The following is a 57,671-nucleotide window of genomic DNA, read 5'->3' on the forward strand; positions in this document are numbered from 1 at the left end:
ACGGAAGCCCGTCGGGTTCGTGGCCTGGCGCTCCACTTCGGCGAGCGCGTCGATCACGGCGCGGGTGACCTTGTCGCGCCAGTCCAGCCGGCCCGCCGCGTTCGCCGGTTCGCTCAACAGCGTGAGGGCGAACCCTTTTGACTCGGCGTCCACGAGCAACCGGTTGATGAGCGCCGCCGTGCGCTGGTCGAGCACGCGCTCCCCGGCGGTGCGGGCGCACTCCTGCACGAACGCGCCCAGGTTCCATTCGACCGGCGTATCGACCTTGGCGCCGAGTAACTTGCCCTTCAATCCCGCGAACGGGATGCGGTCTCGTAGCCCGCTGCCGGCGTACCGGAGACGCGTGGTGACGCGCAGGTACGCCGCCATCAGCCCGCGGAACCGCTGCTGGTCCTCGACGCTGAAGTGGTGCTCGACCTCCGTCTGGTACGGTTCCAGCGTGCCGACCAGTACATCGGCTTGTACATCCGCCTCGTCCGCGAGTGTCGCTTCCCACGCGGTTTTGACCTTGTCGGCCTCGGCGGTGAGGTCCGGCGGCCGGTTCGCCTCGGCGACGCGCACAACCTGCGCGAGCAGTTGCCCGACCCCACGCGCTTTAACGGCTTCGATCTCGAGCTTCGTCAGCCCCAGTTCGAGCCAGCTCCGCAGGAGCGAAAACTGTTCTCCTTCCGGGAGGTCGGCGGGACGGGGCGGGGGGCCGCTGCCGGGATGAGACTTTGCTGCGTCGAGCCACAGCTGCGCTGTGGTGCGGAAGAGCAGGGGGCTCTGGAAGCCCTCGGCCTTGAGGTCCGCGAGCAGGTCTTCGTCGGGTCGTACCCCGCTCTCGCCGGTGAGGCACCGGTCCCACTTGTTGAGCACGAACGCGAACGCCCGGCGCTGTCGCTGCTGCTTGAACAGATCCCACACGATCCGGTCGTGGTACTTCTCCTGGGAGCCGACGTACAGCACGATGTCCGCGACGGGCAGCAGGGCCACGAGCTTGTCGCGGTTACTGAGGTCGTTGGAATCCACGTCGGGGGTGTCGACGATCACCTTCTGTTCGAGCCCCGCGCGGTCGTGCTGGACCAAGCGGCACAGCCGTAGTGCCGGGTCGAGCCGCTCCGACTTGACCGAGTGGTGGAAGTACACCACCGGGTCGCGGGTGGTCGGACGGGTGAACGACGCCTGCGCGATCGGCCCGCCGGCGAGGGCGTTGAGGAGCGTCGACTTGCCGACACCCGTGCCCCCCATCAGCATCACCACCAATAGCGGCTTCTCGACATCGAGCGTTTCGGCCTGCCGCCGCAGGTCGTCGGCGAGCCCTTCCAGCTCGGCCCGCTGCATCATACTGAGCGGGTACTTCCGGCGCGAGTCGAGCCACGACCGCACGGGCCGCTCCAGCCCGCGGAGAAGCGGTGCGAGGGTGCGCAGCAGCGGTTGCGGCGGCATCTCGGGCGCGACGGGGGCCGTGGCGGTGGGGGCTTCTTGTTCGGGTCCGCTCGCGCTCATGCGATTCGTTGCTCCTGGCTTCCCGTCACCCCGGGCGGCGCTCCGGGAACACAGCGGTAGCGAAGTGCCCCCAAAAGGGGAGCGGAACACCCGCTCGGCGCCCTCGCGGGCACCAGTCGTCGTGCCCATTCTTCGGGCGAGTCGCGCTCCGCCTGGATTTCCGAAGGAACGCGGTACGCTTGAAATTCGAGCCGTTTCGAGTTCCGCATCCCCCACTCCCTGCCGCACGAAGCCGGTTAAAACCGCGTCTGAGGACTTTTTCTGCGGCCACGCACCGTGTGGTCACGGCCCGGCGGGAGGCGCGACCGGCACCGGCGGCACTTCTTTATGCTGCGTGAGTGCTGACGCCTTCGTAGCGACTCGCGCTTCCAGCGCGCGAATCGATTCCGGCACCCGGCGGAGCACCTGCTGGAGCTTCTCCAGCGACGTCCCCCCGGTCGCGGGCCACTCGGTCAGCCAGTTCGCCAGTGGCGCGCTCAGGGAGGCGGTCATCAGCGACTCGCGGTGCGACCGGACCCGCTGCCGCGCGCCTTCCGCCACCGCCCTGGTGGCGAGTTCCGCCGTCTGGTGCGATGCCGACACCCCGAGTGGGATGAGCAACAGCCCCCAACCCGGCGGCCAGGTCGAATACACCACGCCCCCGATGATGGCGAGGTCCACCGCCAACTTCCCGCCCCGGAGCGAGTACAACAGCACCGGGTTCTTCTCCAGGCCGTTTACCAGTGCCCGGCCGGCCTGTTCGAGGTCGTCCGTCTCTTTCAGCTCGAAGGACCGGAAGTCGGTGGCGAACCGGTCCCGGGCCTGGGGCGCGAGTTCCGATTCGAACCGGATCGACACCTGCTTCCAGATCGCATGGGCGCCGGCCTTGCGCAGCGCCTCGGTGTGCAGCGCGTCCAGCCAGCCCGCCAGCGCACCCGAAAGCACCGACTCTTCCGACAGGTTTAGCACGTCCGGGCGCACGAGCAGACCGTAAATCGCGTCGCGGGTCCACCGGTACGGCGCCCGAAGCCCCCAAAAGATGCCGCCGACCACGCGCCCGGCCGCCGGCAGCTCAAGCAGGTCCGTAAGCCGCTCGCGGTACCGGTCGAACCGCTGGAACTGCTCTCCCGACAGAAATTCGCGCCGGTAGCGTTCCTCAAAGGCCGCCTTACCGGACTGCACCGCGGATTTCCACGCGTCCAGTTCCGTGAAGTCGCGCTTGGCGACTTCGAGCAGCCCTTCACCGGCGGTCGACAGGTATTTCGCGGCGTTGGTCACCGTTCGGGCGCGCGTCAGGGCGTCACTCTCGCACTGAACCAGGATCTGGTTCAGCAACTGGACGCGGTACTGCGCGCCGGCGCCAGCCGGGTCGGACCGGTCCGCGACGCTCATGTGCGGGATCGCGACCACGGGAACGGCGGGCGTCTCGCCGTTCGGGAGCTTGGGGAGCCGGCCCAGGATCTCCTGCTTGAAGTGCTCGATGAACGCGTCGGCGTCCTGCGGGCGCATCTTCGTGAGCGCCACGACGACCGCCTTACCGGCCTTCACGAGCAAATGCAGGAACTCGGTCGGGACCGCGTCGTTGTACCGCTCGTCCGACGCCACGTAGACGATCACGTCCGACAGGGCCGAGATCTCCAGCAGCCGGCAGACGTAGTTCTCCGCCGCCCAGGTGGTCATGTCCGGGCAGTCCCAGATCACAAACTCGCCCAGCGGGTGCGAATACCCCTCTTTCGCGTTCGCCGGCAGCGGGACGCGCTTCACCTGATACACGTCCTCGTCCACGCTCGCAGGCTTGTCTTCCGAGAGCTTGTGCATCGAGCCGAGGAAGCCGAGGTAGCTGGGCCACTGGAACGCGGGGCCGGGCGGCAGGAACGCCGTCGGGTGGCGCGTGAACCCGGCCTGCGGGTTCGCCTCCGCGACCTTTGCTCCCGCCAGGAAGTTCACCACCGTACTCTTGCCCGCGCCGGCGCCGCCGACCACCGAAACGTGCAGCGGCCGGGGGGGCTGGCCCTCCAGGAACGGCCCGATCACGTTGCGCGTCAGCGCGGACGCCAGCCGCAGCGTGGCCGCGTGCGCGGACAGCTCGGGCTGCCGGCGGCAGTGGTCTTCGAGCCAGCGGAGGTCGTCGGCCAGTTGACCGACGGCCGAGCGGTGTTCGGTCGGTTGCATGCCTCTATTATCGCAGATGTCAGGGCGAACGGCCGGAAAGAGTGCCGGTTGCGAACGATCGACGGGTTGAACCGGATTGACAGGACGGAAAGAACGAATGCTCTTTAAATTCGTTCTTTCCGTTAATTTCGGCGCAACCGCTTTCAGCTCCGGAACGCGGTCTTCGCGTTCGCGCCAGGGCGGCGGTCCAGGGCGAACGGGCGCAGGTCCACACACGCCGGTTGCCCGGTCAGTAGTTCGGCCACCACTTGAGCGGTGCCGACCGAGAGCTGCACCCCGGCGCGGAAGTGACCGGCGGCGATGAACACGCGGTCGGCGCCGGGGACCGGCCCCAGGTACGGTAGCCCGTCCGGCGACCCGGGCCGCAGCCCGGACCAACTCGCCTCGACGGTGGGACCGTTCGCGAACTGGAGCACGTCTTGGGCGAACGCGACCAGCCCGCCGATGCCTTCGGGCGTGGTGCGGTTCTCGAACCCGGCTTCGGGTTCTTCCGTGGAACCAATCAGCGTTAAGCCGTCGCCGCGGGGAACGATGTACCGCTTCCCCAACATCAGGACGCGCGACCCGGCCGCGCCGCGGACCGCCGCGATCTGCCCGCGCACGGGGTAAACGTGCGGCGTGTGTCCGAGCGGCAGGAGGAGCGGTTTGCTCCAGGCCCCGGTAGCCAGAAGGAAGTTGCCGGCCCGAGCGACAACGCCGGACGAGAGCCGCACTCCGGTAACCCGCGCGTCGGTGAACTCCCACCCGTCCGCACCTTCGCCCGGCCGGAGCGTGACGCCGGCCCGTTCGCATGCGGTAATCAGTGCCCGGAGGTGCCACGGGTTTCGCACCTGCGCGCACCCCGGCAGGAGGTACGGCTCCCCTTCCACAGTGCCGAGCGGTTCGAGTGCCCGCGCTTCTGCCATCGTGAGGCGCTCGAACGCGATCCCTTCCGCACGCCACATGTCCACAACGTCGGTGTCGTCGGGGGAGAGGAACTCCAGGGCGCCACAGCGCCGGTAGCCGTTATCGATGCCCGTGAGACAAAGTAGTTCTGCGGATAGTTCCGGGAACCGCACCGAGCCGATGCCGCGGAGCCGGTCGGCGGGCGTGGCGGCGCGGTCCGGGCGCCCCGGGGGCACGATCCCGGCGCCGGCCCACGACGCCTCGCGGCCGAGGTCGCCACGGTCGTACACATGGACTGACGCCCCCGCCCGCGCGAGGAAGTACGCGGACGTGAGGCCGATCACGCCGCCGCCGAGGATGAGGACGTCTGGTGAAGCTGGCATACCGGGGTCAGCCGTTTCAAGTTCCGGGTTTCAAGTTCCGAGCCGCCCCCGGCTCGCTCGGCGCCCGGCGGTGCGATCGCCGGGCGGCACACGCGGCTCGGGGCTCGGAGCTTGAAACTCACCGGAATTGTATGCCGGCCCGGCGCTTTCAGTTGGTGCTGTTGATCGTCAGGACCACCGAGCCGGTCACCGCGGCGCCGTCCGCGGCCTTCACGTTGTACCCCACCTGCATTTGCATCACCGGCTTCAGGGCCGTGAAGGTGAGCTCCAGCGTCCGCCCGTCGGTCGAGAGCGTGGCGCTCTGAACGGGAACGTCGTCCTGGCCCTCGGCGTTCGGGTCGGACGGCCTCCAGCGCTTGGAACCGTACTCGCCACTCCACCGGTAGTTCCACCATGCGCAGCGGTAGTTGTCAATTACTGCGATCGATTTCGGGTCCAGGGGCCGGGCGAACGTGAGCTTCAACACATTCCCGCGCACCTCCAGCCCCGTCGCCACGTCGAGCGGCTGGCCGGTGTACCGCACGCGCTGCAAGCACCCGTCCGCCCGGGCCGCCGTCTGCCAGCCGTTGAGCCCGCACACGTACAGGTTGCCATCGGGGCCGAAGCGCCCGCGGCACACCCCGGACAGGAACTGGATGCCGAGGCCGGCGACCCCGCCTTGCGCCGAGCCGTCGCTCAGCTCCTGCCGGAGCAGCACGTAGGGCCGGCACCGGCCGTAGGAGAGGTGGAGCGGGAGCCCGGCGAGCGGCCCGAACGCTCCCTTCGGCACCCAGACCTGACCGCCGGCCGAGTTGTCCACCTCGCGCGGAAGCCAGCACAGCGGGTTGTCGTAAGTTGTGGGCGGGGTGGTGCGGTGGTGCCCGCGCATGTCCCCGTAGAACCCGCCTTTCCGGTACTGGTCGATGCGGGTGGCGGGCATCCAGTTCCCTTCCTGGTCCGCGCCGGTCAGCACGCCGGTCGGCGACATGCCCATCCCGATCGGGTGCCGGAACCCGGTGCAGAACACTTCGGCTTTCGCGCCGTCCTTTGTCACGCGGATCAGAGTGCCGCCGGACGGGAGGTGCGTGTCGCCGGTCTTGAAGAAGTAGAAGTTGCCTTCGGGGTCGGTTTCCAGGCAGGTGTCGTAGGAGTGTTCGCCGGCCCCGGTGTGCCAGTCGTTGCTCACGCACTCGTAGAAATCGGCCTCGCCGTCGCTGTTCAGGTCGTGGAGGCGGGTGAGTTGCCCGCGCTCGAGAACGACCACTTTTCCGTCAACAACCTTCAGCCCGAGCGGGTGGTATAGCCCGGTCGCGTGCCGCTGCCAGGAGCACGTACCCTCCTTCTCCTCGACCGTGACCAGCCACACGTCGCCGTGGCAGGTACACATTGCGATCCGGCCGTCTTTGAGGAAGTCGACGCCGGTGCAGAAGAACAGCGCGCCGAAGCGGTTCTTGTATGGGATGGTCAGCGTGTCCAATGCGAACGCCCCGGCGGGCTTACCGCGGACGAGTTGGGTGACGATCGGATCGCCCCAGCGCTTCGGGCCGCCTTTGGTCAGACGTGACGGGGCGCTTTCGGCCGTGGTGTCCGCTGACTTGAGTGACCCGCGGAGCGACTCGCGTGTGACTGATGTGATGTCGGCCGGCGTAACCACGTGCGATCCGTTCGGCCCCGGCGTGCCTCGCGTGACGACGGCCTTCCCGGGGCGCACTTCGGTCACGCGGACGAGAGTGGGAGTTCCCTCGTTCGTCTCGCCGGGTTCGAGCGTCTGAAACACCTCCCGACCGTTGACCGTGTAACTGAAGATCACACGGGAGCCGTGAACATACAGTCCGCGGTACTTCACCCACTCCCGCGGCAGCGGCGCGGTGAACGGCTTCGGCGCGTCCCACGTGCCGTTCGGGGCGGCCCAGCCGGGACCGGCCGGGTCGGCGGACAGCATTTCGCCCTTTGGGGTGGGCGTGTTGAGCAGGCCGAAGCGGCGGTCGCTGTGGTTCAGATATCCGCCGGCCCACGCGGCACTCACCCGCATGGTGGAGCGGTCGAATACCGCCGCGAACTCGTCCTTCGCGCCGACCCGCACGACGGTCGCCTTGTAGATCGTTTCACGTCCCTTGCCGAGCGGGTACTGCATCGTGCAGTTCAGGAACGGCCCCGTGTTCATGTCGCGGAACCGCGGGTCGATCCAGTCCTTGTCGGTCATCCGTTCCCACGGCTCCGCCTTTCCTACGGCCGGGCGCGGGGTCCAGTCCGCAAGGGCCGGGTCGATGCCCGGCGGCACGGCCGGGCGCGGGGGCGGGGCGGCGGGGCGATCGGGCGCAGCCGAGACGGCCACGAGGAGGAGAACGAGAGGCATGAGGCACCCAAACGTGGTGGGGAGCGGTGGCGGATGACGGCAGTGCCGGGTTCCGTTATTCCGGCGGCACCAAAGAGGCGCAGGGCGGAATCGCAAAAAATGTATCCAACTTCTGCACGATCGGCATAGGCACGCGAGGCGCATCAGAGCCGTGGTGGATTGCTGAGCCGCAGGCTAAACCGACGAGAGACTGCCTGAACGGCGAGCGAGGCCACTGCAGGGCCGACACGCATTAGTTTGCTTGTTTTTCCAATGGAATCGCAGTTGGTCCTTTAGTTCTGAGTGCATTTCCGCCGCTGGCAGCAGCACGAATCTCTGGAAAACCAAGCAACAAGAATCCGCGCTGGGCGGGGTCGGATGAAACCCTTCGCCAACGCGGAAACGGTTCAATCGGCCCGAGTTCGTGACATCGCCTCTGGCGAAGAGGCGAGCCGGATTCAACGCGAATTCGTGCGGTCGCCCGCTGTGCTTGGAAGCAATTAATCGATTTGTTGAAAATAAAATATTGTTGGGCGATAGTTAAATTGCAATGGTTGCGAGATGGTTTTGCGTGCTTATTTTAGTTCTTTGATGTAGATGTTTTTGAACCAGAGCGGGTCGCCGTGGAACTGGAGTTCGATGGGGCCTTTTTCAGGCACCGGTTTGCCGCGCTCCCAGTAGTTCAGCAGCTTTGCTTTCTGAACTACGAGTGAGCCGTTGAGGTTCACCGTCACCTCGTCGCCGAGGACAATGATGTGAAAGGTGTTCCATTCGCCCACGGGTTTGTCGGCCTTCTTGAGTGGGATTTTGCCTACTTTCTGACCTTCCTTGAGTTTCAGCATGTTGTCGGTCGATTTCGCGGCGTCGGCCGGGAGCGGGTTGTTCCACAGCCCGCCGGAGCCGGTGTTTTTGTCCTCGTTCCGGGCGCCGGGTGAGTTTTCCGAGTCCCAGATCTGAACTTGTGGCTGCCCGCGTAAATATAACCCGCTGTCGCCATTCTTTTCGATTTTCCAGTCCACCATCAGTTCGAAGTTGCCGTAGTCCTTGTCGGTCACGAGGCTGACGCCGCCCTTCCCGTCGCAGTGAATCGCGCCGTCGATAACCTTCCAGTGTTCCGTCGCAGTTTTGGTTCGGGCGGCTTGCAGTTTGGCGAGGTCTTCGGGCTTTTGTTTGGCCCGCTCGACCATCGTGGTGTGCCCTTTCCAGCCCGTCAAATCCTTGCCGTTGAACAGCGCCGTGAACTCGGCCGGAGGCTTATTGTCTTCGGATCGCGCCGTCGAGGTGGCGACGGCGATTGCGATGGCCGCCGACACGAGACAAACTTTCATTAGCAGCTCCAAGATGCGGAGGAAGGCGAGCGGCATCAGGCTACCCGTGGCGCGAACCGAGAGCAAGAGGTATGGGGCAGAGTTGCGGCGCGTCGCGAGCTCGCCGGCCCAGTTGGGCCGGCGAGCTCGCGACGTTTTCGGGATGAGTTCTCCGCTACCCGTGGATCTCGGCCACCGCAAGGTACAACCGGGCAAGTGCGTTCCAGCCACTCGTCTCCGGAATCGCTTCGATCGCCTTCTGAAGCGACGCGCGAGCTTGTGCGAACCGGCCGAGGAACAACCGTGCCATCCCACGATTAAACGACACCGCGGGCGACTCACTCATCGCGTCCCAGGCGGCGAGGGCTTCTTGGCATTTGCCGCTTTGCCATAGTAATGCGGCCTTTTCGTTCTCGCTGCCACCCGCACCGGCAAGCAGGTCATCAGCAACACCGAAATCGCCGAGCGTTCGAGCGATGCCGGCGGCCACAAGGGCATTCGTCTTAGCGTTCTTTTGGACCCACGCCCGCAGGGAGGCAAACCCCGGAAGCGGGGACTCTGTGCCGGTCGGCCGCAGTTCGTCCGGCCGGAACTGTGTAAGCAGGGGCTGTAAGTCTTTTACCCGTTGCGGGAAATGACCGGCTGCCATCGGTACTGCGAACGCCGCCGACGGTTGACTCACCAGCGCGGCCCACTCGTTCGGCATGGCACCAAGGGAACCCAAGGTGTGACTGTTCGCGTCGATCCAGGCCGCCCGCGGATCGACCCGGAACCCGGCCGCGACTTCGTGCGGTTCAACCTCGCTCTCGCCTTGTTCGACTGCCGTCGTGGCGTCTGAACGGGTGGCGAGGAATCGCAGCGTGAGCGATTCGAGGCTCGGTTGATTCGCGTTCGGGCGGGTCATGGATTCTGCTCCTCGCGGCCCCGGCGATGACCACCGGGCACCCCTGTAACGCGACTCCGGACGATGCTTGCGCCACGCTGAAGGGAAAAAATACGATGCCCATTGTACGCCTGCGAGGCGACGGTGTGCGTTGCCGAAATTGAGCACTGTGAATTCGCTGAAGCTAGTTGTAAGCTATTTATTTTCAATAATTTTGATTCGTTTCGTGCGGTGGGTGCCTTGCTGGCTTTGAGTCTGAATCCGACTCATCGCCCGAGGGGGAATCTCATCTCTGGCTCGCGTCGGGATCACAATTTGGGAGGAAGTTGCGGCGCTCTTGCATCCGTTGGCCTTGGATCGGACCCATCTGGGGTCGGATGACCGGCACTGTAAACGCGGTCAGCAGGTTCCGACCCGGCAACCGTTGCCGCCCAGCACGGGTCGTATCGGTCGCGCGGGGACTTTTAGGCAACGGCCGCTTCCACTTGTTGAGGAGGGTTCATGTACCCGGCGAATCCACATGCGCGACCGCGAGACGACAATGGCTCTCTGCCGGCGAGGTAAGCCGGCTTGTTTGGCACGGCCGGGAAGGTTATAACGCCGCCCCTCGAATCAAAAGTGCCATCGGGGCAATGGGAGAGCGGCGAGCAATGCGGAACTTCCGGCGGAGCGTGTGGTTCTCGTGGCCGTACCGGTGGCGGTTGGTCACGTCGATCGTGTGCGCGCTGGTGGTCGCGGTGCTGTGGAGTGTGAACCTCGGCGCGCTGTTTCCGATCCTCAAACTGCTGAAGAGCGGGCAGACCCTCCATCAGTGGGTGGATGTGGAGATCGCGGAGCAAGAACGACTCCGGGCCGAGCGCGCCTACGAGGTGGACAAGCTGAACGTCGCGCTGGCGAACTTGGCCCGGCAGCCCAGCACACCCGAGAGTGAGAAAGACAAGCGGCGCTGGTCGAAGAACCTGGCCGATCAGACGGACGCTCAGAACTATCACGCGACTCAGTGCGCCGGCTACCGGTGGCTCCGTGACAAGGTGATCTCGGAGCTGCCGCAGGACGCTTTCCAAACGTTCCTGTGCGTCATCGCGGCGGTGCTCGTGTGTGTGGTCGTGAAGGGCGGCTTCGAGTTTACCCACGAGTCGCTCGTCGGGTGGGTTTCCCACCGCACCCTTTTCGATCTCCGTAACGCGTTCTTCCGGCGGATGGTGCGCCAGGACGTGCGCCAGCTCTCGGCGGCGGGAACCAACGAACTCATGGCCCGGTTCACCAACGACACCGAGCAGGTGGGCGGCGGGCTGAAGGTGCTTTACGGCCGGGTCGTTGCCGAACCCCTGAAGGCCCTCACCTGCTTCATCGCCGCGTGCATCATCTGCTGGCAACTGACGATCGCGTTCGTGATCGTGGTGCCGCTCGCGATGTACGTGCTGGCGCGGGTGAGCAAGGCGATGCGCAAAGCGGCCAAGAAGGCGCTCCAGCGCATGTCCGCGATGTACAAGATCCTCAACGAAGCGTTCAGCGGCATCCGGGTGGTGAAGGGCTTCACCCGCGAGGCGCACGAGCGGCGGCGGTTCCGGGTGGCGAACTCGGAATTTTTCCGCAAGTCGCTCCGGCTGGTGAACATCGACGCGTTCACCAACCCGGCGATCGAGGTGCTTACGATCCTGGCGGTCGCGATCGCACTGGGGGCCGGGATCTATCTCGTGCTGTCGAAGGGGACAAGTATCTGGGGCATCCCCATGTGCTCGCAGCCGCTCAGCCCGGAGACGCTGATCCAGTTCTACGTGTTCTTGGCGGCGATCGCCGACCCGGTGCGGAAGCTGTCCAGCGTGTACACGAAGATGCAGTCCGCGGAAGCGGCGGCGGCACGCATATTCGAGCTGTACGACCGCGAGCCGACCGTGCGCGGCAACTGGAACGGACCGCGACTCACCGGCGTGCAGAAGCAGGTCGAGTTCCGGCACGTGTGCTTCGCTTACAACCCGACCGCCGAGCAACCGACGCTCGACAACGTGACGCTCACGGTGAAGGCCGGCGAAACGATCGCGTTGGTCGGGGGGAACGGGTGCGGCAAGACCACGCTCCTCGCGCTGTTGCCGCGGTTCTTCGACCCGGACTCCGGCGCGGTGCTGATCGACGGCGTCAACCTCCGCACCGCGCACCTGCGGTCGCTGCGCAAATTGATCGGTGTCGTCACACAGGACACCCAACTGTTCGACGACACGGTGTTCGCCAACATCGCCTACGGGAAACGCGGGGCGACGCGCGAACAGGTGATCGAGGCCGCCAAGAAGGCCGACGCGCACGGCTTCATCCTGGCGACCCCGGGCGGGTACGACGCGCTGCTGGGCGAGGTCGGGGCGAAGTTCTCCGGCGGGCAGCGCCAGAAGATCGCGCTGGCCCGCGCGATCCTCAGCGACCCGCAGATCCTCATCCTCGACGAGTTCACCAGCGCTGTGGACCAGCAGAGCGAGGCCGACATCCACGCGGCGATCAAGGAATTCGCCCGGGGCCGCACGACGTTCCTGATCACCCACAAGATGCACACCATCCCGGACCTGGCCGACCGGGTCGCGATGATGGACGCGGGGCGGGTGCTGGACGTCGGCACGCACGCGGAGTTGTACACGCGGTGCGAGCCGTATCGCCGGCTGTGTGAGTCCGGGCATGTGCGCCGGCCGCTGTCCGAACCGACCCGCGACGCCGCATGAGCGCACTTCCGGCAGCTTCTGTTTTGGGCTCGCGGGCTTGGTCACCCGGGGCTTTCTGGCCCCGGATCGGCGCGTGCTGGCCATTTCTCCCCCTCGTGTTGTTCTTTTTTCAACTCGACGCACACGATCTGGTCCGCAGCCACGAGGCGCGGGCGGCCCAGAACGCACAGCGGATGCTGGACACCGGCGAGTGGGGATTGCCCACGCTCTTCGATGGTCAACGTGATCTCCAGAAGCCGCCCGCGTTCTATTGGCTGATGGCACTCTGCGGTGCGCTGAACGGCGGGGAGGTGACACCGTGGGTCGCCCGGCTGCCCGCGGCGCTGAGCGCGGTGTGTTGTGTGGCGCTCGTGTACGGGTTCCTCCGGCGTGAGGGGTACGGCACCGGCGCCGTGGTTGCGACGGTCACGCTCGCGACCGCAAACCATTTCGTCGCGATCGGGCGAACGGCCCGCATCGACGTTCCGCTGACCTGTGCGGTCGCGGTGTCGCTGCTCGCCTTCTACCGAGGCACGCAAGCGCGGGCCGCCAACTCGCTTGCGGGACGCAAGTCGGATTGCAACGGCTTTCCGACGGCCGCCCGGAATCCGGGCTGGTTTCTTCTGTCCGCGGTGGCCGCCGGGTTCGCGGTGCTGCTGAAAGGGCCGGTCGGTCTCGCGCTGATCGGAACCACCGCGGTCGCGTTCCTGGTGGTCGAGCGGTTCGTTTCCGCCCCCGGTGAGCGTCCCCGGCTGCCGCTGCGGTTCGCGGTGCTGGGTGTGTGTACGGTTGCCGCGGTCGCCGTGCCGTGGTTCGTCTGGGCCGAGCACGCGACCGACGGCGAGTTCGTTCGGGTGTTCTTCTGGTACCACAACGTGGCCCGCTTCACGGGCGAGTCGGAGGCTCTTGCGTCTCACCCGTGGTGGTACTACGGCCCGCGGTTCGCGCTCGCGTTCGCACCCGGCACGCTTCTGCTTTTGCCTCTGGGCGTGTGGGGCGTGCGTTCGCGCCTGTGGAACGAAGACCGCACGTTCCGGTTCGGCGTGGTGTGGCTCGTTGTCATGGTCGCGGTGCTGTCCGCCGCGCGGTTCAAGCGGGCCGATTACCTGTTGCCGGCGTTCCCCGGGGCGGCGCTCGTGGTCGGCTGTGCGGCCGAACGGTGGCTCGTGACCCGTACCGGTGGGCGGGTGGCGCGGCTCGCACGCGGCGCGTTCGTGCTTTTGACTGCGGCCGGCGCGGGCGTGTGGCCGGTGATGTGGTTCGTTGTCGAACCCGCCGAGGCGGCGCGACAGGAGAAGCGGCCGTTCGCGGCGGCCGTCCGGTCGGCGGCTCCGAAGCCCGAGGAGGTGCTGCTGTTTCGGACCGAGTCGCATTTGCTTGCCTTCCATCTCGGCGCGCCGCTACATACTCTGGTGGAGTGGGGTGAACTGAAGGAGGCGCTCGCGACCGGCCCGCGCGTGGTCGTGATGCCGCCGGAATGGGTCCCGGACGCCGAGCGCATCACCGGCCGCAAGCTGGTGGTGGTTGCATCCCTGGCGGACCTCACTTCGGCTCGACCGCCCCGCCCGCTGGTGTGCCTCCGCACCGCGGAGTGACGCCGGCACCACCGACCCGCGTTCCCCCTATGGCCAAGACCGCAGCACCCCAGCGCGACGGCGTCACCGTCGTGATCCCGGCTCACAACGTGGCCGCGCAGCTCGAAAAGGCGCTGCCCGCGTGGGGCCAACTGCTCGGGACGCTCAACCGGCCGTTCCAGATCCTCGTCGTGAACGACGGCAGCACCGACGAAACCGCGGCGGTGCTCCAAAAGCTCGCGGGCAAGGTGCAGCACTTCCGGGCGCTCGCGCACGATACGAGGCGCGGGTTCGGCGCCTGCCTCCGTACCGCGCTGGCCGAAACCACCCAGCCGCTGTTCCTGTACACCGGCACCGACGCGCAGTACACGCCGAGTGATGTCCGGCCCATGTTGGAGCGGGTCGAGCTGCGCGACGAGATTTTTGGCAAGCAACCCGACCTCATCAGCGGGGCCCGGGCCGGCTCCCCCCGACCAGCCGTCATGAAGTGGCTCGGGGGGACGTGGAAGCTGTTCTGGCGCGTGTTCGCCGGGCTGCCGATGAACGACGCCCCGCCGTGGTACGGGTGGGGCGAGTGGTGGTACCGCACCCGAGTGGGTTGGGTGTTCGGGGTGCCGCTCGCGGACATCAACAGCGCGTTCAAACTGTACCGCACCACGTTCCTGAAGCGGTTCCCGATCCAGTCCGACGGCGATTTCGTCCACGCCGAACTGGTCGCGAAGGCGACGTTCCTCACGAGCATCATGGACGAGGTGCCGCTCACGCCGAAGAGCGAGCCGCACCCGCCGCTGGGGCCGGTGTCCGCGGACCGCGCGAAGGTGTTTCGGAACCCGGAGTTCGCGTTCCCGCCGGAGCCGCAACCGAGTCCGCCGGAGCCGCCCGCACAACCGGAACCGGCGCTGAACGCCGGCTCGACCGTTCCCACGCCATGAGCCCGACGCGCGTCCTGTTCATCACCGGGAAGCTCGCGGAGCCGTCGCTCCGCCGCACCTTGGCGGAACTGGCGCCGCGGGCGGGCTTCGAGCCGCACATCGCAGTGCTGCCGATCACCGTCGCGGCCCTGATGACCACCAACTGGGTGTCCCGACACCTTCCCCCGTTGCCCGAACAGATCCAGCGCGTCATTTTGCCCGGGTTCTGCCGCGGCGAAGTTGAAGAGGTTTCGCGTGCGGCCGGCGCGCCCGCCGAGCGCGGGCCGGTGGATTTGCGCGACCTCCCGGAGTTCTTCGGCAAAAAGTCGCGGCCCGTCGATTACGGCCGGTACGACATCGAGATCCTCGCCGAGATCAACCACGCCCCGCGCAAACCGCTCGAAACGATCCTCCGCGAGGCGCGGCGCTACCGCGCCAGCGGGTCCGACCTGATCGACCTCGGGTGCGACCCCGGGCCGACCTGGGACGGGGTCGGCGCTGCGGTGCGAGCGCTCCGGGCCGACGGCTTTCGCGTTTCCATCGACAGCTTCAACCCCGACGAGGTGACCGCGGCCCTGAACGAAGGCGCCGAGCTGGTGCTGAGCGTGAACGGCACCAACCTCGAACACGCGCGGCGGTGGCACGTCCAGTTCCCCGATGTCGAGGTGGTCGCGATTCCGGACACGCCGGACGACCTCGACAGCCTCGCGCGAACCGTCGGAGCGCTCCGCGAAATCGGTATCCGCCACCGGCTCGACCCGATTCTGGAACCGATCGGGTTCGGGTTCGCAGCGTCTTTGGGGCGGTACATCGAAACGCGGCGGCGGTTTCCGGACGCCGAGATGATGATGGGCGTCGGCAACCTGACCGAACTGACCGACGCCGACTCCGCGGGGCTGAACGTGGTGCTCGCCGGGTTTTGCCAGGAACTCGGGGTCCGCAGCGTTCTCGCCACGGAAGTGATTAACTGGACGCGGTCGGCGGTGAAGGAGTTCGACCTCGCCCGGCGCTTGGTGTTCCACGCCGTCCGCGAAAAAGTCCTCCCGAAGCGGCTCGAACCGAATCTGGTGCTGCTCCGCGACCCCAAACTGTACGAGCAGGGTGCGGAGGTGCTCGAAGAGTTGGCCCGCCGCGTGACCGATCGCAACTACCGGATCTTTGCCGAGCGTGGGGAACTGCACGTGCTGAACGGCAGCGTGTACCTGCGCGGGACCGACCCGTTCGAGGTCTTCGAGCGATTGGCCGCAGCAGACTCGAAGCTCGACGTGCCGCACGCATTCTACCTGGGCTACGAATTCGCTAAAGCCGTCACCGCTCTCACTCTCGGAAAGAACTACACCCAGGACCAAGCGCTGCGGTGGGGCTTCCTGACGATCCCGGAAATCTCGCACCGCGAGCAGAACAAGCCAATCTGACCACCGTCGTGCCGCCGTCGTCGGTGAGGAGGCGTGCGACCGGCGCACCCGGCATTTCCCCACCCTCATTTCTCCTGCGGCACTTCTCGAAGTCCGCCTTTCATTGCTCCTGCGTTCGGTCTTGCGGTTGATGCGGGATTTGTGTTCCAAACGTAGACCGCCTTTTGTGAAGCGATTCGGGCGTAAATAACTTCTCAATAAGGTCTTGCGCGACAATTGCTGGTCCCGAGGTCGGTTGGCCGGTGTAAGATTTTCTGCGACCTGGAGCCGTGATTCATGGGTAGCGATGGGCCAGCGAGTTGGTAGCGATTCGCCAGCTCCTTGGTAGCAGTTGTCCAGTCGGTGCGCCTGTTGGTCGCAACTCGTGGTCGCTGTAACCCCCCGTTACAGCCGCGCCGCACAAGTTGGGCTTTCTGGTGCAGAGTGACACCACGTTGGCTCCTGTTACTCGGTTTGGTTCGGGTTGTGAGTGCGGCTCGCTCGTAAAGCCCACTCACAACCCGAACCGGGTCGTTGCGCGTGCGTCACAAGCGCGGACCCTTTACCGGCAACTGGCAGCGGCCGGATCGTGCGATGTCGGCCACGACATGCGGATCATGCGTTGTCTGCGGCAGTATCGCTCGAACCGCTAGGTACCTTTCCGCGCTGGCCCCACTCCCAGCCGCTCACCTCGGGCATGTCCACCCCGTGCTCGGTGACGTACGCGCGGTGCGCCTGGTGCTTGGCGTCCATCAGCTCCTTCACGTGGCCCGCACGCGCGGCGAGGCCGGGGGTGCGCTTGATCACGTCGAGCACCAGTTTGAACCGGTCGATCTCGTTGAGCACGCACATGTCGAACGGCGTGGTGGTCGTGCCTTCTTCCTTGTACCCGCGGACGTGGAGGTTCTTGTGGTTCGTCCGGCGGTAGGTCAGCCGGTGGATCAGCCACGGGTAGCCGTGGAAGTTGAAGATGACCGGCTTGTCTTTCGTGAACAGGCGGTCGAACTCGGCGTCGCTGAGCCCGTGCGGGTGCTCCGTCGGGGGCTGGAGCTTCATCAGGTCCACCACGTTCACCACCCGCACCTTCAGGTCCGGCAGGTGTCTGCGTAGCAGGTCCGCCGCGGCGATCACCTCGAGCGTCGGCACGTCACCGCAGCACGCCAGAACCACGTCCGGCTCGGCGGCCCCCGCGCTCGACGCCCACTCCCAGACGCCCAGCCCCTCGGCGCAGTGCTGCACGGCGGACGTCATGTCGAGCCACTGCGGCCCGGGCTGCTTCCCGGCGATCACCACGTTCACGTAGTCGCGGCTCCGCAAGCAGTGATCGGTGACGCTCAGCAGGCAGTTCGCGTCCGGCGGCAGGTAGACGCGAATCACCTCCGCCTTCTTGTTCATGACGTGGTCGATGAACCCCGGGTCCTGGTGGCTGAACCCGTTGTGGTCCTGGCGCCACACGTGCGAGCTGAGGAGGTAGTTGAGGCTCGCGACCGGCTTCCGCCACTCAATGTGGCTGCACACCTTTAGCCATTTGGCGTGCTGGTTGAACATCGAGTCCACGATGTGGATGAACGCCTCGTAGCAGCTAAAGAACCCGTGCCGCCCGGTGAGCAGGTAGCCCTCCAGCCAGCCCTGGCACTGGTGCTCGCTCAGCACCTCCAGCACGCGGCCGTCGGGCGAGAGGTGGTCGTCGCCCGGGACGATCTCCGCCGTGTAGCACCGGTCGGTGACTTCGAGCACGTCCTGCCAGCGGTTGGACGCGAGTTCGTCGGGCGAGAAGAGTCGGAAGTTCTGCGCGCCCAGGTTGAGCTTCATCACATCGCGGAGGTACTTGCCCTGCACGCGGGTGGACTCGGCGGTTTCGGCGCCGGGGTGTGTCACCTTCACCGCGAAGTCGCGGAAGTCCGGCAGCTTGAGATCGACCAGGAGTTGCCCGCCGTTGGCGTGCGGGTTGGCGCCCATCCGCTTCGCGCCCGTCGGGGCCAGCTCGGCCAGTTCGGCCTTGAAGGTTCCGGCGGCGTCGAACAGCTCCTCGGGGCGGTACGATTTCATCCACCCTTCGAGCACGCGGAGGTGGCTCTCGGTGCCCGCTTCGCTCATCGGCACCTGGTGGCTCCGCCACGACCCTTCGCACCGCTTCCCGTCGATCTCCTTGGGGCACGTCCAGCCTTTCGGGGTGCGCAGAACGATCATCGGCCACCGCGGCCGTGTGCGGAACCCATTCGCTCGGGCGTCGGCCTGAATCCGTTTGATCTCGGCCACACACGCGTCAACCGCCGCGGCCATCAGCCGGTGGGTGGGGAGCGGGTCCTCGCCGGTGACGAAGTGCGGCGCGTAGCCGTAGCCCTCGAACAGCTTGCGGAGCTCGTCCTCGGGCATCCGGGCCATGAAGCACGGGTTGGCGATCTTGTACCCGTTCAGGTGTAAAATCGGCAGCACCGCGCCGTCGCGCACCGGGTTCAGGAACTTGTTCGAGTGCCACCCGGTCGCCAGCGGGCCGGTTTCGGCCTCGCCGTCGCCCACCACGCACGCGGCGATCAGGTCCGGGTTGTCGAACACCGCGCCGTAGGCGTGCGACAGGGCGTAGCCGAGTTCGCCGCCCTCGTGAATGCTCCCCGGCGTTTCCGGGGCCACGTGGCTCGGGATGCCGCCCGGGAAACTGAACTGCTTGAAGAGCTTTTGCAGGCCCGCGGCGTCCCGGGTGATGTGCGGGTAGACCTCGGTGTACGTCCCCTCGAGGTACACGTTCGCCACGATCCCCGGCCCGCCGTGCCCCGGCCCGCACACGTACAGCACGTTCAAGTCGTGCTGCCGGATGGCGCGGTTCATGTGGACGTAGATGAAGTTCAGCCCCGGGGTGGTGCCCCAGTGCCCCAGGAGCCGCGGCTTGACGTGCTCCTTGCGGAGCGGCTCCCGGAGCAGCGGGTTGTCCAGCAGGTAGATCTGACCGACCGACAGGTAGTTCGCGGCGCGCCAGTAGGCGTCCATCCGGGTCAGCAGGGCGTCCGGGATCGGGTCGACCATTCGCGGGTTCCTTCGGCGGGCGGGGTGGCGGGCAGCAGGCGCTGGGCCGCGCGCGCGATCGTCAGCTCTTCGTCCGTCGGGATGACACGGACGACGACCGGTGCGATGCGGGCGGAGACGACCGGCGCGCCGGCGGCATTGGCCTGGGTAGCAAGCTGCACGCCGAAAAAGCTCAGGCCGGCGCAGATGCGCGCCCGGATCTCGGGCGCGTTCTCGCCGATGCCGCCGGAAAAGACCAGTGTATCCAGCCCGCCGAGCGCCGCCGCCATCGCCCCGATCCACTTCCGCACCTGGTAGCAGTACACCGCCACCGCCTCCGCCGCGCGAGGGTCCTTGTCCTCGTTCGCCAGCAAAAACCGGAGGTCGGAACTCGTGCCGGACAGCCCGCGCAGCCCCGATTCCCGGTTGATGAGGGCGTCGATCTGCTCCGCGCCCAACCCCTCGGACCGCATGAGGTGGACCAGCACGCCGGGGTCGAGGTCCCCGGAGCGGGTTCCCATCACGAGCCCGCCGGTCGGCGTAAAGCCCATCGTGGTGTCCACGCATGTGCCGTTTCGCACCGCCGCGAGGCTCGAACCGGACCCGAGGTGTGCGAAAATGACACGCCCGTGTGCCGCTTCCGCACCCGCGATGCGCTCCAGTTCCGCAAGCAGGTACTCGTAAGAGAGGCCGTGGAACCCGTATCGCCGAACCCCCTGTTCCAGGTAGCGTCGCGGGATGGGGAGCGTGCGCGCGATGGCTGGCAGGTCGCGGTGGAACCCTGTGTCGAAGCACGCGACCTGCGGCACCCCCGGGCACCGCGCCGCGACCGCCTCGATCAGCTCCAGTTCGGCGGGCAGGTGCGTCGGGTCGAGCGCCTTCAGCTCTTCCAGCTCGACCATCAGCTCCGGGGTCACCAGGGCCGGGGCCGTGTGCCGCGGACCGCCGTGGACCAGCCGGTGGCCCACCCCCGCGAGGTCGCGCAGCGCCCCGCTCCGCTCCAACTGCTCCACAACGGCCGCGGCCCCGGTCCCTTCGACCTTCCCGCGGGCGGTTTCGTGGAGCGCCGCGCCGGCCCGGAACGCCGCGAACTTGACGTTCGACGACCCGGCGTTCAGCACGAGGATGTTCGACATTGTGTCTTCCGTATTGACAATCATGTTGTCAACGGGGATTGATGGGCGCCAAGGAATGCAGCCCACTTTAACAGTATCGATCGCGTCACGCGAGCAATCCTATTTCTTTTCCACTCGCTCCAAAATCTGTACGGCCAGTTCCGCGCGGGAAGTCCTGACGTACCCGCCCGGAGCGGCACCGACGAAGGCCCAGTCGTGCATGCCCTCGAGCGTGTTGGCCGCCATCAGGTCCGCACCTGATTGCACGCGGGACCGCTCGGCTATCTCCAGCAATTCGGCCTCCGAAACCCCAACTTCTAACTTGAATTTCACCAATCGGCCCCGGAAGCCCCACTGTCCACGAACTTTGTCAACCAGTTTGGGAGCCGGCACCAGCTTGAGCCACAATTCTGGGTGCGAGCTTTTAACTTTGCCGGCGGACACATCTTGGAACTGGCCCTCTTGGTACCTGAACACGCCTGCCACGTGAAAGTCGCTCACGGCGGCGGCGTGAACGACCACGTCGAAACGTCCGGAGGTGATTTCCGCGGCCATCAGTCGGTCCAAGTCCTCGAACGTGCGGTAATTACGGACGGTCCAGTCCGGGCCGACGTGCGAGCGCGTCCCGCCGACCGTTCCAAGCACCTCGGGGTGCGAGGTGAGCAGCGTGACCGTGTGCCCGCGGTCGTAGGCCGTCGCCGCGATCTGAGCCCCCGTTCGACCCGAAAAGATGTTCGTGATGCACCGGACCCGATCGACCGGAGTTTGTGTGTTCCCGGCAGTGACCAGAACGTTCATCTCTTGCTCCTGGATGGTGGCGTCGTTTGGTGTGATTGATGTAGCTTTGGGCCGCCCGGTTACAGCGCGACGGGTGCGGTACCGTGTGATCTGCCCCGACGCGCCAAAGCGATCCGCCCTCATAGTGGTCTCTCATTTATTCCGCCTCCACTTCGACGCGCGAGAGTGGCACGCTCGGTCAGCGTGATTTCGGGGGGAGCAGTTGACATAAAACAAACGTTTGTTATCCTTGAAGCAGGCGATTGAAACAAGCGTTTGTTTTGTGCTGCTATGAGCGAGACTCCTCGACCGCCGGCGGATGAGTCCGGGGCCTACGAGCGTGTGCTGGCCGCGGCGCAGGAGGTGTTTGCGGAGCGCGGGTTCAAGGCTGCGACCGTGCGCGAGATCTGTCAGGCGGCCGGCGCGAACATCGCGGCGATCAACTACTACTTCGGGGGCAAGGAGCAACTCTACATCGAGGCGGTGAAACGCGCGCACGTCTGTGCGGGGCGGGTGGACGACTTGGCGATCCCGCCGGACGCGCCGGCGGTCGAGAAGCTCCGGGCGTTCGTGACCGCGATGGTCACCAAGATGCACGCCCCGGTCAGCCCGTCGGCCATGAAGCTGATGATGCGCGAGATGTCGGACCCCGGGAGGGCGGCGCACGTGGTCGTCAACGAGTTCATCCAGCCGGCCGCGTTCGCGCTCCTCGCCATCCTCCGGGAACTGCTCCCGCACCTCGACGAGCACCGGCTGCTGATGACCGGGTTCAGCGTGATGGGACAGTGCCTCTTCTATCGCCAGAACATCCGGGTCGCGGAACTCATTTTCGGCAAGGAGCCGGTGGCGGCGCTGGATGCCGCCGCGGTGGCGGAACACGTGGTCCGGTTCACGCTGGCGGCGCTGGGACACGCGCCGCCGGTCGGCGCCGCCGGCCCGCAAGTCGAGAAGCTGTAACCCCGGTTCCGGCACCGGCCGGGCGTGTTCGGAGGACGCAATGAACTGGGTCGCGCTGAAGATGCTGCTGGGCGACCGGGTCAAGTACCTCGGGATCGTGTTCGGGGTGGCGTTCGCGGCGCTCCTGATGGCCCAGCAGAGCGCCATCTTTTGCGGGCTGATGCGCAACACGACGAGCCAGATCCGCGACATCCAGGGCGCGGACGTCTGGGTGATGGACAAGAACGTGCAGTTCGTGGACGACACCAAGCCGCTCTCGGAGAACGCGCTGTACCGGGTGCGCGGGGTCGAAGGGGTCCGCTGGGCGGTGCGGCTGTACAAGGGCCTGGGCCGCGCCCGGCTCGCGGACGGGAACTTCCAGCAGGTGATCCTGATCGGCGTGGACGACGCGACCCTCACCGGCGCGCCCGCGGTGGAGCAGGGGAAACTGTTGGTCGGGAAGCTCGAGGACCTGCGCCAGCCGGACGCGGTGTTCATGGACGAGTTCGGCTGGCGGTACCTGTTCGGCACCGAGCCGTTCGTGCCGGGCAAGACGCTGGAGATGAACGACAAGCGGGCGGTGATCGTGGGGCTGGTGAAGTGCAGCCCCACGTTCCAGACGTTCCCGATCCTGTACTGCACGTACTCGCAGGCGGTGAAGTACGTCCCCCAGGAGCGCAAGACGCTCACGTTCGTGCTCGCGAAGGCTGATGACGGGGTGAGCCCCGAGGAGCTGTGCGCCCGGATCGAGGGGCAGACCGGTGACCTGCGCGCCCAGACCAACGACCAGTTCTTCTGGAGCACCATCGGCTACTACTTAAAGCGGACCGGCATCCCGATCAACTTCGGGATCACGGTGGCGCTGGGGTTCATCGTCGGGTGCGCGATCGCCGGGCAGACGTTCTACCTGTTCACGGTCGAGAACCTGAAGCAGTTCGGCTCGCTGAAGGCGATGGGGGTGAGCAACGTGCGGATCGTGCGCATGGTGATGCTCCAGGCGCTGGTGGTGGGCCTGATCGGCTACGGGCTGGGCGTGGGCGGGGCGGCGCTGTTCGGGTTCGTGTTCGAGCGGGCGGTGAAGAACGCCCCGCCGGCGTTCCACTTCCCCTGGCAGGTTCTCGTCATCACCGCCGGCGCGGTGCTGGTCATCATCAGCGCCTCCGCCGCGATGAGCCTCAAGCGGGTGCTGTTCCTGGAACCGGCGGTGGTGTTCCGGTAAGCGTGCGACGTGGGTGCGGAATTCGGAACGTAGAGCGGGGGCGAAATGGTCGGAAACGAAGCGATGGTCGTTCATCCGGCGGCCCCGGGTTCCGCACCCCGCGCCGCGCGCCCCGCAGTTTCCTTGCACGGGGTCGCGAAGGAGTTCGGGACCGGCGACACGAAAACGCTCGCGCTCGCCGACATCGACCTCGAACTCCCTTACGGCGAACTGGTCCTACTCGTCGGTCCCTCCGGGTGCGGGAAGACCACGCTCATCTCCGTGGTGGCGGGGTTGCTCGACGCGACCCGGGGCGAAACCGAGGTGCTGGGCCAGAACCTCACCCGCATGGGCGGCGCCCGCAAGGTGCGGTTCCGCGGGGACAACATCGGGTTCGTGTTCCAGCAGTACAACCTGCTCCCGGCCCTGACCGCGGCCGAGAACGCGTGCGTGCCGCTGCTGATCGCCGGCTGGAACCGCGCGAAGGCGGTCGCGAAGGCCCAAGAACTGCTCACCGCGGTAGGGCTGGGCAACCGGCTCAACTCCTACCCGAACCAGCTCTCCGGCGGCCAGCAGCAGCGGGTCGCGATCGCCCGCGCGCTGGTCCACGAGCCGCGGCTGCTGGTGTGCGACGAGCCGACGGCGGCCCTCGACGCCGCCAGCGGGCGCACCGTGATGGAACTGATCCGGAAGGTGGCCGTCCAGCCCGACCGGGCGGTGATCGTCGTGACCCACGACAGCCGCGTGTACGACTTCGGTGACCGCATCGTATCGATGGCCGACGGGCGCATCGAGCGGATCGAAACCAGGACCAGCGCGGGTGCGGGCGTGGAGCACTAACGGCGCGTGCCGCTGCTCCCGCGCCCCCACCCGGTATTCGAGGGTTGCCCATGCTCACACGGTACCTGCTCCCCGCGGTCGCGGTGGTGGCGTTCTCGTTCGCGATCCTGTCGATGACCAAGGCCCAGCAGGTGCCGGCGCCGGTCAGCCCCCCGGTCGATCCCGGGCGGTCGCCGTTCGGGCGCCAAGTGGCCGGGGCCGGCATCGTTGAACCCGAGACCGAGAACATCGCGGTCGGCACGCACGTGCCGGGGGTGGTGAAGGCGGTTCACATCCGACCGGGTGACCGGCTGCTCGCGGGGGCTCCGCTGTTCGACCTCGACGACCGCCAGATGACCGCCGAACTCGCGGTGCGTCGGGCCGCGCGGGACAGCGCGGCGGCGCAGCTCGCGAAGCTCGAAGCGATGCCCCGAAAGGAAGAACTGCCGCCGCTCGAGGCGAAGGTGGTGGAGTCCAAAGCCAACCTCGACGACAAGACGAAGTTGTTCGAGCGGGCGCGGCGCGAGCTGAACAGCGGCGTCGGCTCGAACGAGACTTACGAGACCCGCCAGATGGCGGTGGACGTGGCGCGGGCGCAGTTGCGCCGCTCCGAGGCCGAACTCGAGCTGAGCCGCGCCGGGGCGTGGGCGTTCGACGCCGCCGTCAGCCGCGCCGCGGTCGCGCAGGCCCAGGCCCAGGTGGAGCAGACCCGCACCGAACTCGACCGGCTCAAAGTGCTGGCCCCGCGGGTCCGCAAGCCGGGCGCCGACCGCACCCTCGACCCGATCCCGTCGGGCGATCTGGTGGAGTTCAAGGTGCTGCAAGTGAACGTGCGGCCGGGCGAGTACGTGGGCACCACGCCGGGGCAGGCGATCATCGTGCTGGGCACCGTCGGCCGGCTGAACGTGCGGGTGGACGTGGACGAGAACGACATCGGCCGGTTCAAACCGGGGATGAAGGGCACGGCCGCGCCGCGCGGCGATCCCGGGACACAGTTCCCGCTCACCTTCGTGCGCGTCGAGCCCTACGTGGTGCCGAAGCGGTCGCTGACGGGCGGCAACACCGAGCGGGTAGACACGCGCGTGTTGCAGGTGATTTACGTCATCGACCGGGCGGACGTGCCGCTCTACGTCGGACAGCAGCTCGACGTGTCGCTCGACGCCACCCCGTGACAGTTGGTTGGACCAGTGGCGGCACAGGGGCTCCCGCCCTGTGCTACTTCCGCCGGCCCCTCCGGGGCGGAAAGACACGTTTAAAGACAAAAGTGCTGCATCCTGTTTGCCTTTTTGGCTTTGCTCTTTTGTCTTGGTCTTGCACCCCGGAGGGGTCGCCGGCCGTAGCACAGGGCGGAAGCCCTGTGCGAACCTGTCCAGTCAGCGACCTCACCGCTCAGTGATCCGCGCCAGTGCGTCCTGAGCGAGAACGGTTCTTAGGCACCCGGGCGTTCCGGCACTCAGCACTTTGAGATGCGCTTTTGCTTCGGGTGTGTCGAGATGTTCGAGGGCGTCCATCGCGCGGCGAACGCGCAGGTCGGCTGGCGAGAGCCGCTCCGCTCGCCCTAGCAGCGCGGCGAGACGCTGGCGGCTTTCTGCATCGGTGGCCGCGCCGTGCGCCTGCCGAAGGAGCGGAACGATTGATTCGCCGTACTTTCCCAATTCGGTTGTCGACCGTTCCCGATCGACGAACTGTTCCGACGCGAGGCCCGTAATCAGCGCTTCGATCGCGTTCGCGTCGAGCGACTCAGGAGGCAAATTCTCCTTCAGTAGTGTAATCGCCTCGTTGGGGGCGGCGCACAACTCCCGCACTGCCTGGAAGGCCGTTGCGGGTGAGGCGTCCGCCAGATTGGCCCAAATTCGCTCGGCATTGAAGGCGGGCACATCTTTCAGCCCGTACACGTCCCAGACGAGGACCGGGGCGTCGTAGCTCGCTCCGACGATCAGTCGTCCGTCCGGTGAAAAGTGAGCGCTGGTCGGGCCGTGGTGCCCGGAGAACGTGCGGATCAACTGCCCGCTCACGCACTCCCACAACCGGATCGTTCCCGTGCCGTCGACGGTGAGCAGTTTCCCACTGTCCGGCGAAAACACACAGGATATTCTCGGGCGGTCGTTGAGCGCCTCCTTGGCCGCATGGCCGCCGAGGGTCTGGAACTTCCGGCCGTCCGACACCCGCCAGAGCGTGACCGCATCGTTCCCACCCGCGATGTACGCTCCGTCCGGGGAGAAGGCGATACCTGCGGCCAGCAGCGCGTTCGGAACTTCCACCCGCGACACGCGCGCAGGGCGGCGCAGTTCCCACACGTCGACGACGGTCGCGTTCTGGTCCCTCCAGGCGATCGCCATCCGGCGGCTTTCGGCGTCGAAATGGGGCTCGCCCATTCCGCTGTAACCGAAGGCTCGAGCGGGGTACTTCTCTGACCAGAGTGACTTCTTGGCCCCGACATCCCAAACCGTTAGCACATCGTCTTGGGTGACCGTCACGAGCAGGCGGTTCCCGTCTGCGAACACCATTCGCCGCGGGAAATCGGTCAGGCCCTCCAGTCGCGCCGCCGCTCGGTCTGTGGCCGACTCCTTCACCAAAATTGCCCGCGACTGTTGCGGCTTGCCCTTTGTAAACTCGATCTCGGTGCGCAGCTTACCGTCCCCGGACTTGGCGGTGCCGACTTGGTAACTCGGTTCGGGTCCCCGCGACCGTTCTTGCACCACCTTTCCGCTCCGCCAATCGACCATACGTGTTCGGCCGAACGGGTTCAGCACCACGTGACCACGGGCGTCGAACTGTGCCCATATGTCAAAATCGTCCGCCGATCGCGGGTGCGGCGCGTTTTTATCGAGATCCCAGACGGTCACTTTTCCTTCGTAGTGGCACGTGCCGGCGAGCAACCGGGAGTCGGGGGAGAACGTCACCTGGGCGGGCGTGAGGGTGAGCGGAACGGACTGCACTTCCTTGCCGCTCGCCAAGTCCAGAACCCGTATCTGGCTCGGCCCGCTCGATTGCGTGCCGACCGCCACGAGCTTGCCGTTCGGACTCACGCTTAGCACACGGGGCATCTCCGGCAGTGGGATGGTCCGCACCACTTTCCCGGTCGCAACGTCCCCAACCGCGATCGCGTAAGGTGCGGCAACTCGCTCCCCCTCCGCCCGTGCGAGGGTGTCGGCAACGAACGTGCGCCCGTCGGCCGCGAATGCGGCGCTGTAGATTGTGGTGCCTTGTGAGACGAGTTCCTTTGCCAACGAGTGCTTGGATTCTCCCGTTGCTGTGTCGAAGATCTGAACCGCGGCATTCAAGATCGGAACGCAAACTCCGGTCCCGTTCGGGGTGAACAGAACGTTCACATGGGCGTACCCCACGTTCTCGGGGATGGTCATCGCTTTCGCGATCGTGCGTGTCACTTCGCCCGTGGCGGTGTTGCCCAGCACCATTTCCCCGCTACCCCGGACAATGGCGTACACCTTCGCGTCCGGGGAAAAGCCGGCCCCGATGGTCTCTTCGCGTGGAGGAAATAGGTTCGGCTCCGTTCGCCTGCGCAGAACGTTCGTCCGTTCCGGCTTGCCGGTGCCGGCGTCGAACGACCGGAACCCGTCCGCGTCCAGGACCAGTAGCCGCTTGTCGTCGGCCGCGAACGCCACAGATACGGCCCGGGCACGCTCTGCGCTTTCGTCCAGGTTCACAGCGATCGGAATGCGGTACTTCTCCTTGCCGTCGGTCATGTCCCACACACGGACCGACTTGTCCCGATTCGCGGGGGAGGCCGTGGCGAACAGCCGGCCATCACGGCTGAAGGCCATTGCGGTGACCTCCCCCGCGTGCCGCAGGCGCGGCGAGCCGATCCGCGCGACCGCCCCTTCGGGCAACCCGTCTCGGGTGACCAACCCGTCGGTTCTGGCTTCCACTTTGGGTTCCGGTTCCGACGCCTTTGGCGGTGTGGACGGTGGATCGCCAGATCGGGGCGACACCAGCGCGGCGGACGCAACGACGCCGGCGATCAGGACACCGAACGCCACCACCGAAGCAACGGAAGAACCGGTCAGCAACCGGACAAAGACGGACGCGGGGCGGTGTGCCGCCAGCGCCACCCGGACGAGGGCTTCATGCGAGGGGGCGGCGACCGCCGGTTGGGTACTGAGGGCCAGTAGGGGTAGTGCCGCCGAAAGCTCCACGCCGCGCCGGCTCAGCCCGCGTCGCAATGTCTCCCGGCCGCGCTGGAGCCACCCGCGGACCGCGCCGGTGGTCGTCCCCAGGCGCCGGGCGGTGTCATCGACCGTATTCCCTTCCACGAGGCACAGCAGGACGGCCGACCGGTGGGCGGTGGGTAGTCGGGCGAGTTCCTCGTCCACGATGCTCAGAACCTCCCGGGCCGAAAGCTGATCCAGCGGCGACGGGGTCGGATCGAGCGGCTCCGCGCCGGCGGGGGCCGCGCCGGCGGTTCGGGCCGTGACGGACCGGGCCACGCGGTGCAGCCACGAGGGAAGGGCGGGCGCGTGGCGGATCGCGTGGGCTTTGCGTGCCAGGGTCAGGAACGTGTTCTGGACCGCGTCATCGACCGCGTGGCCGTCGCGCGTCATGCGCCGGCTCGCGCCGCGGACGAGCGCCTCGTACCGTCGCAGAATCTCGCGGAACGCGGACTCATCTCGGTTTTGGCAGAAGCGCTGGAGGAGTTCGGCGTCACTGGCTTCGGCCAGCGGCGCGTGTGCGGCGGTGCGGATGAGGCGAAGGGCGGCGGTCCGTTTCATGAGGGCTCTCCGGGGCTTGGTATTAGGTAAGAGGCCCGGGAGAGCAAACCGGCGCGCGGATTTGGTGTGCGGCGCGTGCCCGGTTGGCGGTCAGGATTGGAGAGCGATTTCCAGGTTGCCCGTGGACGAGGTGATCGTGTAGTTCAGGTTGCTGGTGCTCACGTCCTTGTACTTCGGCGGGATGGGGACGCGCTTCGGTTGCTCCGGCGCGCTCAACCCCTGGCTCTTCGCCGCGTTCGGGGTGGTCCGCGCGCCCCCGGCAGAGATCAGGGACTCCGTGACCGCGACCTTCACCTCCCCGGGCATCACGTCGGTTGCGACGAACGTGCCGTCCGGCTGAATATTGGCGGTCGCCATCCGGTCCCCGGGGCCGTGAAACCGGACCAAGCCGGACGTGAGCGGTTTACCGTTGAGTGTGACGACGCCGGAAACGTTCTGGGTCTTCTGACCGGAACAGCCCGGCGCGGCGGCGAGCACGGCCGCCGTGCCGGCGACAGTGAGGAGCCAGCGGTGTGTGAGAGTGGTTGTCGAGAGCATGTGAGGTCCGGGACCAAGAGCCCAGGGGCCGCCGCTCCTAACGCCGGAACGGCGGCCCCGAGGTGTGACGTTGTGTGTGTGACTTTTGACGGTGCCGGCGACGCTACCAGTCGTTCCCAACCACCAGCCCGTCCTTCGGCCAGATGACCGCGAACCATGTGGTGCCGCTGATGGACGTTGAGACGGTGCGCACGCTCCCGTCGAACATGCCGACCAGGCAGCCCCCGGCGTCCATCGCCTGGACGTTCGACGGGTTGCAGTTGGCGACCGTGGGCACGGACTGGGGCGGGGCGGCGGGCGGGACCCAGTTGACCGGCGCGCCGCCGCTGATGTCGGGCGGAATGAAGTTCGGGGTCCAAGACTGGTTGACGATCGCGGGGTACCCCCACACCCGGTGGCTGCCGTTGCACAGCGCGTACTGCTCGCCGAACGCCACCGTGTTGGAGGTGCCGTCGGAAATCCGTTGCAGCGTCAGCCGCGGGTTCCAGGCGACGTACGGGTCGGTGAACACGGCCTCGTTGTACCCGTAGTTGCAGTGCGCCCAGTCGTTCCCGTTTTCGGTGAGGAAGTCCCCGGGGTTCGAGGGGTCGCGGGGCGACAGGTACGTTTTGATCTTCTTGCTCGACGCGGAGTTCGGGGCCGGCCCCCACAGGCCGTTCTGCTCGGCCAGTGTCAGCACCGAGCCCTGCTCGATGTATGGCAGCAGGAAGGTGTGAACGGAGGTGATGGTGCGCCCGCTGGTCCCGCCGATGTTGCCGTCCACGTCCGGCAGGTGGTTCACCGCGTCCTGGTAGCTGTGCAGCGCCAGCGAGATCTGCTTGAGGTTGTTCGCGCTCTGGATCCGGGCGGCGGCGGCCCGCACCTTCTGGACCGCCGGGAGGAGGAGACCGATGAGGATCGCGATGATGGCGATCACCACCAACAGCTCGATCAGCGTGAACCCACGCCGGGAACGGAAAAACGGCCGAGGCATGTCAACTCCGGGACACAGGGAAGAGCGGAGTGCAACTGGGCAGATCGCGACGTGTGGGCGCTTATCGGTGTTTGAATCATACGTCCGGCCCGGTTGGAAAACAATGAGAAGTCGCCCGTTTCGGCAGAGATGATTAGGTGTTGATGTGCGTCAGTTTGTTGTTTTGACGGCGCCGAGGTTGTTCGGCGCCGATCGGTGGCGGGGCTTGCGTCCGGTCGGGCCGCTCCGTCTTGCCGCGGCCCGGGCTTACGGCCGCGCGCCGGGGTCGGGGGCCGTCAGCCGGGCCAGTTCCTTGCCGGTACTCGGGTCCCAGAGCCGCACGGTCCCGTCGTCGGCTCCCGTAGCCAGCACCTTGCCGTCCGGCGAGAAGCACATTGGCCGCACTCGGGCCGTGTGCCCCTTGAGGGTGCGGAGCGGCTCCTCCAAGATGGCCTTGCGGGTCTCTCGAGCGCGCATCCGCACTTCGGCGCTGGGGCCGTCGGTCATCGCCTTGCGGAGTGCCGGTTCCGCCACCGAGCCGACTTCGCGCATCGCCTTTGAGGCCGCGATTCGCACCGGGTAGGAGTCGTCATCGAACTCCTTCAGCAGGCTCGCAATATGTGCCTGTTCGGCCGCGGTGGGGGCGCGGAAGGCGAGGTCCATGATTTGAATCTCCGAGCCGTTCCTGTGGAACGCCGCGACGCCGAGAGCCGGTGAGTAGGCGATGCCGCCCCCGAAGCCCTCGCAACGCAGCAACTCCCGGCCGGACGGAAGTTCTAGCAAGTGTTGCGTTGCCGAATTGTCGGCGAACAAGATGCGGTCCGGGGCGACGAAGGTGACTCCGTACCACCCGATTCCTCGGGCCTGCTTGATGGCCTCTTTCAGTTCAGTACCGGCGGCAACGTTCCAGCCGCGGGTCTCGTTCTGACCCTCGGAGATCAGCCATTTGCCGTCGGGCGAGAAGACCAGAGCGAAAATCTCGGCCGGGTGACCGCCCTTCAACTCCTTGACCACTTTCCCGGTCGCGAGGTCCCAGAACCGGACGGTGCCATCGCTGCCCGTGGCGAGCAGTTCCGTGCCGGGTACGTGCGCGCAGGCCCGCACGGGCTTCGGGTGTGGGCCGACCTCACCCAGCTCTTTTCCGGTGCGCGCGTCGAGCCGCAGCACCGTCGGTGTGCCGTGTGTCACCGCGATCGACTTGCCGTCCGGCGCGAACGAGACGGACCCGAACCCTTTGGGGCCGCCGCGCGCCCAGAGCTGTTTCCGGTTGGCCGCGTCCCAGGCCACCACGCCGCCCGCTCCCCCCGTCCCGCCGCCCGTCGCCGCGACGAGTACGGTTCCGTCCGGCGAGTAGGCGAGCGACCGCACCTGCGTTAACTGTGGCGGTGCGTCCGCCTTCTCCGCTTTCTCTGGCTGCGCCGGGGCGGTACCGGAGAAGGCGCCGAGACCGGTGAGTAGCCCGAACATCACACCGAGTCGTGCCACGTTCATTCCCATCTCTCCCAACTGAATTTTGGTGGGTTGTAAACATCGGGTGTGTTGCCCCGGCCACGACAACGGCCGGGCTCCCATCCGTTCATTTCAGGGCCACGGGTTTGAGCGCAGTGTCCAGGTCGTACACGGTAGCCGTGGTGTCCCAGTTTGCTACGGCCAGCCGTCGGCCGGTGCGGTCGAAGGCTACATGGCTGCCGCCCGTCGGAAGCGCGATCCGGCCGAGTTCTTTTCCGGACGCCGTCTCCCGCACACGCACAACGTAGTCCTTCTCGTACATCGTTACTTCAGCGAGTAACTTGCCGTCTGGGGAGAACGCGAGCCCGTCGGTTTCCGAGCCGAGAGAGGTGGCCTTCCATACCACTTTTTGGGTCGTGACATCCCATAGCGAGGTCCGATTCTCGCTGGCCGCGGTATACTGCGTGCGCCCGTCGGGCAGGTGCGTCTCGGAGCCGTCGCCGCGCGCGTTAGCCGCAAGTAATTTGCCGTTCGGCGACAGTGCCAGTGCGGTGACGCCGCCGTTGGGAGCGATCTCGAATTTCGCGCGCTCCTTGCCGGTCGATACGTCGAATATTTTCACGTTTTTTTGCCTTGGAAGTGCGAATGTCGAGCAGTCGGAGCTGATATCCGCGGGTACCCTGCCGAACATGAACCTCTGTTGCCACGGGTCATCGAGCTGAGCTTCGGTCAGGCCGTCGGGAACGGTGCGGTGCTCGGAGACGAGCTTGCCGTTGCGTGCGCTCCACACCCGCAGGTACATGTCGTCGCCCCAGGCAACGAGACGCCGGCCGTCGGGCGTGAACTGCACCCGGCGCGTCCCACCTAATCGACCATTACCGAGCAACCGGAACTGCTCGGCGCCGGTTTTCGCGTCCCAGATGCGCAGGTCGTTGAGGAGTGCTGAGCCCGCCACAAGCGCGCCGTCGGGCGAAACAGCGACGCCCCGCACCCAACTGTCGTGGATCAACTCCAGCTCGGGCTTGCCGGTGGTCGGGGACCACGAGCGGATGGTGTGGTCGTCGCTGGCGGAAAACAATCGACCGTCCGGCCCGAACGCCAACCCGGAGACGTGTCCCTCGTGGCCGGGCGAGGACGGGCCGATCGGCTTACCCGTTTTCACGTCCCACACCCACAGCCGGTAGTCGGTCACCGCCGCTAGCCGAGCACCGTCCGCCGACCAGCTCACATGTTTCGCCTCGGTCTGGCCGACCGGGAACCGGCCGACCTCTGTGCCCGTAATGGGATCCCACAGAACGACCGCCCGGCCCCTCGCTCTGTTTTTTGCCTGCTCGGCGCACACGACGGCGAGCGTCCGGCCGTCCGGGCTGAACGACCACTTCCAGGGCGGGCCGCCGAGATCGAGCGTCCGGACGCGCTGCCCGGTGGTCACGTCGAAGGCCGCCACCAACCCACCGTCGGTTACGGCGAGGAGCGTTTTGCCGTCCGGCGCGAACCCGGCGGTCTCGACCCCGGTTACACTTCGGCTCGCGAGCTTCCGGGGCTCCTCGCCGGACTCCCACTCCCATAAGTACAGGTCGTGCCGGCCGAACGCGATCCGCTTGCCGTCGCGTGACACGGCGAGGGTGCCGGCGTTGATGCGGTCCTTGTGCCGCATCAATTCCTCACCGGACTTGGTGTCGATCACCTGAACGTCGCCCTCTTGCTCGACCACCGCGCGCCGGCCGTCGGCGCTGAGGGCGACTTTCTGGCTGTTGCCCCCCAGCCGCGGGGGCAACGCGACGGTGTGTCGGACGGTTCGGCGCGGTGTGTCGATCAACCACAACACGCACTCACTGTCTTGATCCTTTCCCTTCGGCCAGTGCGTGCCGACGACGGCCAGCAGGTCACCGCTGGGGGTGGCCGCGGCGTCGTTGTAGAGGCCCTTCAGTTGAATCTCGTGTGTCGTTTTCCCATGCTCGATGTCCCAGAACCGGACGACCGCGCCTTCGCCCGCGGTGACCAGCGTTTTCCCGTCGTTGGCGAAGAACACCCGGGAGTGCCACCCCACTTGCCGGAACTCGGTGGTGCCGATCCGCACGCCCGCCGCCGGGATCTTCGGAGGCGGTTCAGGGGCCGGTGGGGCGGCCACGGGCGCAGCGGCGCTGGCGCTCCCGGTGGGGGATGTGGGTGGGCGGCCGGACAACATGCCGGCGGCCATCAACCCGGCGGCGGTGGCGCAGAGTGCGACAAGACGGATCATCTTCACGGTAGAAACCTCCGTTCGGGCGAGGGCGACGACCGACGGCGGCAGGCGCGGCCCCGTGCGGGCGCCTCGCGTCATGTCGGTGGCGAATGATGCCAGGGCGGTGCGCAGGTGCGGTGGAACGGTGGCCCCCGCGTCCGCGGTGAGGAGCGGGACCGCGAGGGCGGCAGCCAGTTCAATGCCGCGGCGGGTGAGCCGGGCGCGAAGAAGTCCACGTGCGCGGGCGACACGCGCCTTCACGGTGCGGGCGGTCCAGCCGAGTTGGGCCGCGGTTTCGTCCTGCGTGAGCCCCTGGAAGTAGCACAGCAGCACGACCGCGCGGAGGTCGTCGGGGAGCTGCGCGAGTTCCTCGTCGAGGGCGGCCCGGACCTCGCTCCAGCTCAGCCCGGCGTCCGGCGGCGGGGCAGGGGAGGGCGACATGAGCCGCGCGGGGTCGGGGGCGCGATCGGCCCGCGCCCGTGCTTTGCGCCCGATCCGCGTCGCGACGCCGTACAGCCAGCTCCCGACGGACGCGGCCTTGCGCACCCGGGCGGCCCGGCGCGCGAGCACCAGGAACGTGGCCTGGAACGCGTCCTCGGCGTCGGCCTCGGTGCGGGTGGCGCGCCGGCACACGGCCCAAACGGTCGGCCCGTGTCGCGCGAGCAACTCGGTGAACGCGCCCGGGTCGTGGTCCCGGGCGAACCGCTCCAGGAGCGCCCGGTCGGCGGTCGCACCGCCGGGAGCGGCGCGCGATGCGGCGGCGCGGTACAGCGCGGTTCCGGTCCGCGGGTCCAGCATGTCGGTCTCCTTGCCACGGCGGCACACTCAATTAGTGCCCGGTCCGCCCGCAAGGGACACCGTTTTTCTCAGCGACGGTTCGAGCCGAGATGAGCAAGGATGCGGTAATTGACAAACGGGTGATGATGTGTTCGGCGGCTCTGACGGTTCTCATGGGCACGCGCACGGCGCATCGCGGGCGGCCGGCGCGCCCGCGCTTCACAGAGTACGAGTCGTCCTCTGTGGAGCGCGAAGGTCAGGATCGGGTCGCTGCGCCGCTGGACGGTGCTTCGCCCTCGACCTTGTAAAAGAACTGCACCATCGCCGCGGTCGTGACGGCGCCGAACGTGTGCCACAGCCAGTGGCTGCCCATCGGAAACGTCCCCGCGCTCTCCTGGTCGTACAGCCGGAAGAACCACGCGAGCGCGAAGCTCGTCAGCCCCGCGACCACCCACCCGCCGTGCCGGAACCGGGTGCGCCACAGCACCAGGCCCACCGGGACTAGCACCACCACCGCCAGCGACGCGTACGACAGGTTGATGCTCAACTGCCGGTTCATCGGCCCGATCACCGCGAAGAAGAGCCGGTTGCACACGGCGTAAAAGATCAGGATCAGCACCAGCACCCAGGCGCGCCGCCGCCCGACGAACCGGTACGCCATGTACGCGGAGCCGGCCAGCCCCAGGAGCGAGATCGGCACCACGTCCAGCAGGAAGAACAGGGGGGACGCCCGGGTCCCGTGGAAGAGCGTCCCCCCGACGCCGCCCGCCAGCAGAATCGGCATGCAGCACACCAGAAACGGGAACTCCCGGTACCGCCCCCGGACCCGCCACAGCCAGGCCGCCGCGATCCAGATGAAGAAACTCGCGGTGACCGTGTTCCACGGCTCCGCGACGGGCGGCGCGTCCGGCCCGTACACGTTCGCGGGGGTCTCGACGTACAACGGCCCCCAGTCGGGCAGCCGGCCGTTCGTCAGCAGCGCCCAGTCGGGCTGGGTGACCGGTTCGTCGTCGGCTCCGGGCTGGGCCATAACGTGCCTTTGTGGGGAACGAACGTGTGGGCTGAGCCGATTGTACGGGGCGCCCGGAGCGGTGTCGCAACGCCGCGATTTGTAGGCTTTTGCGGAACTTCGGAAAGTTCGAGAGGAGTGCTTGACACGCTCCGAACCCGTTCCTAAGAAGCGCCTACCTTTGACCGCACCTGGAGGTGTGGGTACGGTCTGCGAGCCACAGACGGGCGGTCACGGTGCGAACCTGTGCGCACCGTGACCGCTCTAGCGACGAGACCGCTTACTCCGACGCGGGGCCACGCGCCCGCCCGCGAACGGGTTCGAGAATTGGATTCCGCGCCGGCGGACGCCGATAGCAGTGGGGCTATTCGGTCCAACGGCCATCACCCGTACACGAGGATTGACCGCATGGCAGCCAGTCTCCTTCTCTCCGCCGGGTTCGCCCCGGCGGACGACCTGTCGTGGCTCGACGAACTGCTCACGCCCGTTCTCGCCGCCGACGACGAAGACGATTTCGAGGACGATGACGACGAGGATGACGAGGACGACGACGACGACCTCGATGACCTCGACGACGACGACCTCGATGACCTCGACGACGACCTCGATGACCTCGACGACGAGGATTTCGACGACGACGAGGACTTCGACGACGACGACCTGGATGACGATGAGGACGACGAGGACGACGAGGACGATGAGGACCTCGACGGGGACGACGAAGACGAGAAGCCGCAGCCGAAGAAGGGGCCGAAGAAGTAAGGGCGGCACGCCCCGAACTTTTGCCCATCCGGTCTGAATCTTTGGCTCTGTTGCCGCCCTCTGCTTTTGCGCGCCCTAGAATCACGTGGGGCGCTAAAGACCAGAGGGCCGTTCGGTTATGCTAACGACAGGCGCCTGCCCGCCCGTGTGTGCCAGCCCGGCTACCGGAGGCTCAATCGGCGGCTTGGCCCGCCGGGCCGCACGAGCGGTGGGGCGTAACTGGGCGCGGCTCGGGTACGCCTACCACGTTGAACCGACTTGGCTGGCGGTGAACCGGGTCGAGCTCCCGGTCAAGGGCCTTCCTGCTGCCCTTTCTGGTCTTCGGATTGCCCACCTCAGCGATTTTCACTGCGGCAACCATATCCCAACCGGCTACCTGGAAGGCGTGATCGAACGTACCGCTCAGGAAGCCCCGGATCTGATCGCACTGACCGGCGATTTCATCGACCGCGGTCCAGAACACGCGGCTGGCGCGGCCCGATTGTTTCGTTCGCTTCAAGCGCCGCTCGGCGTTTTTGCCGTGCTCGGTAACCACGATTTCTCGGTTCACGTACCGCAGGGCAAGCGAAAGCACCCCGGGCTCGACCACGTTGTCGCCGACGCGCTCGGGGCGGAAGGGGTGACGGTGCTCCGGAACCGGTCCGTCGCGGTGAGTCTCGGGGGCGAAACGCTCACCGTGGCCGGCATCGACGATTTGTGGAGCGGCGAATCGGACGTGCCCGCCGCGCTCGGCGGTGCTTGCGAACAGTCCCTGCGGGTGTTGCTCGCGCACAACCCCGAGTCGGCGGCGCACCTCGGTTCACACCGGGCCGACCTGGTTCTGAGCGGGCACACGCACGGCGGCCAGATTAACTGGCCAGGGCTGGGGCGGCTGTTCTTGCACCGGAGCGCGCGCCGCTGGGCGGCCGGGCTGTACCCGGTCCCACACGGGCACCTGTACGTTAACACCGGCGTCGGCTTCGGCTGGCGGTTCCGGTTCGGGGTGCGCCCGGAGCTGGCGATTTTAACACTTCGGTCGGCGTAGACACCCGGCCGGCGGGGCGGGTACACTCCGCCCCTTCTCGTTTCAACACCGCGGAGCAACACGCTCATGGAAGAGCTGTCCCTCGTCACCGGCGGCGCCGGGTTCATTGGGTCGCATCTCGTCGAAGATCTTGTCCGCCGGGGCCGTCCCGTGCGCGTGCTGGACGACTTCAGCACCGGGCTCCGCGACAACCTGGCTCGTCTGAGCGGCGTGGAGGTGGTCGAGGGGAGCCTGACGGACGCGGCGGCGGTCGCGCGGGCGGTGAAAGGGGCCGGGGTGGTGTACCACCTCGGGGCGCTGGCGTCGGTGGCGCGGAGCGTGGAGGCCCCGGCGGTGACGCACGCGGCGTGCGCCACCGGGACGCTGAACCTGCTCGATGCCGCCCGCACGAGCGGGGTGCGCCGGGTGGTGTACGCGGCCAGTTCGAGCGCCTACGGCGGGCACTCGGCACCGGGCGGGCAGACCGAAGACCTGCCGCTGGTGGCGAAGTCGCCCTACGCGGCGGCGAAGCTCGCGGGCGAGCTGTACATGCAGGCGTTCGCGCACACCTACGGCATCGAGACGGTGCGGCTGCGGTTCTTCAACATCTTCGGCCCGCGGCAGCGCGCCGACAGCCCGTACAGCGGGGTCATCGCGCTCTTCGCCGCCGCCATGATCGCGGGCCGCGCCCCCAACATCCAGGGGGACGGGACACAGTCGCGCGACTTCACGTTCGTGGCCAACGCGGTGCAAGCGCTGACGCGAGCCGCCGACGCACCGGACGCGTCCGGGAACGTGTACAACGTGGGCACCGGGCGCAGTGTGACGCTGCTGGAACTGGTCGCGGCGCTGAACCGTATCCTCGGCACCGACCTGCGACCGACCTTCGGGCCGCCGCGGGCCGGGGACGTGAAGTACTCGCTCGCGGACATCCGGCGGACGCGCGCGGACCTCGGCTACGCGCCGGCGGTTTCGTTCGAGGAGGGGCTGCGCTGCACGGTGGAATCGCACCTTGCGCCCGCACCGGACGCTGTGGTTGTGCGGTAGTGAAACCGCGTGACTTCGCACGCGGCGGCCGGTTTCAGCGTCCCAAGGGCGGTCGGAGCCGGCACGCTACTTCTCTTTGCTCACCCGCGCCTGCTTGTCGAACGCTTCCGCCTCGTCGAGGCTGATGAGGTCGTCGCGGTCGGTGTCGATCGCGTCGAACTCGGCCCGCGTTCCGACGAACTCCCCGCGCGACACGTCGCCGTCGCCGTTGCGGTCCATCTTCCGGAACCACAGCGGCCCCTTCGTCGGCACGGCCATCTGCCCGACGCCGATGACGACCCCCGGCTGCACGCCGACGACGTACCGGCCGAACGAGCGCGTCAGGCGTAGCGACAGCGCCGGCTGGATGATGCTCCGGGTGAGGACCGTCGCGCCCGGCTCTTCCAGCACGACGAGCCGGTCCCACGCCGTTCGCAGCTCTCGCACGCTGAGCCGGCCGTCGCGGTTCTCGTCGAGCAGTTGGAACAGCGTCGGCGTTTGCACCGCGGGGGCCAAGTTGAGGCAGATGTCGCGGAAGCCGTCCTGAAGGTCGAAGTACGCGTCAAACTCGTCCCGGGTGAGTTTGCCGTCCTCGTTCCGGTCGGCCGCGTCGAACACCACCCGGATGAACTGGAACTGGACCGCGTTCGGCCCCTCCACGTCCTTCGCGTCGATGTGCTCCTTGCCGTTGGCGGCCTGAGCGAACAAATAGGCGTACTGGCTCTTCAGCGCGCTCGCGGCGGACGGCACCGCCGGGCTGAACGCCCACAGGTCGATCGGCTGCCGGCCGACATGGAGCACCAGCCGCGAGTTCTCCACCTGCTTGATTTTGAAGCCCCGTCGCGCGGCCTCCTTCTCGTCCGCCAGTTTCGCGGAGCAGCCGGCGGCCCTGGGGGCCAGCGACAGGGTGAGCTCGAGGTCCGGCGGGCCGGTGCGCCACACGTCCAACTCTTCGCCATCGAGCGCCCCGCTCCGGTCCGCGTCGAGCGCCGCGAAGGTGCGGTCGTCGAACCCGATCTCCGCCTGCGTCAGCTCGAAGTCGCCGTCCCGGTCGTGCTTCAGAATGAGCTGCTGGGTGACGGTCCCGGGGATCTTGCCGGGCGGGTACAAGACGACCGCTTGCGCGGTCGCGGGCTGCGGGTAGGGGCCGGTCGCCCGGGCCGTGGTCTGAGGCAGCGGTTGAAACCCCGAGCGGGGAGCCACGTTCGGCGTCAGCTCTTGCGCGCTCAGGCACTCGTCCTCGTCGGCGTCGTGGGTGGCGAGGAACTTTTCGACCCGCCGCACCTCGTCGCGGGTGAGCTGGCCGTTGCCGTCGGCGTCCAGGAGGGCAAAGACGGCTTCGGTGACGGCGACGTTTTGGGCGCTATCCGACTCGACGGGGAGCGTGCGGACCAGCCGCGCCGCCGACCGCGGGTAGGACGCGATGAACTCCTCGAACGACACCTGGGCGTCGCCGTCCCGGTCGAGCGCGTCGAGGGTCGGGGCGTTCCCGGCGGTGGGCTCGTACAGCCCGTTCTGAAGCAACTGGAGGAGCCCCTGGTCGGAGAACGCGAAGGTCACCTCCTTGGTGCTCAACGAGCCGTTGCCGTCGCGGTCGCAGAAGTCGAAGGCCTTTCGGAGGCGGTTGCGCCACAACTCGCCCAGCGACGCGCCCTCGTGCCGCACCGTCACCCGAATGCGGACCGGGCGTTTGTTCGCGAAGACCAACATTTCGTGCGTGTCGTCGAACGTCGGCGCGACGAACTTTGGCTTCGCGGGTCGCGGGGCCGGCGCTACCGTGAGGGCATCGGGTGCGTCGGGAGCGCCAGCCACGGCGCCGGCCAGCGCGACGAGCGCTGCGAGTGCCAGAAGACCTACCCCCCCGGCCCCCCTCCCTGAAGGGAAGGGGGAGTCAGGCAAGGAGCCACCGGAAACGGCCGCGGCGCGCGAATGCTCTTTCTCCCCCCCCTTACCTTCAGGGAGGGGGGCCGGGGGGGTAGGTCTCTTCGTGGCGGTCACGCGAGCACCTCCGTGACGGGCTTGGCGCCCTTGTCCACGATGCGGATCGGCCGGCCCACGTTCGACATGTTCTGCTTCTCGAAGTCGATCCCGACGGCCGAGCACACGGTCGCGAGGAGGTCCACGGTCGAGGTGACGCGCTCCTCCACCGTCGTGCCGTCCTTGCTGGTTTTCCCGACCGCCTGGCCGCCCTTGATGCCGCCGCCGGCCAGGACCGTGCTCCAGGCGTTCGGGTAGTGGTCCCGGCCCTTGCCGGGGTTGATGCGCGGGGTGCGGCCGAACTCGCCCATCCACACGATCGTGGTCGTCTCCAGCAGCCCGCGGTCCTTCAGGTCGTCCATGAGCGCGGCCCACGCGGCGTCGAGGGTGCCGCACAGCACCTTCACGAGGTCGAAGGTGTTCTGGTGGGTGTCCCAGTTGCCCAGCGACACTTCGACGAACGGCACGCCCTTTTCGACCAACCGGCGGGCCAGGAGGCACCCCTGGCCGAACAGGTTGCGCCCGTACTTGTCGCGGGTGGCGTCCTTTTCGTTGGACAGGTCGAACACCTTGCCGCCTTCGGACTGCATCAGCCGCACCGCGCGGTCGTAGGCGGCCGAGTGGCTCGTGACCATTGCGCCGGGCCGCTGGCCGGCGAACTCCTCCTGCATCTGGCGCAGCAGGTCCAGCCGGGCGCCCGCGGTGCCCTCTTCGACCTCCTTCGGGCGGTCGAGGTTGGCCACCTTCAGGGCGGCGTCGAGGGCGGACCCCTGCACGTTGTTGTTGAACTGGTTGTCGCCGACGATCAGGGGGGCGTGGACCGGCCCCAGGAACCCCGGGCCGAACGCCTCTTGTGCGAAGAACCGCTGCGGCGCGATGGCCACGAAGTTCGGCAGCTCCGCTTTCGGGTCGCCGAGCTCCTTCGACAGGAGCGACCCGATGCTCGGGTACTGGATGCCCGCGGACCCCGGGAGCTGGCCGGTCCGCATCAGGTACGTGCCGCGGGAGTGGTCGCCCTCCTTCGTGGACATCCCCCGCAGCACTGCGAGGCTCTTGCCGTGCTTGGCGAGCTTCGGCAGGTGTTCTCCGATCCGCACCCCCGGCGCGGCCTCGATCTCCTTGTACGGCCCGCCGTTCTCGTGGCCCGGCTTCAGGTCCCACAGGTCGATGGTCGCGGGGCCGCCGTTCATCCACAACAGGATGCACGAGCGCTTCGGCTTGGCCTTCGTTTCCTCGGCGGCCCGGGCCAGTCGGCCCATCCAGCCCGACACGGACACCGCGGTGCTCACCGCGCCGGCGCGCAACAAATGCCGGCGGTCCAGGTTCGTCAGGGACATGCGAGGTACCTCCGAGCGTGTGTTCGGTGTTGTGAATCGCGATCCAGGAACGTTGCGCCTGAGGCGCTCGCGCCGGGCCAAGACTTGTCAATGATTGAACAGGAACTCCGGGCTGTTCAGCAGCACCCAGAACACATCGGCGAGGGCCTGCTGCTTGTCGTTCTTCGCGCCCCCTCGTTCGACGTAGCTCGCGAACTTTTCGAGCTCGGCCGGCGTCGGGGGGCGGCTGAAAGCGGTGAGGAACAGGTTGCTCACCCGCTGCTCGGTGCTCCAACCGGGCCGGTCCGCGATCGCGGCGAGCAGCTCGCTCTTGGCGAGGTCGGTCTGGTCGCCGATGAACTTGCCGTTCATCAGCATGAGGGATTGGAGGATGGTGGTGTTGGTCTCGGTGGCGCGCTCGGAGCTGGCGAACTGGGCGAGGAACTCGCTGCGCGGGTTGTTGGGCTGGACGAACCCGTTGTTCTGCTGGGCGCGCAGGAACGCCGGCTCGCGGAACCCGGTGGCCGCCACCAGCGTGTCGAACAGTTGGGCCGGCGACAGGCCCTTCATGTTCATCCGCGCGAACCGGCGCGGGTCCGCCTGGCCCGGGTGCGACATCCGGCTCGTTAACTGGTACGCCTTCGAGCGGACGATGCCGCGGATCAGCACGCGGGTGTCGAAGCCGCAGCCGGCGAACGCCCGGCCCAGCTCCTTCAGCAGCTCGGGGTGGCTCGGCGGGTTGTTCTCGCCGGGCTCGTCCACGGGGTCGGTGAGGCCGATCCCGAAGAAGTGTGCCCACATCCGGTTCGCCATGTTCTTCGCGAAGTACGGGTTCTTCGCCGTCGCGAGCCAGTCGGCCAGCTCCTGGCGCGGGGTCTTGTCCGCCGACCACTCCGGGGCGGAGCCGTCGACGAACGCGGCGCTCACCGTGCGCTCCGTGCCCATAACACCGATCGTGTTGCGGTCCCCCTGCGGCGGCAGCGGGCCGACGAACCCGGGGCGCGGGCCGCCGAGCGGGTTCAGCTCGCCGAAGAACGCCGCGAACTGCCAGAACTGGTCCCGGGTGTACGGCGCGAACGGGTGGTCGTGGCACTGGGCGCACTCCAGCTTCATGCCCAGGAACAGGCGGCTCACGGCCGCACCCAGGGCCTCGGGCTTGCCCTCGTTGGCCGAGTAGAACCCGACGATCATGGCCGCCTCGGCGCTGCCGCTGGCCGGCTGCACGAACCGGAACCGCGGGTTCTGGTTGTTGACCGCGATCCCGACCGTGAGCAGCCGCCGCACCGTCTCGTCGGCCGGGGTGTTCTCGCGGTAGCGGTCGCGGAGCCAGACCTCGAACTGGTTGCCGAACTGCGCGAGCTGGAAGTTGGTCGCCGCCTGGGGGAGCCACTGCGCCCGCGCGACCGCGGCGAAGTGGTTCGCGTGCCCGGGCACCGTGAGCAGGTGGTCGACGAGTCGCGCGCGCTTGTCGGGCGCCGGGCTGTCCAGGAACTCTCGCGCCTCGGCGGCCTTCGGCGCGCGGCCGACGAGGTCCAGGTACACGCGGCGGACGAACTCCCCGTCGTCGGCGCGGTCGGCCGGGACGATGCCGCGGGCCTCCCAGTCCTTCGCGAGGTGGGCGTCGATCAGCGCGGCGATCGCGCCGGCGGCGTCGCGGGCGGGCCGGGGGGGCGGCGCCGGCTCGGCGGCGGAACCGGCTCGCGGGAGGCAGAGCGCGGCGACGAACACGGCGACGCGAAGGGGCGCGGGCATGGCTGCTCCTCGGTTCCGCGGGCGAAACGCGGTGACGTTCTGGAGAGGAAGACGGACTTTCGATCTGGAACTAACCGATCGGGCGAACGTCGTGTGGCCGTTCGTGACACGCGGCCGGGGTCGAGACTGGTTAGGATCAACCTCGTTCGGCCGTTGGTGCGGTCCCGAGTGTACCGCGCCGGTCCGCCGGCCACAACCGTCCCGGCCCGCGCGGTCGGCGTCACTTTTTCGGGTCGGCCGGGACGCGCTTCGGCACGCCTAGGATTGTGTCCTTGTCCTTGGGAATATCGAACGACGTGGGGCGGTTCTTGTCCGCGCCCTGGTACCAGCAAATGGTGAGCGTGTCCCCGTCGAGTTTGAAAATGCCCTCGTCAACGGTGTTGGCGCCCCGCGGCTGTTCGAGGCTCTTGAGGTCCAGGCACTTCGGATCAGAGGACGGATCGAGGGCGACGATTTCGGCCTTCTCGACCCCGTTGAGCAGCCACGTGCGCCCCTTGAACTCGACGATCAGTTCCGGGGTGCCTTCGGTGTGTTCGTACTCTTTGCCGGCGCGGGAGCCTTTGACCAGCTTCCATTTGCCCTGGAGTTTATCCACTTCTTTTTTTGCCGCTGCGGATAGCTCTTTTACCTCGGCTTTTGGCGGCTCGGCGGGGGCGAGCAGTACGACGGCGACGACGGTGACGAACATGGCGCGACCTCGACGTGCGCGGGGCGGACTTCCCCGTTCTGACGCCGGCCGCTTGCGGCCGTTTCATCGCATCGGTACGGTGGAGGCATGATGGTTCCAATCCTTGCCGTACTCGTCGCGCTCAGTGGGCCTACCACTTCCCCCGTCGCCGCCTCACGGAAGGGAAGGGCGGAGCGCTCAGGCTTCGCCCCCCGCGCGCCGGAAACGTGGACGGCGCGACCCGGTTCCTTCTCTCCACCTTCCTTCCGTGAGGCGCCGGGGGATGGGTTCCTCGTTTCGCAACCCAAAGCGGACTATCCCGCGCTGCGGCAACGCCTCTTGCGCGGCAACTACGCGGAAGCGCTGGCCGGTTACGATGATCTCGCCAGGAGCGAAAACCTGCCCCTCGCGTTCCTGGGGCAGTCGGCGTGCCACCGCGCTCAGGGCGAGTACGCCAAGGCCCGCGACGCGCTCGACGCCGGGTTGAAGGCGCACCCCGGTCACCCCGACCTCCTCGCCGCCCGCGCCGATTTGCTCTTCGCGCAAGGTCAATGGGACGCCGCCACCCGCGACGCCAACGACGCGCTCAAGAAGGACGGCGACCATTTCCTCGCACGCTGGGTCCGCGCCCGGCTCCTGCGCGACGGGGGTGACCTGCCCGGCGCCGACACCGAGATGCGATGGTTCGTAAAGGCGTACACCGACGCGGCCACGGCGGGGAAGGAGATCACTGACCCCGACAAGCTGCTCATCGTTGCGCAAGCCGGGATCGAGAACGCCACCACCCACGCGAAGCACGAGCAGTTCAAATTCATCCTCCGAGAGCTGCTGCGCGACGCCCTCAAGCCGGACGCCGACTTCTGGCCCGCGGAACATCTGAGCGGGCAGTTGTTGCTCAGCAAGCACAACCGGGCCGAGGCCGCGAACGCGTTCGACGCCGCCCTCAAGATCAACCCCAAGGCGGTCGAGGCGTTGGTGGGAAAGGGGGCGATCGCACTGGAGCGGATGGAGTACGCCGAGGCCGAGCGCCACGCCGGTCTGGCGCTGAAGGTGAACCCGTATCACCCCGCCGCGCTGCGGCTCAAGGCGGACGTGCGCCTCGCCGAGGCCGATCCCGCCGGCGCCGAACAGTTGCTCCGGACCGCGCGCGCGATCAACCCCCGCGACGCCGCCACGCTCGCCCGGTTCGCCGCCCTCAAACACTTGGCGGGTGACCGGCCCGCGGCCACGGGGTACGAGAAAGAGGTGGCCGCGTTCGATGCGAAGCCGGCGACGTTCTACCTGGAGCTCGGCACGATCTTGAGCGACGCGCGCCAGTTCCCGATCGCCGCCGAGTGTTTCGAGCGGGCCAGCGTCTTGCGGCCGGCGCTCCCCGGCCCGAAGGCCGGTTTGGGGTTGCTCCTCTACACACAAGGGCGCGAGCCGGAGGCGATGGCGGCGCTCAAAGCCGCGATGAAGGCCGACCCGTTCAACGTGCGCGTCGATAACGCGCTCAAGGTGCTCGAAGAGCTCGCCGGGTACGCGACGACGGAAACGAAACACTTCGTGATCCGGTTCGACCAGAAGAACGACCACGTGCTCGCGGCGTTCCTTGCGGACGTACTGGAATCGACCCACGCGGAACTGGCGAAGCAGTACGGGTTCGAGCCGCCCGAGAAGGTGCTGGTCGAGGTGTTCGCCCGGCGGCAGATCTTCAGCGGCCGGATCGCGATGCTCCCCGGCCTGCCCGGGGCGGTGCAGGGGGCGTGTACCGGCCCGCTCATCGCCCTCCCGTCCCCGCGCGCCGACGGCGGGGCGCGGGCCTACAACTGGGCCGTCGTGGTCCGGCACGAACTGACCCACGCCTTCAACCTCCTTCAAACCGAGCACCGCGCGCCGGTGTGGCTCACGGAGGGGCTGGCCGTACGCGCCGAGAACGCCAAACGCTTCGGCCAGGTGGCGCCGCTCCTGCGCGACCGGTTGGCCGCTGGCACCGTCTTCGATCTCGACACCATCTCCCGCGCGTACAAGCGGTTCAACCAGCCCGCGGACGTGATGCTCGCGTACTACCAGGGGCTGCTGTACGTCGAGTGGATCACGAAGTCCCACGGCGAACGGGGCGTCGCGAAACTGCTCGACGCCTTCAAGACCGGGGCCGGCACTGACGCCGCGCTCAAGACCGCGCTGGGCGTCGAGCGGCCCGCGTTCGAGGCCGGCTACCGCAAGTTCCTGGGCGAGGTTGTGCGCGAGACCGCCCCGCGGCGGCCGGACGCCCCGATGGCCTTTGCCGAACTCGAGGCGGCGCACAAGAAGGCGCCCGGCGACCCGGCTCTCGCGGCGCGGCTGGCCGGCGAGTACCTGCGCCGCGACCGCGCCAGCGATGCGAAAGCGCTCGTCGAGGCGGTCCGGGCGAAGGAGAAGGGGCACCCCGGCGCGGCCGTTGTGCTGGCACGCATTCTGAAACGTGCGAAGGACGATGCCGGCGCGCGGGCGGTGCTTGAAGACGCGGCCGGGGCGCACCCCGGGGACTCGCGCGTGCTGCTCGAACTCGGGAAACTCCACTTCGAGCAGAAGGACTACGACCGCGCCGCGGCCCGCTACGAGCAGGGGCGCACGGCCGCTCCGGGTGAGGCGGACTGGCTCGACCAGCTCGCGCGCGTGTACGAGGTCGCTAAAAAGCCCGACCAACTCGCCGCGGTGCTGGCGGAACAGACGGTCGTGAACCCGGACGACATTCAGTTGTGCTTACGCCTCGCGAAGCTCCACGCCAACGCCAACCGCCCGGCCGATGCGGAGCGGTTCGCCCTCCGGGCGCTGCACATCGATGTGCTCAACGCCGACGCGAAGCAGTTGCTGTACGCCGCGCTCGAATCGCAAAAGAAGATTCAAGAACTGGACGCACTCCGGAAGCGGTATCAGTAAAGGGCTCGGTTTTTCGGGGATGCGCGGGTTGCACTGCCCGGCCCAAACGGATTTCGGAGACGCCGGGCGGACACGGCGCCGCGGCGCATACAATCCCCTCGTCTCGCACCCTCTCTTCGGAGCGCTTCCCATGCGTTCGTTCTCGCGTCGCGACTTCCTCGCCGCTTCCGCCGCCGCCACCGGCGCCGCACTCCTGCCCCGGTTCGCCGCCGCCGCCGAGCCCGCCGACCTGTTCAAGATCTCGCTCGCGCAGTGGTCGCTGCACCGCGCGTTCCGCGCGAAGGGCGGCGACAAGCTCGACCCGCTCAAGTTCGCCGAGATCAGCGCGAAGCAGTACGGCATCACCGCGATCGAGTACGTCAACCAGTTCTACGCGGACAAGAAGAAGGACGGCGCGTACCTCACCGACCTCAAGAAGGTCGCGGACGACAACAAGGTGACCAGCGTCCTCATCATGTGCGACGGCGAGGGCAACCTGGGCAACCCGGACGAAAAGGGCCGCGCGCAGGCCGTCGAGAACCACAAGCGGTGGGCCGAGTGGGCCAAGTTCCTCGGGTGCCACAGCATCCGCGTCAACGCCGCCAGCGACTGGAAGAAGGGGTTCGCCGAGACCCAGAAGCTCGCGGCCGACGGGCTGCGCAAGCTGGCCGAGTTCACCGACACGCTGGGCATCAACACCATCGTGGAGAACCACGGCGGGCTGTCCAGCCACGGCGGGTGGCTGGCCGGGGTGATGAAGCTGGTGGACCACAAGCGGTGCGGCACCCTGCCCGACTTCGGCAACTTCAACATCGGCAAGATCGAGGGCGTGAAGGAGACCGCCTACGACCGGTACAAGGGCGTGGACGAACTGATGCCGTTCGCGAAGGGCGTGTCGGCCAAGTCGCACGACTTCGACGACAAGGGCAACGAGACCCACACCGACTACCGCAAGATGCTCGAGATCGTGCTGAAGAAGCACAAGTACAGCGGCTTCGTCGGGATCGAGTACGAGGGCGGCAAGCTGAGCGAGGCCGACGGCATCAAGGCCACCAAGAAGCTGCTCGAAACCGTTCGCGCCGAGCTGGCGAAGGGGTAGAATAGTTGTCACAGGTCGGCAGGTCCCAAGTCCCCAGTCAAGAAGGCCACGCCGTTCGGCTTGGGACTTGGGACCTGCCGACCTGTGACTCGGAGGACGTATGCCGCTGTACGTGTACGAGGTGGTGCTCGCCGACGGGACCGGGGGCGAGCGGTTCGAGGTGCTCCAGAAACTGGCCGACGCGGCCCTCACCGCGCACCCCGAAACGGGCGAGCCCGTGCGCCGGGTGTTCGCCGAGGCCAACACCCCCCGCGCCTGGACCGACGCTCACGGTAAGGCCGCCATGTCCGACAGCAACCTCGCCGCGAAGGGCTTCACCAAGTACGTGAAGACCGACAACGGCACCTACGAGCGGACGACGGGCACCGGGCCGAAAAAGATCCAGCGCAAGTAACCGACTGGTGCCCCGCGCATCCAACCGCTATGAAACCGCGGCTCAAATTGTTCGTCGGGCTGGGAGTAGTTGCCCTGATCGTTTGTGCCGCTCTGGCGTTCCGGCCCGGGGTTGCCCCCGTGCTGGTCCCGGAGCGTGAGGGGGTTCCGATGGGCGGCGAGAAGGTGGTGAAGACGGAAGCGGAGTGGCGGGCGCAACTCACCCCCGAGCAGTACCGGGTGACGCGCGAACACGGCACCGAACGCGCCTGCACCGGTGCGTATTGGAACACCAAGGACAACGGCATTTACGTCTGCGTGTGCTGCGACCAGCCGCTGTTCGACTCGCTCAGCAAGTTCGACTCGGGCACCGGCTGGCCCAGCTTCGCGGAACCGGTCGCCGACGAGCACGTCAGCACCCGGACTGACCGCAGCCACTTCATGGTGCGAACCGAGATCCTGTGCAGCCGGTGCGACGCGCACCTCGGGCACGTGTTCCCGGACGGGCCGCCCCCGCACGGCCTCCGGTACTGCCTGAACTCGGTGGCGCTCAAGCTGGTCCCGCGGCCCTCAGCCACTGGAAGCACGAACGCCAAGTGAGCGACCGGGTGCGAGGGGACCGCACCCAGTTGTTTTACGTTCCAAGAAGAATCGCCGGAGTCGCTCGGGTCTTTTGCCGAGCCGCTTTTCCCGTGGGAATTGAAACGACCGGACTTGAGGTCAATCGATCTCCCAGGGTTCGCGCGGGCGGTTCGCTTGGCGCGAGACCCGGGTCACCTCCAGTACGAACTGACCGAGTGCGTACACGACGAAGGCGACGCCGCCTCCGGCGACAACCCATTTGAATCGCTCGTCGAACTCCGCTCGCATCTTTTCTCGCGCGGCGACCGCCGCGGGCGCCTCGTGAACCCCGCACGCTGGCGTGCGTCAGGTGCCCCAGGCTCCCGTCGGGTCGCCCAGAACGCCGACACACAAGGCGCACGCGACCAACCCGTACCGTGTGATGCGGCTCATTCCCCGTCCTCCGTTCGGCCGTTCGGATGATAGCGGTTCACTCCAGACTAGCACGAGCGGGGCACCTATGAGTGCTGTCCGGGGCCTGTGACAGTCCGGCTTACGCGGCCCCTAAATCAAACGGTTCTAGGACCGCAATAGGACACGCCTGGGCAAAATGGGGCCGCGCAAATTTCCACGGAACTCGGTACAATACACTTCTCTACGCGCGGACGCCTGAGGGGTACTGTCATGCTGGTCGGTCAGCAGATCGGGCCGTTCGAGATCGAGAAAGAGCTCGGCAGTGGTGCGATGGGAACCGTCTACAAGGCGAAGTTCCACCGCAGCGAGGAGAAGATCGTCCCGGTTGCGCTCAAGGTGGTCGCCCTCGGCCTCCTCGGCAACGAGGGCGCGATGGCCCGCTTCGAGCGCGAGGCCAACATCCTCAAACAACTCAAACACCCCCACATCGTTCGCCTCATCGCGCACGGGAAGATCAACAAATCGAACCCGTACATCGCGATGGAGTTCATCGACGGGGAGGCCCTCGACCGCATCCTGTCGCGCCGCGGCAAGCTCGGGTGGGAAGAGGTCGTGGCCTACGGCAAGCAGCTCAGCGAGGCGCTCCAGTATGCCCACGACAAGGGCATCATCCACCGCGACCTGAAGCCGTCTAATCTGATGATCGCGCGGGACGGCACCCTAAAGCTCACCGACTTCGGGATCGCCAAGGACACCGACGTGACCGCCCTGACCGGCGCGAACAGCACGATCGGCACCGCCGCGTACATGTCCCCGGAGCAGTGCCGGGGCGACCGCAACCTCAGCAACAAGTCGGACCTGTACTCGCTCGGCATCGTGTTCTTCGAGCTGCTCACCGGGCGCAAGCCGTTCGTAGCCGAAACCACGGTCGAGATGTTCCTGAAGCACGTTAACGAGAAGTCGCCGCGGATCGGGAAGCTGGTGAACGAACTGCCGCCGAAGTTCGAGTCGCTCATCCTGCAACTGCTGGAGAAGGACAAGGAGAGCCGCCCGGTGGACGCGGCGTGGGTGGCGCGGATGCTGACGGAGATCGAGGAGGACGCGTACGCGCGCAAGAGCGCCGGGCTGTCGGTGGCGCAGGCACGCACCGCCGTGCCGCTGAACCAGTCCGGGGACCGGATGGACGCGACCGACAAGGCCGCAGCCCGCGCGCTCCGCGGTAAGCGCAAGAAGAAAAAGAAGGTTGTGCCGCTCCTCGAGCAGAAATGGGTGCATGGGGTGGGGTTGGGGCTGGTGCTGCTCGTCCTCGGGCTCGGCGCGTATGTGGCGCTGCGGCCACCGTCGCCGGAGAAGCTGTTCGCGGCGATCGAGAAGACGAGCGAGCCGGCGGAGCGGGCCGAGGCGGCCTCACGGTTCCTCGACGCGCACGGCGCAGAGGGCGGCGAACTGGCGGACCGGGCCGCGGCGGTCTTCCGCAGCGCCACCGTTCGCGACCGCGAGCGCCAACTGACGAACCGGAACGAGTCGCGTGCCCTCCGGAAGCCGGCCGACGGTGACGACCCAGAAGCGTTCGAGCAGGCCATGCTCGCCATCGACGCCGAGAAGGACGGTGACCTCCCGCGTGCCGAAGGGCTGTGGGGTAAGGTGAAGGCGCGGTTCCCGGACGAGGCGAAGCTCCCGTACACGGCCGACAAACAGGCGCTCGCCAAGGCCCGTTGGGGCTGGGTCGCGGACAAGCGGGTCGCGGACATCCGGGCCGCCGAGGGGGAGTTACGCAAGCTGCACGAGAAGCTCAAGAACAGCCAGCTCTACGACCAGCCGATGAGGTTCGACCCGGCCAGCCCGGAGTCGCTCGCCCTGCGGGCGCTGCGGCTCCAGCGCATCCCGGACCCGGAGAAGGCGGCGCGGACCACCGACGCCCTCGTGGCCATGACCGAGAAGGACGCCGAGGTCCGGGTCTGGTACCTTATCGGGTGCAAGCTGCGGCTCGGCCGACCGGCCCCGCCCCCGGACCCGGTGAAAGTCCGGGTCGACAACATCAACGCGTGGCTGGACGTGACCGAACGCACCGTCCGGCAGATCGCGTCCGATCCGGACAGCGCCGACCGCGCGGTCCACGAGCGCGTCGTGCGCACCCGGTGCCGCGAGATCACCGAGCTGTACGACGACGACACGCAGCAGCCGGTCAAGGACGCCGTTCAGCGCGCCACCCAGGTTGCGGAATCGATACCCAAACGGTCCTGAATGCTCGTTCTCTTCCGCCGGCTGGCCGGATTTGCGGTTCGGTTGTCGGCGCCCGATTCGGCTGTTGGTTTTGTGGCACCGACAGCCGGGCGGTGAATGAGGCGTGCCCGGTTATGTTGATTTCGCCGCGGTGTGCCGGCACCATGACCGATCGCATCTGTAATTCCGTGCTGCCGTCCGGTGCGGCGGCAACATCGCACCCGAGAACAACAAGAGACAATGCTCGACCTCTCGACCGTCCGCCCCGCGAGCGCCGCGGCCTTCGAACGCGCCAAAGCCGTGATCCCCGGCGGCGTCAACAGCCCGGCCCGCGCGTTCGGCGGGGTGGGCGGCAGTCCCCTTTTCATTTCCCGCGCCGACGGCCCGTTCCTCTACGACCTCGACGGTAACCGTTACCTCGATTTCATCGGCTCGTGGGGGCCGATGATTCTCGGCCATTGCCACCCGAAAGTCGTTGACGCGACCATCGCCGCACTCAAGAACGGGTCGAGCTACGGCGCCCCGTGCGAGCTGGAAACGCAGCTCGCGGAACTCGTGATCGAAGCGGTGCCGTCCGTCGAGATGGTGCGGTTCGTGTCGAGCGGCACCGAGGCGACGATGAGCGCCATCCGGCTCGCACGCGGGGCCACCGGCCGCGACCGGATCGTCAAGTTCGCCGGGTGCTACCACGGGCACGTCGATTCGCTGCTCGTGTCGGCCGGCTCCAGCGCGCTCACCCTCGGGGTGCCGAACAGCCCCGGCGTGCCCGCGGGCTGCACCCGGGACACGAGCGTACTGCGGTACAACGACGTGGCCGCGCTGGCGGAACTGTTCGCCGCGCAGGGGGACCAGATCGCGGGCGTGATCCTCGAACCGGTGGTGGGGAACATGGGACTCGTGCCGCCCACGGCGGAGTTCCGCGCGGAACTCCGACGGCTCACCCGTCAGCACGGCGCGCTGCTTATCTACGATGAGGTGATGACCGGCTTCCGGCTCGGCTACGGCGGCGCGCAGGAACTGCTCGGCGACGCCCCGGACCTGACGTGCTTCGGGAAGATCATCGGCGGCGGCTACCCCGTCGGTGCGTACGGCGGGCGCGCGGACGTTATGCGGAAGGTCATGCCCGCGGGGCCGGTGTTCCAGGCGGGCACGCTTTCAGGCAACCCGGTCGCGATGGCGGCCGGCATCGCGACCCTGACCGAATTGAAGACGAATCCGCCGTACGCGCGGCTAGAAGCCCAAAGCGCCCGGATCGGCGTTGGGCTCCTCGAGGCGGCCAAGCACGCGCGGGTGCCGGTTCAGTTCAACCGCGTCGGGAGCATGTGGACGCTGTTCTTCACCGACACCCCGGTCACCGACCTCGACACGGCCAAGACCTCGGACGTGAAGCGGTTCGGGCGCTTCTTCTGGGAGATGATGGACCGCGGCGTGTACCTGCCGTGCAGCCAGTTCGAGGCCGCGTTCACCTGCGGCGCCATGACCGACGAGCACGTCGAGCAGACGATCGCGGCGGCCGGTGAGAGTTTGCAGGCGCTGGCGTAGGACGGGCGTGCCTCGCCTCACCAGGAGCGCTCTCGCGCGAAACGCGCACTATGGTTCGGCGCGTTATGACGCCCCACAGTATTGCGCCCGGCTGAGGCACCACCATGAAGGCACGCACAATCCTTCTCGTCACGGGCGTGGCGGCGGTGATCGCCGTCGCCGTGTTCGTTGCCGCTCGGACCCCGTGGGTGCGGTCGTGGTTCGCGCGTAACAGTGAGAACCCGGCCGAGATCGAACGCGCCACAAACGCCGCCCTGACGAACCACCGGCCCGCCGACGCTGCGGCCGGCTACCCGCAATGGCGCGGGGCCGGGCACGCGGGCGTCGCGCCGGCGGGATCCTTTCGCACCGACTGGGACCAGAACCCTCCGAAACAACTGTGGCGGACGCCGGTCGGCGGCGGGTACGGGTCGTGCGCCGTGGTCGGGGGGCGGTTGTACGTTCAGGACCGCCAGGGCGAGAACGAGCGCGTCGTGTGCCTGGACGCCGAAACCGGGCGGCTCGTGTGGGAACACTCGTACCCTTCGGGGCAGGCCGGTAAGGACCGCACCTACGCGATCGGCCCGCGCGCCACGCCCACGGTCACCGGGAACTGGGTTTTTACGGTTGGTGGTGCGGGCAAGTTGCTCGCGATTGAAGTCACTGGCGATCGGCCGGGCGTGCGCTGGGAGCACGACCTCATCGCCGAATTTAATGCGGACCTGCCGCAGTGGGGTGTCGCGTGCTCTCCACTGCTTCTGGACGAAATGGTCGTTGTGCAGCCGGGCGGAAAAGGGGCCGCGGTCGTTGCCTTCGACAAGGCGAGCGGCGCGGTGAAGTGGCGGGCCGGTTCTAACCCGCCGGGGTACAGCTCGCCGGTTGCCGCCACCATTGGCGGCCTTGAAACGGTGTTCGCGTTCCTGGGCGACGCGCTGCTCGCGGTCCGCGCCTCCGACGGGAAGGTGATGAGCGAGTACAAATGGGAGACCGAGTACAAGGGAAACATCGCGACGCCACTGGTGATCGATAACGAGTACGTGTTCATCTCGTCGGCGTACAACATGGGCTGCGCGCTCCTGCGGGCCGAGCGCAAGGGGGATGAGGTGGCGCTGGTGCGGGTGTACGAGCAGCGCCGGAGCGGGTTCGCGAACCACCACGCAACAAGCGTTTACAAGGACAAGCACCTCTTCGGTATTGACGGCACCCAGGGCAGCGGCGGGTTGAAGTGCGTCGCACTGATGACCGGAAAAGCGGTACCGGACTGGGAGGCGCGCGAGATCGGGCAGGCGAGTCTGATTTTGGCGGGTGAACACCTCATCCTCCAGACCGCGCGCGGGGACCTGTGCTTGGTCGAGGCGAGTCCCAAGGAATACACACTGGTGTCGAGGCTGAAGAAGGTGCTGACCGGGAACAACAACTGGGCCACGCCAACCCTGGTGAACGGTCGGCTGTACGTTCGCGATGAGGAAAAGGTGATCTGCTTCGATGTGCGGCCTTGAGGTCGAATCGCATCGTGCGAGCGGGCGCTGGAGTCCTAACGGGTCGGCGGCCGGAACACGAGCTGACCGCATTCATCGTCGGTGGCGGTGACCGGCTCGTCGGCGTACCGGACTTTGAACTTCCGTGAGGACTTTTGTCCGCCAGTGGTCAGTTCGTAGGTGACTGTGTATAGATCTGCTGCGGCCCGTGATTCGTTAAAAGACACGTCGATGCGCAGGGCCGTGTTCTTTTTGGGACCGACCCGCGGATGCTCGATCTGGCAGCGAGTAACGACTCGGTGTGATCGGCGTTATGACACCGAAGCCGGTGCTGGCTCATGTAGGCGCCACGACCCAGAACCATCTTGTGAAACAGGACGCAGTCCAGAGAGGGAACCGCGCTCGTTGCACTTGGTGGGGTCGGTATGGAAGTCGGCGTTCGGGAACACCCCAAGACTAACAACAGTATCAAGCCGACCGTTGAGTGTAGCCGCATCCTGACCAAGAATCCCGTGGGCAGGAACACACGCAAGGGGCCACGAGGACAGTACCCCGGGCGAAGCTCTGACCTCACGACTTACGATTCGCGACTTAACGCAGCGACCGCTTTCGCGTGAACGAGCCCGTTTGTGGCCAGTAGCCCGTTCGTTTGCTTGAACTCTGGTGCTTGGTACGCCACTGGCGCGCCGTTCAGGAACGTTACAGTGCCGCCAGCTTCCGTCACGAGCAGGTGCCCGGCGCAGATGTCCCAGTCCGCAAACGTGCCGTAGGTGTTCGCGTACACGTCAGCCTCGCCGCGCGCCACACACGCCAACTTCACCCCACCCGAATACGTCTCAATTACCGTTCTGGGAGTCAGTGCGCGCACCGGCTTCGGCGACATACCGGTTTTCGCCCAGCTTTGCACGAGCACCAGCTCGTCGAACGGGCGGGCCGAAACCTTGCAGCGCGTCGGCTCCGCGGTACCGACCTGGAGCCAGCAGCCGCCGCCGATCTGCGCGAACGTGATTCGGTCTTGTACCGGCTCGGCCACGACCCCCACCACGGGAAGCCCATCAACTAAAAGACCGATCATGACCGAGAACTGGCCGACCTTTTTCGCGAACCCGCGGGTGCCGTCGATGGGGTCCACGACCCACGTCCGCCTTCCCGATTTCGGTACGGAGTCGAACCGCGGCGTGGACTCTTCCGCGCACAGAGCGTCCCCGGGGAACTGCTCGTGTAAGAGGCCGAGGATCAGCTCTTGCGACGCGCGGTCCGCGTGGGTGCTGATCGAAACCGGCGCGTCGGGGATCGGGGTGAACGCTTCGTACTCGCGGCGGAGGAGGTCACTGGCGCGAGCGGCGGCCCCGCGCGCCGCCGCCAGTTCGGTGCGGTAGTCCGTCATTCGGTGTCCTTGAGTGCGGGATACTCGCTCGCGGTCGCGTCGGCGGTGAGTTGCAGCCCGCGGTAGGTGTCGCTGTCCTTCCAGAGCTCGTCGTGCGTGCCCGACGCCTCGATGCGCCCGCCCTTCAGCACGAACACGCGGTTCACGTTTCGCAGCGTTGAGAGGCGTTGGGCGAGGAACAGAATCGTGCGCCCGGCGGAGATCCGGGTGAGCGTGTCGTCGAGCAGCGCGAGCGTATCCTCGTCCACCGGCCCGGTCGGCTCCTCGATCACCAGCACGGACGGGTCGCGGAGCAGGGCGCGGGCCAGCGCGATGCGGAACCGCTGGCCGAGTGTCAGCGTGTGGCCAGTCGGTCCGATCAGCGTTTCGTAGCCGAACGGCAGCTTCTCGATGAACTGGTGGGCGTGCGCCAGTTTCGCCGCCTCGATGATCTGCGGCAGGCTGTGCTCCGGGTTCCCGACCCCGATGTTGTTCGCGACCGTGTCGGTGAACGTGAGGTCGTCGAGCATCACCACCGCGACCTGCGCGCGGAGGGACTCGTGCGTCACCCAGCGGATGTTCTTGTCCTCGATCCGGATCTCACCCGAGGTCGGGTCGAGGAACCGCGGGACGAGGTACATGAGCGCGTGCTTCTCGGCCGGGTCAGGGCCGACGATGGCGGCGCTCGCGTGAACCGGCACCGCGAACGTGACGCTCTCCAGAAGCCGCTTGCCGGTGGCGGGGTCGTCGAGGGTGACTTGGCGGAACTCGATGCGGGTGGTGAGCGCCGGGAGGAACTCCGCGTCGGCGGCCTCGGCGGCCTCGCCGCGCCGGTCCAGGAACTCGAAGATCGCGTCCGCGGCCTCGCGCCCGCGCTTCTGCTTGGCGGCGTAGTCGAACAGGCCCGCGACCGGCGCGCCGAGCGCCACCAGGGCGACCGCGAGCACCGCGAGGCCCGCGGCCGTGAACCCGCCCGCCAAAACGCCCCGCGCCGCGAGGTACAGCAGGGCGACGCCGGCCACCAGCACGACCGAGCCGAGGAGCGGTCCCGCCAGCGTGCTGCCGCGCATCTTGCGCCAGTTCGCTCGGGCCGATTCGTTCAACTGGCGCTCGACGCGGGCCTGGTTGAACCGCTCCATCTGGAAGCACTTCACCAGCCGGAAGAGGGCCATGCTTTCCTTGAGGAGCGCGAGCGCCGCGGCGGCCTGTCGTTCGCCGAACCGGCCCTCGCGCCGGAAGTGCGCTGCGATCTGGCCGCCGACCAGCCACACCAGCGACGCGAGAGCCAGGAAGCTGAGGGCGAGCCAGAAGTTCACGAGCAGGATGACCACTAGCAGGAGCGCCGCGGTGAGCGGGTACCGGACCGCGCCGGTGAGCCGGGCGTGCAGCGCGTCGCCCACCTCTTCGACCCGCTCCGTGAGCAGCCGCGCCGCCTCGGCGGTGCCGACCGCTTGCATCGTGAGCGTGCCCAACCGGTAGGTGTGGAAGTACACGGCGCGGCGCACCTTAGTGACCGCTTCGAGGGTGACCGCGGCCGACAGGTACGTGAGGGCGTTCACCAGCACCCCGCGAACGGCCGCGAGGCCCAAGGCGAGCACGAACAGCCCGGTCAGGTATGTGACGTTCGCGGACCCCGGCAGCCCTGGCTTCCACGTCCACCCGGCCCAAGCGGCGACCCGCCCCAGGAGCGGCGCGGTCCACCGGTTGCGCTCGCGCACCACAAGGCTGAGCAGGCCGAACTGCGGTTTGGCGTCGGT

The 57,671-nt window shown here is 67.4% G+C and carries 40 protein-coding genes (2 of these 40 cut by a window edge); 18 read left to right on the plus strand and 22 right to left on the minus strand.

The window, feature by feature from the left end; translation table 11 throughout:
• The 6 genes from R5W23_RS27160 to R5W23_RS27185 form a co-directional block, all read right to left on the minus strand.
• Window positions 1–1,488: the 5' portion of a GTPase gene (locus tag R5W23_RS27160; RefSeq protein ID WP_320689065.1), read on the minus strand. It extends 423 nt beyond the left edge of the window; 1,488 of the gene's 1,911 nt are visible here — the first part of the coding sequence; the start codon lies at window positions 1,486–1,488; its stop codon lies beyond the left edge, outside the window.
• 282 nt (window positions 1,489–1,770) lie between these two features.
• A complete protein-coding gene (locus R5W23_RS27165) occupies window positions 1,771–3,639 on the minus strand; it encodes a GTPase (protein ID WP_320689066.1) in 1,869 nt (622 codons plus the stop codon).
• A 143-nt stretch (window positions 3,640–3,782) separates the two neighbouring features.
• Entirely contained in the window at window positions 3,783–4,907 is a 1,125-nt protein-coding gene (locus tag R5W23_RS27170; RefSeq protein WP_320689067.1) for an NAD(P)/FAD-dependent oxidoreductase, read from the minus strand.
• 148 nt (window positions 4,908–5,055) lie between these two features.
• The gene (locus R5W23_RS27175; RefSeq protein ID WP_320689068.1) at window positions 5,056–7,242 is read right to left on the minus strand and encodes a DUF6797 domain-containing protein; all 2,187 of its coding nucleotides are present in this window, start codon (window positions 7,240–7,242) and stop codon (window positions 5,056–5,058) included.
• A gap of 554 nt (window positions 7,243–7,796) precedes the next feature.
• Window positions 7,797–8,585, minus strand: a complete 789-nt coding sequence (locus tag R5W23_RS27180; protein WP_320689069.1) for a 3-keto-disaccharide hydrolase — start codon at window positions 8,583–8,585, stop codon at window positions 7,797–7,799.
• Between the two features lie 118 nt (window positions 8,586–8,703).
• Window positions 8,704–9,432, minus strand: coding sequence for a hypothetical protein (locus tag R5W23_RS27185; RefSeq protein ID WP_320689070.1), 729 nt, complete (start codon window positions 9,430–9,432; stop codon window positions 8,704–8,706).
• A 629-nt stretch (window positions 9,433–10,061) separates the two neighbouring features.
• Between R5W23_RS27185 and R5W23_RS27190 the strand changes: the two genes are divergently transcribed.
• From R5W23_RS27190 to R5W23_RS27205, 4 genes are all read left to right on the plus strand, one after another.
• A complete protein-coding gene (locus tag R5W23_RS27190; protein ID WP_320689071.1) occupies window positions 10,062–12,116 on the plus strand; it encodes an ABC transporter ATP-binding protein in 2,055 nt (684 codons plus the stop codon).
• 95 nt (window positions 12,117–12,211) lie between these two features.
• A complete protein-coding gene (locus R5W23_RS27195; RefSeq protein WP_320689072.1) occupies window positions 12,212–13,690 on the plus strand; it encodes an ArnT family glycosyltransferase in 1,479 nt (492 codons plus the stop codon).
• A 29-nt stretch (window positions 13,691–13,719) separates the two neighbouring features.
• Complete coding sequence (locus R5W23_RS27200) at window positions 13,720–14,601, plus strand: glycosyltransferase family 2 protein (RefSeq protein WP_320689073.1); 882 nt, start codon at window positions 13,720–13,722, stop codon at window positions 14,599–14,601.
• Window positions 14,598–15,995, plus strand: coding sequence for a DUF6513 domain-containing protein (locus R5W23_RS27205; protein WP_320689074.1), 1,398 nt, complete (start codon window positions 14,598–14,600; stop codon window positions 15,993–15,995). The genes R5W23_RS27200 and R5W23_RS27205 overlap by 4 nt, the downstream gene beginning before the upstream one ends.
• A 594-nt stretch (window positions 15,996–16,589) precedes the next feature.
• Here R5W23_RS27205 and R5W23_RS27210 read toward each other — a convergent pair.
• From R5W23_RS27210 to R5W23_RS27220, 3 genes are all read right to left on the minus strand, one after another.
• Window positions 16,590–18,995, minus strand: a complete 2,406-nt coding sequence (locus R5W23_RS27210; RefSeq protein ID WP_320689075.1) for a phosphoketolase family protein — start codon at window positions 18,993–18,995, stop codon at window positions 16,590–16,592.
• Complete coding sequence (locus R5W23_RS27215) at window positions 18,965–20,110, minus strand: acetate/propionate family kinase (RefSeq protein WP_320689076.1); 1,146 nt, start codon at window positions 20,108–20,110, stop codon at window positions 18,965–18,967. The genes R5W23_RS27210 and R5W23_RS27215 overlap by 31 nt, the downstream gene beginning before the upstream one ends.
• 99 nt (window positions 20,111–20,209) lie before the next feature.
• Window positions 20,210–20,887 (minus strand): phosphopantothenoylcysteine decarboxylase domain-containing protein, encoded by a 678-nt coding sequence (locus R5W23_RS27220; RefSeq protein WP_320689077.1) that lies wholly within the window; start codon window positions 20,885–20,887, stop codon window positions 20,210–20,212.
• 270 nt (window positions 20,888–21,157) lie between these two features.
• Here R5W23_RS27220 and R5W23_RS27225 point away from each other — a divergent pair, with 270 nt between their 5' ends.
• From R5W23_RS27225 to R5W23_RS27240, 4 genes are all read left to right on the plus strand, one after another.
• Window positions 21,158–21,823, plus strand: coding sequence for a CerR family C-terminal domain-containing protein (locus R5W23_RS27225; protein WP_320689078.1), 666 nt, complete (start codon window positions 21,158–21,160; stop codon window positions 21,821–21,823).
• 40 nt (window positions 21,824–21,863) lie between these two features.
• Complete coding sequence (locus tag R5W23_RS27230) at window positions 21,864–23,021, plus strand: ABC transporter permease (RefSeq protein ID WP_261186431.1); 1,158 nt, start codon at window positions 21,864–21,866, stop codon at window positions 23,019–23,021.
• Between the two features lie 63 nt (window positions 23,022–23,084).
• On the plus strand, window positions 23,085–23,840 hold the full coding sequence (locus R5W23_RS27235; RefSeq protein ID WP_320689079.1) for an ABC transporter ATP-binding protein: 756 nt from the start codon (window positions 23,085–23,087) through the stop codon (window positions 23,838–23,840).
• A gap of 50 nt (window positions 23,841–23,890) precedes the next feature.
• Window positions 23,891–24,991 (plus strand): HlyD family secretion protein, encoded by a 1,101-nt coding sequence (locus R5W23_RS27240; protein WP_320689080.1) that lies wholly within the window; start codon window positions 23,891–23,893, stop codon window positions 24,989–24,991.
• A gap of 210 nt (window positions 24,992–25,201) precedes the next feature.
• On the opposite strand, the gene R5W23_RS27245 is transcribed toward R5W23_RS27240, so the two are convergent.
• The 6 genes from R5W23_RS27245 to R5W23_RS27270 all read right to left on the minus strand — a co-directional run bounded on the left by R5W23_RS27245 (window position 25,202) and on the right by R5W23_RS27270 (window position 35,518).
• Window positions 25,202–28,549: a sigma-70 family RNA polymerase sigma factor gene (locus tag R5W23_RS27245; RefSeq protein ID WP_320689081.1), complete on the minus strand. Its 3,348-nt coding sequence runs from the start codon at window positions 28,547–28,549 to the stop codon at window positions 25,202–25,204.
• Between the two features lie 90 nt (window positions 28,550–28,639).
• Entirely contained in the window at window positions 28,640–29,086 is a 447-nt protein-coding gene (locus R5W23_RS27250; RefSeq protein WP_320689082.1) for a hypothetical protein, read from the minus strand.
• A 103-nt stretch (window positions 29,087–29,189) separates the two neighbouring features.
• A complete protein-coding gene (locus R5W23_RS27255) occupies window positions 29,190–30,059 on the minus strand; it encodes a DUF1559 family PulG-like putative transporter (RefSeq protein WP_320689083.1) in 870 nt (289 codons plus the stop codon).
• 246 nt (window positions 30,060–30,305) lie between these two features.
• Window positions 30,306–31,529: a WD40 repeat domain-containing protein gene (locus R5W23_RS27260; RefSeq protein WP_320689084.1), complete on the minus strand. Its 1,224-nt coding sequence runs from the start codon at window positions 31,527–31,529 to the stop codon at window positions 30,306–30,308.
• 85 nt (window positions 31,530–31,614) lie between these two features.
• Window positions 31,615–34,509 (minus strand): sigma-70 family RNA polymerase sigma factor, encoded by a 2,895-nt coding sequence (locus R5W23_RS27265; protein WP_320689085.1) that lies wholly within the window; start codon window positions 34,507–34,509, stop codon window positions 31,615–31,617.
• 235 nt (window positions 34,510–34,744) lie between these two features.
• The gene (locus R5W23_RS27270; RefSeq protein WP_320689086.1) at window positions 34,745–35,518 is read right to left on the minus strand and encodes a hypothetical protein; all 774 of its coding nucleotides are present in this window, start codon (window positions 35,516–35,518) and stop codon (window positions 34,745–34,747) included.
• 387 nt (window positions 35,519–35,905) lie between these two features.
• On the opposite strand from R5W23_RS27270, the gene R5W23_RS27275 reads away from it, so the two are divergent.
• The 3 genes from R5W23_RS27275 to R5W23_RS27285 all read left to right on the plus strand — a co-directional run bounded on the left by R5W23_RS27275 (window position 35,906) and on the right by R5W23_RS27285 (window position 38,309).
• The gene (locus R5W23_RS27275) at window positions 35,906–36,259 is read left to right on the plus strand and encodes a hypothetical protein (RefSeq protein WP_320689087.1); all 354 of its coding nucleotides are present in this window, start codon (window positions 35,906–35,908) and stop codon (window positions 36,257–36,259) included.
• 118 nt (window positions 36,260–36,377) lie between these two features.
• A complete protein-coding gene (locus tag R5W23_RS27280; protein WP_320689088.1) occupies window positions 36,378–37,283 on the plus strand; it encodes a metallophosphoesterase in 906 nt (301 codons plus the stop codon).
• Between the two features lie 66 nt (window positions 37,284–37,349).
• Window positions 37,350–38,309 carry an NAD-dependent epimerase/dehydratase family protein gene (locus R5W23_RS27285; protein WP_261186442.1) on the plus strand — a complete coding sequence of 320 codons (960 nt, stop codon included), beginning with the start codon at window positions 37,350–37,352 and terminating at the stop codon, window positions 38,307–38,309.
• A gap of 66 nt (window positions 38,310–38,375) precedes the next feature.
• Here R5W23_RS27285 and R5W23_RS27290 read toward each other — a convergent pair whose 3' ends face one another.
• The 4 genes from R5W23_RS27290 to R5W23_RS27305 form a co-directional block, all read right to left on the minus strand.
• Window positions 38,376–40,187 carry an EF-hand domain-containing protein gene (locus tag R5W23_RS27290; RefSeq protein WP_320689089.1) on the minus strand — a complete coding sequence of 604 codons (1,812 nt, stop codon included), beginning with the start codon at window positions 40,185–40,187 and terminating at the stop codon, window positions 38,376–38,378.
• 95 nt (window positions 40,188–40,282) lie between these two features.
• Window positions 40,283–41,602 (minus strand): DUF1501 domain-containing protein, encoded by a 1,320-nt coding sequence (locus R5W23_RS27295; protein WP_320689090.1) that lies wholly within the window; start codon window positions 41,600–41,602, stop codon window positions 40,283–40,285.
• An 87-nt stretch (window positions 41,603–41,689) separates the two neighbouring features.
• Window positions 41,690–43,333 carry a DUF1553 domain-containing protein gene (locus R5W23_RS27300; protein WP_320689091.1) on the minus strand — a complete coding sequence of 548 codons (1,644 nt, stop codon included), beginning with the start codon at window positions 43,331–43,333 and terminating at the stop codon, window positions 41,690–41,692.
• A gap of 220 nt (window positions 43,334–43,553) precedes the next feature.
• Complete coding sequence (locus tag R5W23_RS27305; RefSeq protein WP_320689092.1) at window positions 43,554–44,021, minus strand: TIGR03067 domain-containing protein; 468 nt, start codon at window positions 44,019–44,021, stop codon at window positions 43,554–43,556.
• Between the two features lie 318 nt (window positions 44,022–44,339).
• On the opposite strand from R5W23_RS27305, the gene R5W23_RS27310 reads away from it, so the two are divergent.
• From R5W23_RS27310 to msrB, 4 genes are all read left to right on the plus strand, one after another.
• Window positions 44,340–46,901 (plus strand): tetratricopeptide repeat protein, encoded by a 2,562-nt coding sequence (locus tag R5W23_RS27310; RefSeq protein WP_320689093.1) that lies wholly within the window; start codon window positions 44,340–44,342, stop codon window positions 46,899–46,901.
• A gap of 130 nt (window positions 46,902–47,031) precedes the next feature.
• Window positions 47,032–47,979 (plus strand): sugar phosphate isomerase/epimerase family protein, encoded by a 948-nt coding sequence (locus R5W23_RS27315; protein WP_320689094.1) that lies wholly within the window; start codon window positions 47,032–47,034, stop codon window positions 47,977–47,979.
• A 100-nt stretch (window positions 47,980–48,079) separates the two neighbouring features.
• On the plus strand, window positions 48,080–48,373 hold the full coding sequence (locus R5W23_RS27320) for an FmdB family zinc ribbon protein (RefSeq protein WP_320689095.1): 294 nt from the start codon (window positions 48,080–48,082) through the stop codon (window positions 48,371–48,373).
• 149 nt (window positions 48,374–48,522) lie between these two features.
• On the plus strand, window positions 48,523–48,951 hold the full coding sequence (msrB, locus tag R5W23_RS27325; RefSeq protein WP_407936170.1) for a peptide-methionine (R)-S-oxide reductase MsrB: 429 nt from the start codon (window positions 48,523–48,525) through the stop codon (window positions 48,949–48,951).
• 120 nt (window positions 48,952–49,071) lie between these two features.
• Here msrB and R5W23_RS27330 read toward each other — a convergent pair whose 3' ends face one another.
• Window positions 49,072–49,221 carry a hypothetical protein gene (locus tag R5W23_RS27330; protein WP_261186451.1) on the minus strand — a complete coding sequence of 50 codons (150 nt, stop codon included), beginning with the start codon at window positions 49,219–49,221 and terminating at the stop codon, window positions 49,072–49,074.
• Window positions 49,222–49,596: 375 nt separating this feature from the next.
• Here R5W23_RS27330 and R5W23_RS27335 point away from each other — a divergent pair, with 375 nt between their 5' ends.
• From R5W23_RS27335 to R5W23_RS27345, 3 genes are all read left to right on the plus strand, one after another.
• Window positions 49,597–51,570 (plus strand): serine/threonine protein kinase, encoded by a 1,974-nt coding sequence (locus tag R5W23_RS27335; RefSeq protein WP_320689097.1) that lies wholly within the window; start codon window positions 49,597–49,599, stop codon window positions 51,568–51,570.
• Window positions 51,571–51,789: 219 nt separating this feature from the next.
• Window positions 51,790–53,091, plus strand: a complete 1,302-nt coding sequence (gene hemL, locus R5W23_RS27340; RefSeq protein WP_261186453.1) for a glutamate-1-semialdehyde 2,1-aminomutase — start codon at window positions 51,790–51,792, stop codon at window positions 53,089–53,091.
• A gap of 104 nt (window positions 53,092–53,195) precedes the next feature.
• Window positions 53,196–54,569, plus strand: coding sequence for an outer membrane protein assembly factor BamB family protein (locus tag R5W23_RS27345; protein WP_261186454.1), 1,374 nt, complete (start codon window positions 53,196–53,198; stop codon window positions 54,567–54,569).
• Window positions 54,570–55,125: 556 nt separating this feature from the next.
• Here the strand turns inward: R5W23_RS27345 and R5W23_RS27350 are convergent.
• Together R5W23_RS27350 and R5W23_RS27355 are read right to left on the minus strand one after the other, a co-directional pair.
• On the minus strand, window positions 55,126–55,935 hold the full coding sequence (locus R5W23_RS27350) for a 3'(2'),5'-bisphosphate nucleotidase CysQ family protein (protein WP_320689098.1): 810 nt from the start codon (window positions 55,933–55,935) through the stop codon (window positions 55,126–55,128).
• Window positions 55,932–57,671: the 3' portion of an ABC transporter ATP-binding protein gene (locus R5W23_RS27355; RefSeq protein ID WP_320689099.1), read on the minus strand. The gene runs 483 nt beyond the window's last position; 1,740 of the gene's 2,223 nt are visible here — the last part of the coding sequence; its start codon lies beyond the right edge, outside the window; it ends in the stop codon at window positions 55,932–55,934. The genes R5W23_RS27350 and R5W23_RS27355 overlap by 4 nt, the downstream gene beginning before the upstream one ends.

Origin of the sequence: Gemmata algarum (assembly GCF_034097035.1) — a bacterium.
In the GTDB taxonomy this organism is placed as follows: domain Bacteria; phylum Planctomycetota; class Planctomycetia; order Gemmatales; family Gemmataceae; genus Gemmata; species Gemmata algarum.

What these genes read in the sequence shown, in the direction of transcription:
- R5W23_RS27165 (WP_320689066.1), bottom strand. Translation starts at nt 3,639, where the DNA reads ATGCAACCGACCGAACACCGCTCGGCCGTCGGTCAACTGGCCGACGAC.
- R5W23_RS27170 (WP_320689067.1), bottom strand. Translation starts at nt 4,907, where the DNA reads ATGCCAGCTTCACCAGACGTCCTCATCCTCGGCGGCGGCGTGATCGGC.
- R5W23_RS27175 (WP_320689068.1), bottom strand. Translation starts at nt 7,242, where the DNA reads ATGCCTCTCGTTCTCCTCCTCGTGGCCGTCTCGGCTGCGCCCGATCGC.
- R5W23_RS27180 (WP_320689069.1), bottom strand. Translation starts at nt 8,585, where the DNA reads ATGCCGCTCGCCTTCCTCCGCATCTTGGAGCTGCTAATGAAAGTTTGT.
- R5W23_RS27185 (WP_320689070.1), bottom strand. Translation starts at nt 9,432, where the DNA reads ATGACCCGCCCGAACGCGAATCAACCGAGCCTCGAATCGCTCACGCTG.
- R5W23_RS27190 (WP_320689071.1), top strand. Translation starts at nt 10,062, where the DNA reads ATGCGGAACTTCCGGCGGAGCGTGTGGTTCTCGTGGCCGTACCGGTGG.
- R5W23_RS27200 (WP_320689073.1), top strand. Translation starts at nt 13,720, where the DNA reads ATGGCCAAGACCGCAGCACCCCAGCGCGACGGCGTCACCGTCGTGATC.
- R5W23_RS27205 (WP_320689074.1), top strand. Translation starts at nt 14,598, where the DNA reads ATGAGCCCGACGCGCGTCCTGTTCATCACCGGGAAGCTCGCGGAGCCG.
- R5W23_RS27210 (WP_320689075.1), bottom strand. Translation starts at nt 18,995, where the DNA reads ATGGTCGACCCGATCCCGGACGCCCTGCTGACCCGGATGGACGCCTAC.
- R5W23_RS27215 (WP_320689076.1), bottom strand. Translation starts at nt 20,110, where the DNA reads ATGTCGAACATCCTCGTGCTGAACGCCGGGTCGTCGAACGTCAAGTTC.
- R5W23_RS27220 (WP_320689077.1), bottom strand. Translation starts at nt 20,887, where the DNA reads ATGAACGTTCTGGTCACTGCCGGGAACACACAAACTCCGGTCGATCGG.
- R5W23_RS27225 (WP_320689078.1), top strand. Translation starts at nt 21,158, where the DNA reads ATGAGCGAGACTCCTCGACCGCCGGCGGATGAGTCCGGGGCCTACGAG.
- R5W23_RS27230 (WP_261186431.1), top strand. Translation starts at nt 21,864, where the DNA reads ATGAACTGGGTCGCGCTGAAGATGCTGCTGGGCGACCGGGTCAAGTAC.
- R5W23_RS27235 (WP_320689079.1), top strand. Translation starts at nt 23,085, where the DNA reads ATGGTCGTTCATCCGGCGGCCCCGGGTTCCGCACCCCGCGCCGCGCGC.
- R5W23_RS27240 (WP_320689080.1), top strand. Translation starts at nt 23,891, where the DNA reads ATGCTCACACGGTACCTGCTCCCCGCGGTCGCGGTGGTGGCGTTCTCG.
- R5W23_RS27245 (WP_320689081.1), bottom strand. Translation starts at nt 28,549, where the DNA reads ATGAAACGGACCGCCGCCCTTCGCCTCATCCGCACCGCCGCACACGCG.
- R5W23_RS27250 (WP_320689082.1), bottom strand. Translation starts at nt 29,086, where the DNA reads ATGCTCTCGACAACCACTCTCACACACCGCTGGCTCCTCACTGTCGCC.
- R5W23_RS27255 (WP_320689083.1), bottom strand. Translation starts at nt 30,059, where the DNA reads ATGCCTCGGCCGTTTTTCCGTTCCCGGCGTGGGTTCACGCTGATCGAG.
- R5W23_RS27260 (WP_320689084.1), bottom strand. Translation starts at nt 31,529, where the DNA reads ATGAACGTGGCACGACTCGGTGTGATGTTCGGGCTACTCACCGGTCTC.
- R5W23_RS27265 (WP_320689085.1), bottom strand. Translation starts at nt 34,509, where the DNA reads ATGCTGGACCCGCGGACCGGAACCGCGCTGTACCGCGCCGCCGCATCG.
- R5W23_RS27270 (WP_320689086.1), bottom strand. Translation starts at nt 35,518, where the DNA reads ATGGCCCAGCCCGGAGCCGACGACGAACCGGTCACCCAGCCCGACTGG.
- R5W23_RS27275 (WP_320689087.1), top strand. Translation starts at nt 35,906, where the DNA reads ATGGCAGCCAGTCTCCTTCTCTCCGCCGGGTTCGCCCCGGCGGACGAC.
- R5W23_RS27280 (WP_320689088.1), top strand. Translation starts at nt 36,378, where the DNA reads ATGCTAACGACAGGCGCCTGCCCGCCCGTGTGTGCCAGCCCGGCTACC.
- R5W23_RS27285 (WP_261186442.1), top strand. Translation starts at nt 37,350, where the DNA reads ATGGAAGAGCTGTCCCTCGTCACCGGCGGCGCCGGGTTCATTGGGTCG.
- R5W23_RS27295 (WP_320689090.1), bottom strand. Translation starts at nt 41,602, where the DNA reads ATGTCCCTGACGAACCTGGACCGCCGGCATTTGTTGCGCGCCGGCGCG.
- R5W23_RS27300 (WP_320689091.1), bottom strand. Translation starts at nt 43,333, where the DNA reads ATGCCCGCGCCCCTTCGCGTCGCCGTGTTCGTCGCCGCGCTCTGCCTC.
- R5W23_RS27305 (WP_320689092.1), bottom strand. Translation starts at nt 44,021, where the DNA reads ATGTTCGTCACCGTCGTCGCCGTCGTACTGCTCGCCCCCGCCGAGCCG.
- R5W23_RS27315 (WP_320689094.1), top strand. Translation starts at nt 47,032, where the DNA reads ATGCGTTCGTTCTCGCGTCGCGACTTCCTCGCCGCTTCCGCCGCCGCC.
- R5W23_RS27320 (WP_320689095.1), top strand. Translation starts at nt 48,080, where the DNA reads ATGCCGCTGTACGTGTACGAGGTGGTGCTCGCCGACGGGACCGGGGGC.
- msrB (WP_407936170.1), top strand. Translation starts at nt 48,523, where the DNA reads ATGGGCGGCGAGAAGGTGGTGAAGACGGAAGCGGAGTGGCGGGCGCAA.
- R5W23_RS27330 (WP_261186451.1), bottom strand. Translation starts at nt 49,221, where the DNA reads ATGCGAGCGGAGTTCGACGAGCGATTCAAATGGGTTGTCGCCGGAGGC.
- R5W23_RS27335 (WP_320689097.1), top strand. Translation starts at nt 49,597, where the DNA reads ATGCTGGTCGGTCAGCAGATCGGGCCGTTCGAGATCGAGAAAGAGCTC.
- hemL (WP_261186453.1), top strand. Translation starts at nt 51,790, where the DNA reads ATGCTCGACCTCTCGACCGTCCGCCCCGCGAGCGCCGCGGCCTTCGAA.
- R5W23_RS27345 (WP_261186454.1), top strand. Translation starts at nt 53,196, where the DNA reads ATGAAGGCACGCACAATCCTTCTCGTCACGGGCGTGGCGGCGGTGATC.
- R5W23_RS27350 (WP_320689098.1), bottom strand. Translation starts at nt 55,935, where the DNA reads ATGACGGACTACCGCACCGAACTGGCGGCGGCGCGCGGGGCCGCCGCT.